Source organism: Micromonospora sp. WMMD735 (assembly GCF_049178995.1).
GTDB lineage: Bacteria > Actinomycetota > Actinomycetes > Mycobacteriales > Micromonosporaceae > Micromonospora > Micromonospora wenchangensis.
This window is the reverse complement of record NZ_JBMHMJ010000002.1, coordinates 7,431,581-7,472,128: the sequence shown is the minus strand read 5'-3', so window position 1 is coordinate 7,472,128 and position 40,548 is coordinate 7,431,581. Positions and strand designations below refer to the sequence as shown.

Below are 40,548 nucleotides of genomic sequence, written 5' to 3'. Positions count from 1 at the left end.
AAACTGTGCGTCAGCGGGTCTGCGGCGGGTCGGAGGGCCGGCCGGGCGTGGGGCCGGCCGGGCGTGGGGCCGGCCGGGCGTGGGGCCGGCCGGGCGTGGGGCCGGCCGGGACATCGGGTTGGGCAGGGTGGGCGGGGTCAGCCGGCGAGGAGTTCGGCGACGCCGCGCAGTCGGGTCCGGAGCAGACCGGCCGCGCGGGAGGAGTCCAGGCGCACCTGCGTCGGGCGGACCAACCCCGACGACCGCCCGGTGGCGGTCGTCATCCCACCCGGGTCGAGCCCGTCCCGCCGGGCCACCAGCAACCCCAGTTCCGCCCGGCTGACCGCGTCGGGGCCGGCGACGTTGAGCAGCCCGGCGTACGACGACGTGGCCAGCTCCAGCACGGCGCGGGCCAGGTCGGTCACGTCGATCGGGCAGCGCAGCTCGTCGGTGAACAGGACGGCCCGCCCGGCGAGCGCCTCCCGGCAGAGTCGGATCTGCTTGCTGCCCTCCCCCACGATCAGTGAGGTACGCACCAGCACGGCGGACGGGTCGATCGCCCGGACCGCGGTCTCCGCCGCCGCCTTCGCCGCACCGTAGACGTGGATCGGGCTGGGCGGCTCGTCGTCGCCGTAGGGTTCGGGACGTCCACCGTGCAGCGCGTCGCTGGACAGGTGCACCAGCCGCGCCCCCACCTCGGCCGCCGCGTACGCGACGTGGGCCGCCCCGTCGGCGGTGACCGTCCAGTCGTCGGCACGGTACGCGGTCCCGACGACGACGTCCGGGCCCACCTCGGCGACCAGTCGGCGCACCGCGTCCCGATCGGTCACGTCCAGGCGGCGTGTCCCGACGCCCGGCACGGCCACCCGGCCGCCGTGGCAGGTCCCCACCACCGACCACCCGGCAGCGACCCCCGCCGGCACACCTCGCCCCCGAGAAACCCGCTCCCTCCCACCACGAGCATCCGCATCCCACCACTCTCCCGTAACGATCAAGAGGTTTGCGTCACCTCGCCGCGCGATGATGACGCAAACCTCTTGATCAACGATGCCGGGTGGGCCCGGCCGGACGGGACCGGGCTCCGGGTGGGGTGGGTCAGACCGGGTCGGCGACCGGGGCGGCCGGGCCGGCGGTGCCGGTGGACGCGGTGGCGGTGGGCTTGGGCTTGGCGTCGATGCCGGCCTCGGCGCGCTGCTGCCCGGTGATCGGGGTCGGGGCACCGGTCAGCGGGTCGAAGCCGCCCCGGGTCTTCGGGAAGGCGATCACCTCGCGGATCGAGTCGGCCCCGGCCAGCAGCATGCAGACCCGGTCCCAGCCGAACGCGATGCCGCCGTGCGGCGGGGCGCCGTACTTGAACGCCTCCAGCAGGAAGCCGAACTTGTCCTGCGCCTCGGCGGGGGTGATGCCGAGCAGGTCGAAGACCCGCTGCTGCACGTCGCCCCGGTGAATACGGATCGAGCCGCCGCCGATCTCGTTGCCGTTGCAGACGATGTCGTACGCGTACGCCAGCGCCCGGTCCGGGGCCTGCTCGAACCGGTCGACCCAGTCGGCGTTCGGCGAGGTGAACGGGTGGTGCACGGCCGTCCAGCCGCCCTCGTCCGTGCGTTCGAACATCGGCGCGTCGACCACCCAGCAGAACGCCCAGGCGCTCTCGTCGACCAGCTTGGCCCGCTTGGCGATCTCGATCCGGGCCGCGCCGAGCAGTTCCTGCGCCTCCCGGGTGTTGGTGCTGGCGGCGAAGAAGACCGCGTCGCCCGGCTTGGCCCCGACCGCGTCGGCCAGCCCGCCCAGGTGCTCGGCGGAGAGGTTCTTGGCCACCGGGCCGCGTGCCTCGCCGGTCTCGGCGTCCAGCACCACGTACGCCAGGCCCCGCGCGCCGCGCGCCTTGGCCCAGTCCTGCCAGCCGTCCAGCTCCTTGCGGGTCTGCGCCGCCCCACCCGGCATGACCACCGCGCCGACGTAGCCGCCCGCGTCGATCGCGCCGGCGAACACCCGGAAGGCGGTGCCGCGCAGGTAGTCGGTCAGCTCGGTCAGCTCCAGGCCGTAGCGCAGGTCGGGCTTGTCGGAGCCGTACCGGGCCATCGCGTCGTGCCAGGTGATCCGGGGGATCGGCCGGGAGATCTCGTGACCGGCCAGGTCCTTCCAGAGCGCCGCGACGATCGCCTCGCCGAGGTCGATCACGTCGTCCTCGGTGACGAAGGACATCTCGATGTCGAGCTGGGTGAACTCCGGCTGCCGGTCGGCCCGGAAGTCCTCGTCGCGGTAGCAGCGGGCGATCTGGTAGTACCGCTCCATGCCGCCGACCATCAGGAGCTGCTTGAACAGCTGCGGCGACTGCGGCAGCGCGTACCAGCTGCCGGGCTGGAGCCGGACGGGGACCAGGAAGTCGCGGGCGCCCTCGGGGGTGGACCGGGTCAGCGTCGGGGTCTCGATCTCCAGGAAGTCCCGCTCGTGCAGCACGGTGCGGGCGAGCTGGTTGGCCCGCGAGCGCAGCCGCATCGCCTTCGCCGGGCCGCTGCGGCGCAGGTCCAGGTAGCGGTAGCGCAGCCGGATGTCGTCGCCGGCCTCGACCTGGTCGTCCACCGGCAGCGGCAGCGGCGCGGCCTCGGAGAGCACCTCCAGCGCGCTGGCGGTCACCTCGATCTCGCCGGTGGGCAGCTCGGGGTTCTCGTTGCCCTCGGGGCGGCGGGTCACCTCGCCGGTGACCTTAACGCAGAACTCGTTGCGCAGCGCGTGCGCGTCCTCCTCGCGGAACACCACCTGGACCACGCCGGAGCCGTCGCGCAGGTCGACGAAGATGACACCGCCGTGGTCGCGCCGGCGGGCGACCCACCCGGCGAGCGTCACCGTGGTGCCGGCGTCCGTCGCGCGCAGGCTGCCGGCGTCATGGGTACGGATCACGACTTGCGTCTCCTCATCTGCGGTACGGCTGTTCCCCCGCATTGTGTCAGCCGCCCGGTCCGCCCGGTTGCGGGGTGAGCAAGGCCGGCCCGCCCACCGGACGCGCGGAACGGGCCGCCGGTGTCCCGACGGCCCGCTCCCGGGTTGGATCAACCGAGGTGGATCAGATGATGCTGACGCCGTAGACGCTCAGCGGCTCGGTGACCGGCTGGAAGTAGGTGGTGCCACCGCGGGTGCAGTTGCCACTGCCGCCGGAGGTGAGGCCGACCGCACTGCTGCCGCTGAACAGCGAACCGCCGCTGTCGCCCGGCTCGGCGCAGACGTTGGTCCGGATCAGGCCGGAGACCGAGCCCTCGGCGTAGTTCACCGTGGCGTTGATGGCGGTCACCGAGCCGCTCTTGAGGCCGGTGGTGCTGCCGGAGCGCTGCACGCTCTGGCCGACGTACGCGTTGGCGGCACCGGTGACGTCCCGGAAGCTGCCGTTGTAGAGGGACACGTTGCCGGTCGCGTTGGCGGCGTTGCTGTGCCGGACGATGCCGTAGTCGTTGCCCGGGAAGCTGGTGCCGGTACGGGTGCCGAGCACGCTGGTCTGGCCGGAGTTCGAGTACCAGGTCGAGCCGATGTTGGTGCAGTGCCCGGCGGTCAGGAAGAAGGTCTGACCGGCGCTGTTGCGGACGTTGAAGCCGAGCGAGCAGCGCCCGCCGCCGGTGTAGATCGCCTGGCCACCGGAGATCTTGGTGCTGAGCACCCCGGCCTCGGCCTCGACCCGGACGGTGCCACCGGTGCGCGCGGCGGCGGCCTTGACCCGCTCCAGCTTGGCGCCGGTGACGGTGCTGTCGACCGACACGACGACCTGGTTGGTGGCGGCGTCGGTCCACCACGCGGTGCCGGGGATCTTGGCCGACCGCTCCAGCTCGGCGGTGGCGGAGCGGAGCTGCGCCGCGCCCCGGGTGACCAGCTTCGGGACCGCACCGGCGGCGCGGACCTGCTTGGCGGCGGCGGTGTCGGTGACGGTGACGACCATCTTGCCGGCGGCGTCGGCGTAGGTGCCGGCGGCGCGGTCACCGAGACGCTCGGCCAGGCTGGCGGCGGCGTCGGGGGATGCGGGCGAGGCGGGGGCCGCCTGGGCGGGGGCACCCATGAGCGCGCCGGTGACCAGGGTCCCGGCCATGGCGACGGCGGCGGCGTGTCGGAGTGAGGACCTCGTGGGTCGCATGCAACAACCTCCGGAAGGGGGTGACGGGCGGCGTCACGGGGACGCACCCGGGGACAACCCGGCCGACCTGGGGAAACCGGCCGAGTGACTGAAGTATTCACATATTTAAGATCGTTATCAAGACATGCGTTTGCCCGGATTCACCCCACCAGCGGTTATGACGGTCAGGCAACACCATGGACACATCCATGTCAGACCCTCCGCCGACCCGTCCCCGCCTCCACGGACGGTCGGGCGGGCACGGTCACCGCCGCGGGCCCGACGCACGCGGCCGCGCCCCGTCCCCGCGCCCGGTCCCGCAGGCGCCGCCGCCGCTCCCGCCGACGCACCGACCGGGGCCGGCCCGCCCCGGCACCGTCCGGCGAACCCCGGTGACACCGACCCGGCCACGGTCACGATGGCGGGCAATGCCCCGGCCACAGACCAGGACGTCTCGCGCCCGCAGGCCCGGTGGCGACAGGGAACGACCGCCCTCGACACCCGTCACCGCGAGTCACCACCGGTCGACCCCGCCCTACGACGGTTGTCCCCCTTCGCTCTGCCGCCCCCGCCGCGACGGTTACCCGGGCTAGCCGCGCATCAGGGAACCGCCGAACCACACGCCGCAAGAAGCAGCAGCTCGGGACGGCTCCGCTTCGATGTCAGCAGAGCACAGCGCGGAAGGGCAGGAATGCGAGGAAGGCGCATCAGTCACAGCGCGTCACGTCAGTCGATTCATCACCGAGTGTTACCGACGTCGGGGGACGGACGGGGCATCCGGGTCGGCGGCAGACCCGCGACGCGGCGGGGCCGGGAGATCCGTCCCCGACGGCGCGGCACGCCGACGCGCCCGCCGCACGGCACACCCGACGCGCCCACCGCAGGGGACGGCGACGTGGGCGCAACACACACCCGTGACTGCGAGCCGGAGCGGGCAGGCACGGGTGTGGTGAACCGCCGGAGGGGACGATCAGGTCAGGCGCGGGCGGCCAGCTTGGCGGCCCGGGCGTCGCGCTTCTCCTCGAACCGGGACGCGGCCTGCTCCAGGCCGTCCAGGTGGGCGGCGATCCGGTCACGGGCGGCCTCACCCTCGGCGCCCAGGCCGGCGACGTTGAACACGTCCCACTGGCGCAGCACCGGGGCGACCACGTCGTCGCGGTGCTGACGCAGGTCGTAGATGCCGGCCAGGGCGATCGTCACCGACTTGCGGGTGAAGCCCTCGATACCGACGCCGGGCATCTGGAAGTCCTCCAGCACCTCGGCGATCGCCCGCATCGTCTGGTCGGGGGCCACCTCCAGGGCCGCCCCGAGCAGGTTGCGGTAGAAGACCATGTGCAGGTTCTCGTCGGCCGCGACCCGGCTCAGCAGCGCCTCGCAGACCGGGTCCCCGGTGATCCGGCCGGTGTTGCGGTGCGAGATCCGGGTGGCCAACTCCTGGAACGACACGTACGCCAGCGAGCGCAGCATCGACGAGTCGTGCGAGTTGGTGTAACCGGCGGTCATGTGCACCATCCGGGCCCGCTCCAGGGCGACCGGGTCGACCGCCCGGGTCACCGTCAGGTAGTCCCGGATGGCGGTGCCGTGCCGGCCCTCCTCGGCCGTCCACCGACCCACCCAGGTCCCCCACGCCCCGTCCGGTCCGAACAGGCTGGCGATCTGGTGATGGTACGAGGGCAGGTTGTCCTCGGTGAGCAGGTTGACGATCAGCGCCGTACGGGCCACCTCGGGCAGGGTCGAGTCCCCCTCCGACCACGCCTCGCCGCCGAGCGGGCCGTCGAAGGTGCGCCCCTCGCTCCACGGCACGTACTCGTGCGGGAACCACTCCTTGGCCATCGACAGGTGACGGTCGAGGTTCTTGGCGACCACGGGTTCGAGTTCGTGCAGCAGCGCGGTCTGGCTCAGCTCGGTCACAGGGCCCCTCCCTACGGTGGCGTAACTTACGCCACCGTAGGTCCCCGTCGGCGTACGCGCCAGTAACTGAGACTCAGCCGACCAGCGGCTTCAGATCGGCGTGGGGCGGCGTCCACTCGGCCGGTACGGCGTCCACCTGCTCGCCCGAACGGATGTCCTTCACCTGGTGACCCTCGGCACCCGGGAACCACACGTACGGGATGCCGCGCCGCTCGGCGTAGCGGATCTGCTTGCCGAACTTCGCCGCGCTCGGCGACACCTCCGTCGGCACGCCCCGCGAGCGCAGCGCCTCCGCCACGGCGTTGCTGGCCGCCCGCTCCTCCTCCGCCGCGACGGCCACCAGCACGCAGGTCGGCACGCTGCGCGAGATCGACAGCGCCTCGGCACCGAACAGCAGCCCGAGCAGCCGGGTCACCCCGATCGAGATCCCCACCCCCGGGTACGACACGCTCCCGGCGCTGGCCAGGTTGTCGTACCGGCCGCCGGAGCAGATCGAACCGAACCGCTCGTAGCCGACCAGCTGGGTCTCGTAGACCGTGCCGGTGTAGTAGTCCAGACCCCGGGCGATCCGCAGGTCGGCGACGCACAGCCCCGGCGCGTGCGCGGCGGCCGTCTCCACCACCGCGACCAGTTCGGCGACACCCTCGTCGAGCAGCGGATCGCGCACCCCGAGGGCGTGCACCGCGTCGGCGAAGGACGCGTCCGGCGCGGAGATCCCGGCCAGCGCCAGGCAGGCGTCGGCCTGCGCCGCGCTCGCCCCCGCCGTCTCGGCCAGCAGGTCGGCCACCTTCGCCGGGCCGATCTTGTCGAGCTTGTCGACCGCGCGCAGCGCCGCCTCCGGGTCGGTCAGCCCGATGCCCCGGTAGAAACCCTCACAGATCTTGCGGTTGTTGACCTGGATCAGCACCGGCGGGACGGGCAGCGACCGCAGCGCGTCCCCGATCACCAGCGGCATCTCGGCCTCGTAGTGCGCCGGCAGGGTGTCCCGGTCGACGATGTCGATGTCGGCCTGGAGGAACTCCCGGTAGCGCCCCTCCTGCGGGCGCTCGCCCCGCCACACCTTCTGGATCTGGTAGCGGCGGAACGGGAACTGGAGCTTGCCGGCGTTCTCCAGCACGTAGCGGGCGAACGGCACGGTCAGGTCGAAATGCAGCCCGAGCGCGTCGTCACCGGCCGGGCCGTCCGCGTCGGCCTGCAACCGGCGCAGCAGGTAGACCTCCTTCGAGGTCTCCCCCTTACGCAGCAACTGGTCCAGCGGCTCCACCGACCGGGTCTCCAGCGGGGCGAACCCGTACAGCTCGAAGGTGTGCCGGATCCGGTCGAGGACGAACTGCTCGATCATCCGCTGCGAGGTGGTCCACTCCGGGAAACCGGAGATGGGCGTGGGCTTGCTCATGACGTACTCCTTGCGGGTCCGCGCCGGGCGCGGTGGGATCGACAGGTCCGCGTGCGGCGCGGAGGAACGACTAGAGGCCCCGGGTGGGGGCGGCCGGATGTGCGCCGTCCGGGTCGGCCAGGTCGGCGAGGTACGGGTTACGTGCCCGCTCCCGGCCGATGGTGGTCGCCGGGCCGTGGCCGGGCAGCACCACGGTGTCGTCGGCGAGTGGGAGGACCTTCTCCCGCAAGCTGGTCAGCATCCGGGGCATGCTGCCGCCCGGCAGGTCGGTGCGGCCGATCGAGCCGGCGAACAGCACGTCACCGGAGAGGCAGACCTGGTCGGCCTCCCAGGGCGAGCCGGCACCGGGCAGCCGGAACAGCACCGACCCGCCGGTATGGCCGGGCGCGTGGTCGACGGTGATCTCCAGGCCGGCCAGCGCCAGCGTCGCCCCGTCGGTCAGCTCCGCGACGTCGTCGGGCTCGGAGTACGGCAGGCGGCCGCCGAACAGCCCGGCGAGGTCCATCGACAGCGCCTTGGTCGGGTCGGCCAGCAGCTCCCGGTCCTCCGGGTGCACGTACGCGGGGATGCCGCGTGCGCCGCAGACCGGCGCGACGGAGAAGGTGTGGTCGAGGTGGCCGTGGGTGAGCAGCACGGCGGCCGGGTGCAGGCGGTGCTCGGCGAGCACGGCGTCGAGCCGGTCGAGCACCCCGATACCGGGGTCGACCACCACGCACTGCTCCCCCGGCGCGGTCGCCACCACGTAGCAGTTGGTGCCGAAGGCGTCCGCGGGAAAGCCGGCCACGAGCACGTCCGCTCCCCTTCCGTCTCAGTCGTCCGTCTCCTGGGCAGCCTAGTCGTCGGCGCGATCCGATATCCGCGCCCACCCGTACCACGGGCCCCGCACGGCACAGTGACGCACTTTGATAAACCCAGGCCGGCCCTCGTACACCACTTTCACAGCAGGTACCCGTACACTCTGGCGGGCGTGTGGCGTGGCGCACCTGCGGGCACGGCGGGCGCGCACGGCCCGACCGCCGGTGACGACCAGGGTAGAGGAGGGGAGCACGGGTGGCTTCCAGCAGGGACCGGCAGCGCAAGCTCGCGCGGGAGAAGCTCGACCGGCAGTTGGCCCGGCGGGCCGCCGCCGCCCGACGGCGTCGGCAGATCCAGGCCGGGGTCGGTGCGGCAGTGGTGCTGGTGCTGATCGTGGCCGGTGCGGCGTGGGGGCTGGGTGCCTTCGACAGCGACCCCGAGCCGAAGGCCGCCGAGGACGTCTGCCTCTGGACGCCGCAGGACGCCGCCGCCAACACCAACCTCAAGGACGTCGGCACCCCGGCCACCAAGGATCTGCCCACCACCGGGGTACGCACGATGACCATCGACACCGACCAGGGCGGCCCGATCACCGCCGAACTGGATCTCGCCGGGGCCCCCTGCGCCGGGGCGAGCATCGCCCACCTGGCCGGCACGTCGTTCTACGACAACACCAAGTGCCACGAGATCACCACCGAGGGCGCGCTGCGCTGCGGCGACCCGAGCGGCACCGGGCTCGGCGGCCCCAGCTACTCGTTCTACAACGAGAACGTGCCGACCGCACCCGAGGCGAGCCCCTCGGCCAGCCCGCAGCCCGGGCAGCCGCCGACGTACCCCAAGGGCACGGTCGCGATGATCGGCAACCCGCCGGGCGCCAACGGCAGCCAGTTCCTGCTCTTCTTCAAGGACTCCAGCCCGGCCCAGCCCGCGTACCCGATCATCGGCCGGATCACCGGCGGCCTCGACGTGGTCGAGAAGATCGGCGCCCTGCCGACCGTGGACAACGGGGCGGGCGCCAAGGTCAAGCCGAAGACCGACGTGGTGATCCGCAAGCTCACCGTCGGCGAGGCGCAGGCCGCCCCGGCACCGGCGACCGGCTCCCCGGCCGCGTCCCCGGCGGCCAGCCCGAGCGCCGGCTGAGCCGGCCCACAACCCGTACCTGCGGCCCCGCCGCGCCAGAGAAAGCCCAGGAGGAGTGACCGTGACGTCCACGAGAGAGCGGCAGCGCGCGGCGGCGCGGGCCCGACTTGAGCGGGAGATGGCCGAGCGTTCGGCCAAGGCCCGTAAGCGCCGGCAGACGCAGGCGATCGTCGGGGCCGCCGCCATCCTGGTGCTCGTGGTCGCCGGCACCGTCTGGTTGGCGACCAGCCTCGGTGGCGACGACGACGACAGCAAGCAGCAGGCCGCCGGCACCGAGGGCTTCTCGCAGTGCGCCTACACCGAGACGCCGAAGGAGGGCCGGCCGGCCCAGGTCAAGGACGTCGGGCTGCCCCCGAACCAGCAGGCCAACAAGGGCACCCAGACGATGACCATCGACACCAACCTGGGCCCGATCGTCGCCAAGCTCGACCGGACCAAGGTGCCCTGCACCGCCGGCAGCTTCACCCACCTGGCCAGTAAGGGCTTCTTCGACAACACCAAGTGCCACCGGCTGGTGACCGAGGGCATCAAGGTGCTCCAGTGCGGCGACCCGAGCGCGACCGGCAAGGGCTGGCGGCAGACCGACGGCACCGGCGGGCCGAGCTACGCCATGGCCGAGGAGAACCTGCCGACCGACAAGCGGCCCCCCTACCCGGAGGGCGTCATCGCGATGGCCAACGCCGGGCAGGGCAGCACCGGCAGCCAGTTCTTCATCGTCTACGGCGACTCGCAGCTCGACCCGAACTACACCGTGCTGGGCACCATCACCTCCGGCATGGACCTGGTCAAGCAGGTCGGGGCGGCCGGCGACGACAAGGCGTACGCGCAGCAGGCGGGGGGTGGCCACCCCAAGAAGGAGGTCACCATCACCAAGCTGACCATGAGCGACATCGAGAGCTGACCCGCAGCGTACGACGAAGCGCCCGCCGGCTGAGCCGGCGGGCGCTTGTCGTGTCAGGTGACTACGGGACGCGGCCGACGGTCAGGCGCCGGAGGTGACCCGATAGGCGTCGAAGACCCCGTCGACCTTGCGCACGGCGGCCAGCAGGTGCCCCAGGTGCTTCGGGTCGGCCATCTCGAAGCTGAACCGGCTCACCGCCACCCGGTCCCGGGTGGTGGTGACCGTCGCCGACAGGATGTTGACCCGTTCCTCGGAGAGCACCCGGGTGACGTCGGCCAGCAGCTTGTGCCGGTCGAGGGCCTCCACCTGGATGGCCACCAGGAACGTCGAGGCGGAGGTGAGCTTCCAGCTGACCTCCACCACCCGCTCGACCTGGGCCCGCAGGTCCTCGGCGTTGGCGCAGTCGTCGCGGTGCACGCTGACCCCGCCGGAGCGGGTGACGAACCCGAAGACCGAATCCGGGGGCACCGGCGTGCAGCACCGGGCCAGCTTGATCCAGACGTCGCTGACGCCCCGCACCACCACGCCGGGGTCGCTGCTGTTCTGCCGGCTGTGCGGCGGACGGGTGGCGACGGCGGTCTCGGCGATGTCCTCCGCCGCGCCCTCCTCACCGCCGTACGCGGCCATCAGCTTCTGCACCACCGACTGCGCCGACACCTGGCTGTCGCCGACCGCCGCGTAGAGCGAGGCGACGTCGGCGAGGTGCAGGTCCCGGGCGATCGCCATCAACGCGTCGGAGGTGAGCATCCGCTGCAACGGCATGCCCTGCTTACGCATCGCCTTGACGATCGAGTCCTTACCGGCCTCGATCGCCTCCTCACGCCGCTCCTTGTTGAAGTACTGGCGGATCTTGGTACGCGCCCGGGGACTCTTGACGAAGCTCAGCCAGTCCTGCGTCGGGCCCGCCGTGTCGGACTTCGAGGTGAAGATCTCGATCACGTCGCCGTTGGACAGCGTCGACTCCAACGGCACCAGCTTGCCGTTGACCCGCGCCCCGATGCACTTGTGCCCCACCTCGGTGTGCACCGCGTACGCGAAGTCCACGGGCGTCGACCCCGTCGGCAACGGGATGACGTCGCCCTTCGGGGTGAAGACGTACACCTCCTGGCTGGACAGGTCGAACCGCAACGCGTCGAGGAACTCCGACGGGTCGGCGGCCTCCCGCTGCCAGTCCAGCAACTGCCGCAGCCAGGTCATCTCGTCGATGTGCGCGGGCGGGCCGACGATCTGGGTGCCCTTGTGCTCCTTGTACTTCCAGTGCGCGGCGATGCCGAACTCGGCGGTGCGGTGCATCGCGTAGGTGCGGATCTGCATCTCCACCGGCTTGCCGGTGGGCCCGATGACCGTCGTGTGCAACGACTGGTACATGTTGAACTTGGGCATCGCGATGTAGTCCTTGAACCGGCCCGGCACCGGCTGCCAGTTGGCGTGGATGACCCCCAGCGCCGCGTAGCAGTCCCGCACCGTGTCGACCAGGATCCGCACCCCGACCAGGTCGTAGATGTCGTTGAAGTCCCGCCCCCGCACGATCATCTTCTGGTAGATCGAGTAGAGGTGCTTCGGCCGGCCGGTCGTCTCCGCCTTGATCTTGGCGGCCTTGAGATCGGTGCCGACCTTCTGGGTGACCTGCTTGAGCAGCGACTCCCGCTGCGGCTGGTGCTCCCCGATCAGCCGGAGGATCTCCTCGTACCGCTTGGGGAACAGGGTGCCGAAGGCCAGGTCCTCCAACTCCCACTTGATCGTGTTCATACCGAGCCGGTGGGCCAGCGGGGCCAGGATCTCCAGCGTCTCCTTGGCCTTCTGCTCCCGCTTCGGGGCCGGCAGGAAGGACAGCGTCCGCATGTTGTGCAGCCGGTCGGCCAGCTTGATCACCAGGACCCGGGGGTCCTTCGCCATCGCCACGACCATCTTGCGGATCGTCTCCGCCTTGGCCGCGTCGCCCAGCTTGACCTTGTCCAGCTTCGTCACACCGTCGACGAGCAGGGTGACCTCGGGGCCGAAGTCGACCTTCATCTGGTCGAGGGTGTACTCGGTGTCCTCGATGGTGTCGTGCAGCAGGGCCGCCACCAGCGTGGTGGTGTCCATCCCCAGGTTGCCCAGGATGGTCGCCACCGCCAGCGGGTGGGTGATGTACGGGTCACCGGACTTGCGGTACTGGCCGGAGTGCCAGCGCGCGGCGGTGTCGAAGGCCCGCTGGAGCAGCCGGGCGTCGGCCTTCGGATGGTTCTCCCGGTGGCTGGCGATCAGCGGTTCGAGGACCTCGCTGACCTGGGAGGTCTGCCACGGGGCGTTGAACCGGGCCAGCCGCGCCCGGACCCGACGACCGGTCGGGGCGTTGGAGAGCGCGAAACCACCGCTCGGCGACGGGTCGTCGTCGAACGACGCCCCCACCGCCAGGCCGTCCGGCGTGCCGCCGACGTCGTCGCCGGCCCCCGTCGGGCCGGCCGCCGGATCGTTGTTCCGAGCGGTCACCGCGCCGTCAGCGTCGCCTGTCGGGTGCACCGTGCCCTCCACCGGAGGAACGACATCGTGGGACACCGGCCTCCTCACCGATCGCCGGGACCACGCCGGCCGTACGGCCGACGCCTGACTTGCCGAACCGGCCGTCACGCCGGCGTGTTCCCCGCCGGCCGCCGCCGGGTCGGTGGCACTGCCCGCCGGCCCTGCGGCCGGCACCTGACCACCGCCCGGACGGGTGACCGTCCGGTCAGCAATGGGCAATGCTACCCGCACGGTAGGTGCCGTGCCGCTCCGCCGGACGGTCCGTCCCAGGTCGGCGGGACGACCCAGGAATCAAACGGTCAGCAGGGCATGGACCGGACGCCCGGCGAGCCGTTCCCGCCCGCCCAGGAAGCCCAACTCCAGCAGCACGGTGAACCCGGCCACCGTGCCGCCGGCCCGCTCCACCAGTCCGAGGGTCGCCTCGGCGGTGCCGCCGGTGGCCAGCACGTCGTCGACCACCAGCACCCGGTGCCCGGCGGTGAAGGCGTCCTGGTGCACCTCCAGCGTCGCCTCGCCGTACTCCAGGGCGTAGGAGGCCGCGTACGCCGGCCGGGGCAGCTTGCCCCCCTTGCGTACCGGCACCACCCCCATCCCGGTCGCGTACGCGATCGCGGCGGCGATCACGAAACCCCGGGCCTCGATGCCGACCACGATGTCGAAGTTGTCCCGCCCGTGGTGGTCGATGATCCCGTCGATCACCTCACGGAACACGTCGCCGTCGGCGAACAACGGCATCAGGTCCTTGAACATGACCCCGGGCTTGGGGAAGTCCGGCACGTCCAGTACCCGGCTGGCGACCAGCCGGGCCACCTGCGGGCCGCTGTCCCCGCGTACACCGGTGCTGTGGGTCTCCGTCACGGTGGTCGGCTCTCCTTCGATACGACGACGGCGTCCGTCACGCTGCTCGCACAGCATGGCGGACGCCGTCGACTCGACGTGGGGCGGGTGGCCCGTCGGTCAGCGCCGCTTCGCGCCACCGGGCCGGTTGCCGCCGCCCCCGGCGGGACGGCCGCCCCGGGCACCGGCCGACCGCTTGGCCGCCGGACGCGCGCCGACCTTCGGTGCGCTGCCGGCCAGGGCCGCCGCCTCCGGGTCGATCGGCTCGTCGGTGGCCTCCTCGGCTGCGGCCTGCCGCGCACCGCGCGGGGTGATCTCGCCCCGGGCGATGGCGCCCCGGCGGGCCAGCACCCGCTTGGTGTGCGCGTCGATCCGCGGGTCCTGGTTCTTGAGCAGCACCAGCAGCGGGGTGGAGAGCAGGATCGAGGTCAGGAACGCCATCGCCATACCGACGAACAGCACCAGGCCCAGGTCCTTCAGGGTGCCCGCGCCGAGCAGGCCGGCACCGATGAAGAGCAGACCGCCGACCGGGAGCAGGGCGACCACCGAGGTGTTCAACGACCGCATCAGGCTCTGGTTGAGCGCCAGGTTGGCCGCCTCGCCGTAGGTCTGGTTGTTGTTGGCGGTGATGCCCCGGGTGTTCTCCTGGACCTTGTCGAAGACCACCACCACGTCGTAGAGCGCGAAGCCCAGGATGGTGAGGAACCCGATGATCGTCGACGGGGTGACCTCGAAGCCGACCAGCGAGTAGATACCGGCGGTGAGGATCAGGTTCATGAACAGCGAGATGATCGCGGCGACCGCCATCCGCCACTCGAACCGCAGCACCAGGTAGGCGGCCACCACGAGGACGAAGATGACCAGGCCGAGCAGCGCCCGGGAGGTGACCTGGCTGCCCCATGCCTCGCTGACCTGGCTGCCGCTGATCTGGTCGGCGTTGATGCCGAACTCGTCGGCCATCTTGGCCTTGACCGCGTTGGCCTGGTCGGCGCTGAGCTGCGAGGTGCGCAGCTCGTAGTACTCGCCGCTGGTGCTGCCGACCTTCTGCGCGGTCACCACCTCGGCACCGCCGCCCTCGGCCGCCAGCGCCTCGTCGACCTTGCTCTCGGCCTGCTCCAGGGTGCCGACGCTGGCCGGCACCTGGAACGAGTTGCCGCCGGCGAACTCGATGCCCAGGCTGAAGCCGCGAACCGCGAAGCTGAGCACGGCGATCAGCACCAGCACCCCGGCGACGGTGAACCACAGCTTGCGCCGGCCGACGATGTTGAGACCGGCCTCGCCCCGGTAGAGCCGGGACGCCAGACCACTCTTAGCCATCTCAGGCCTCCTTGACGCGCGGGTTGCGGGCGGTGCCCGGCTCGGCCGACCGGGCGGGCAGGGCCCGACCGAGGCCGCTGACCCGCGGCGACAGGAACGCCGGGGTCCGGGCGAACATCGTCATGATCGGGTGCCGGAACAGGAAGACGACCACCAGGTCGAGCACGGTCGCCAGGCCGAGGGCGAAGGCGAAGCCCTTCACCGTGCCGACCGAGACGATGTAGAGGACCACGGCGGACATCAGGGTGATCGCGTTGGCCGAGATGATCGTCCGGCGGGCCCGGATCCAGGCCCGGGGCACCGCGCTGCGTGGGCTGCGCCCCTCCCGGATCTCGTCCTTGAGCCGTTCGAAGTAGATGACGAACGAGTCCGCCGCCACACCGAGCGAGACGATCATGCCGGCGATGCCGGCGAGGGTGAGGGTGAAGCCAATCGACCGGCCGAGCACCACCAGCGCGCCGAAGACCAGCAACGCGGAGAGCACCAGGCTCAGGAAGATGACCGAGCCGAGCAGCCGGTAGTAGAAGAACGAGTAGATGATGACCAGCAGCATGCCGATGCCGGCGGCCAGCAGACCGGCCCGCAGGTGGCTGTCGCCCAGCGTCGCGGTGACGTTCTGCTGCTCCTGCGGCACGAAGGTGACCGGCAGCGCGCCGTAGCGCAGCTGGCTGGCCAGCGCGTTGGCCGACGTGTTGTCGAAGCTGCCGGTGATCTGCGAGTCGCCGGTGAGCACGCCCTGGATCTCGGGCGAGGAGACGATCTCGTTGTCCAGCACCACGGCCACCCGGCACTTGCCGTCCTGGCCGAGAGCGGTCTGGTCGCAGGCACCACCGGTGTTGTTGAACGCCTCGCGGGTCAGCTCGGTCCACTTGGACTGGCCGTCGCCGGTGAAGTTCAGGCTGACCACCCAGGTGCTGGCCTGGTCGAGGACCGCGTTGGCGTCCTTGACGTCGGTGCCGAGCACCTTGGCCTGGTCGAGCAGGTACTTCGCCGCGCCACCCTCACAGGCGACCACCTGCTGCTTCTCGTCCTTGATCGACGCGGGGGGCCGCTTGTCGAGCTGGGCGCAGGTGATGGTCGGCACGTTGAACTGCATCTGCGGGGTCAGTACCGCGACCTCCTGCGGGGAGAGCGTGCCGAACGGCTTGAACGTCTCCGCCAGGGCCGGGTTGGTGGCCAGGTCGGCCGGGGCCTGGAGTCCGCTCGCGGCGGCCCAGGCGGCCGCGCCGACCTTCTTCTCGACGGCCTTGCGCTGCTCCTCGATGCTCTGCGACACCGGCGCCTCGCTGGCGCTGGGCGAGGCGGCCGGGGCGCTCGGCGAGGCCGACCCGGACGGGGTGGCGCTGGCGCTCGGCGCGGGGGCGCCGCCGCCCTGCCCACCGGCGCTCGGCGAGCCGGACACCTTCGGCGACGCGCTGCCGGAGGCCTTCGGCGAGGCGCTGCCCGACGGGGCGGGCGACGCGCTGCCGGACGGGGCCGGCGAGGCGCTGCCCGACGGTGCCGGGGCGGCGACCGTGCCGCTGCCGTCGGCGGCCTTGAGCACCTTGCGGAAGCGCAGCTCCGCGGCGCTGCCGACGTCGGTCAGCTCCCGGTTCTCACCGGGCAGGGAGATGACGATGTTCCGGTTGCCCTCGGTGACCACCTCGGCCTCGGCCACGCCGTAGGCGTTGACCCGGCTCTCGATGATCTGCCGGGCCTCCTCCAGGTTGGCCGACGTCGGGGGCTTGCCGTCGATGGTGTTGGTCGCCTCCAGCGTCAGCCGGGTGCCACCGATCAGGTCCAGGCCGAGCCGCGGCTCCAGCCGGTCCTTCCAGCCGCCGCTGGCACCGCCCGAGAAGAACACCAAGGAATAGAGGACGACGAAGATGAACCCGAGCACGGCGAGCTGCCGCCCGGGGCGCATCTGTCCCTGAGGTGGTGCCACGGCTGTCTGTCTCCCTGTAACGGTCGCGCCGCCGGCGCAGCGGCGACGAGGTCGGAGCGGGGTTCCCGCCCCGACGTGCTCTGCGCGGGCCACTCCCGACCGACGGCACGGCGCACCACCGCCGACGTGGTGGCGTCGGGCGGACGGTGCGGGTGCCGACCCTGGGGACCGGCCCACCTATCCAGTTGTCCCGCCGCTACCCGCCCGTGGTGCCGGACGGGTGGCGGCCTCACTCCTTGACGACTTCCGCGTCCTCGGTGACCGGCTCGTCGGCCTCGGGGCGCTCGGCCCGGGTGACCACCCGGGCGATGGCCGGCCGGGCGTAACGGGTCTGCACGCCGGGGGCCACCTCCAGCAGCACGGTGTCGTCCTCGACACCCACGACCGTGCCGTAGAGCCCGCCGATGGTGACGACCTCGTCACCGGGGCCGAGCGCGGACTGCATGGCCTCGGCCTCGCGGCGGCGCTTCTGCTGCGGCCGGATCATCATGAAGTACATGACCCCGAAGAGCAGGGCGATCATGAGGATCGGCGTCAGACTGCCGGCGCCTCCGCCGGACTGTGCTGCGTAAAGCACGGTGTGCGACCTTCCCATTGGCCCCCGTCCCGGTACGTGCGCACCGGAGCGGAGGCGGATATTCACATCCTGTACAGACCGCGGCGAGTCTAATCCCTGCACCTGGGAACGCCGAATGCGGCGCAGATCACGTTCAGATCACGGTGGATCGGGCGCGTTCGAGAAGAGATCGGGCACGGCGGGGGCTTCCACACCGAATGTACCATTTGGTGGGGTGCGGCCGAGGTGTCGCCAGGCGGCCTCGGTGGCCACCCGCCCCCGGGGCGTACGGGCCAGCAGCCCGGCGCGGACCAGGAACGGCTCGCAGACCTCCTCCACCGTGTCCGGCTGCTCCCCCACCGCCACCGCCAGGGTGGACAGGCCCACCGGACCACCCCGGAACGAGTCGACCAGCGCGGTCAGCACCGCCCGGTCCAGCCGGTCCAGGCCGAGGGCGTCCACGTCGTACACGGTCAGGGCGGACCGGGCGGTCTCCAGGGTGACCACGCCGTCGGCCCGGACCTCGGCGTAGTCGCGCACCCGGCGCAGCAGCCGGTTGGCGATCCTGGGCGTGCCCCGGGACCGGCCGGCGATCTCCACCGCCCCCTCCGGGGTGATCGGCACGCCCAGGATGCGCGCCGAGCGGTGCAGCAGCGCCTCCAGGTCGGCCGGGGAGTAGAAGTCGAGGTGCGCGACGAAGCCGAAGCGGTCCCGCATCGGGCCGGTCAGCAGGCCGGACCGGGTGGTCGCGCCGACCAGGGTGAACGGCTCCACGTCGAGCGGGATCGCGGTCGCCCCCGGGCCCTTGCCGACGATCACGTCGACCCGGAAGTCCTCCATCGCGCTGTAGAGCAGTTCCTCCGCCGGCTTGGCGATCCGGTGGATCTCGTCGATGAACAGCACGTCGCCCTCGGCGAGGCTGGTCAGGATGGCGGCCAGGTCGCCGGAGCGCTCGATCACCGGCCCGCTGGTCACCCGGATGCCCGAGCCCAGCTCGGCGGCCACGATGTTGGCCAGGGTGGTGTTGTGGACCACGAAATCGTTCACGGTGAAGGTGTGGTCGCCGTCGACGGTCAGGCAGCGGCAGCGGTGCAGACCGACCGGTTCCACCGAAGCCACCCGATCGGCGGCGAGCTGCTCTTCGAAGCGGTCCCTGCGTGGTGCCCACTCGTCCAGGCGCCTGCCACGGTCACCGATGACGGTGACCCGCTCCACGAACCGGGCCACATCGTCCTGGCTGGTGATACTGAGCCGCCACGACTCGTGCGGCCGGCCCTGGTAACGACCGCGCTTGAGCTTCAGCCGCGACTGTATGCCCAGCCGGAGCAGGAGGTGCTGGACGTCGGCAAGCAGGCCGTGGGAGACGCTGTAGTACTCGACCACAAGGTCGTAGCGGTCCCGGCCACGCCGGCTGACAGTGCCGTCACAGGCGAAGTAGGCGCCGAGGAAGGCACTGACCTGCCAGCTGTCCCCCCGGTAGACGAACTCCGGCACCCGCTTCTGCCAGGCGTTCTTGTCGAGCAGCCCGTGTTCGGCGAGCCAGGGTCGCAGCCCGGAGATCCGGATCAGGGAACTCCGGGCGCTGTTGGGCCGGATGGTGTGGGCGTACCCGAGGCGGTCACAGGTCGACTGAAAGTCGACGAGCACATCCGGATCACCCCCGGTGAAGGTCACCTGGTTGGTGGTGCAGCCGTCCCCCACCAGGTATCCGGCGAGCTTGTACTCGGCCAGGTCCTCCGTACCGTCGGCGACGAGTTCCGGACGCAGCACGTTCGCGACGAAATCCTGCTCGGTGAGGTCGCCCGCCTTGATCCAACCGTCCGGCGTCCAGAACGGGTGGTCCGGTGCGGCCACCACCTCCCGGCCACTGGTCGTCCGGATCCGCACCGACGGCAGCTCACCCTGCTCGTGGACGGCGGTGACCAGGGCGCCCACACCGGTACGGGTGACGACGCGATCACCCACCACGATCTCACCCAGCCGACGTCTGGTGCCGTCCTCCAGCAGCACCAGGGCGTCGACGGAGACCGGCTTACCGAGGCCAGGAGGGCCGGACAGGAGGATGTGGTCGGGTGGGGCGCCGCGCCGCATCGCGCCCTGCAACAGCAGGTCGAGCTGGTCGCGGACCCGGTGCTGGGCGATGAACTCGTCCAGCCGCTTCGGCCGGACGCTGACCTCCGCGTCTCGCTCCGCGTCGTCGGCGTACGCCGAGACCAGGCCGTCGCCGCTCATGCCGGCCGCCCCGGCCGGGACCGTGCCACGCCGGTCACCGGGTCCGGCCGAGCAGTCGGATGGCCTGCTTGAGCAGGACCGGCACCGGCGGGGTGGGCCCGTCCACGGTCTCCGCCACGGCGGCCACCGCCTGGTCGGCCTGGCCGGCCGTCCAGCCGAGCCCGACCAGCGCCTGGCGGACCTGGTCCGGCCATGCCCCGGCGGTCACCCCGGCGGCGCCGTCGGGGCCCACCGGGACCGGGCCGATCCGGTCGCGCAGCTCCAGCACCAGCCGCTCGGCGCCCTTCTTGCCGATCCCCGGCACCCGGGTCAGGGCGGCGGTGTCAGCGTTGGCGATGGCCTTGCGCACCGCGTCGGGGGTGTGCACGGCCAGCACCGCCTGGGCCAGCCGCGGGCCGACCCCGCTGGCGGTCTGGAGCAGCTCGAACAGCTGCTTGGCGTCGTCGTCGGCGAAGCCGTAGAGGGTGAGCGAGTCCTCCCGGACCACCAGGCTGGTGGCGAGCCGGGCCGGCTGGCCGACCCGCAGCTCGGCCAGGGTGCCGGGGGCGCACTGCACCGCCAGGCCGACCCCCCCGACCTCCACCACCGCGTGGTCCGGGCCGGTCGCGGTCACCGTGCCGCGCACGCTGGCGATCATCGTGCTCCTCCTCGTCGTGCCCGGTCGGCGGCCTCGGCCAGCTTGGACCGGGTGCCGCCCCGCCACACGTGGCAGATGGCCAGCGCCAGGGCGTCGGCCGCATCGGCCGGCCGGGGCGGCTCGGCCAGCCGCAGCAGCCGGGTGACCATCGTGGTCATCTGCTTCTTGTCGGCCTGGCCGGAGCCGGTCACCGCGGCCTTGACCTCGCTCGGGGTGTACGTCTGCACCGGCAGCCCGGCCCGCGCCCCGGCCAGCACGGCGATCCCGCTGGCCTGGGCGGTGCCCATGACGGTGCGGACGTTGTGCTGGCTGAACACCCGCTCCACGGCGACCGCGTCGGGCCGGTGCTCGGCCACCAGACCGGTCAGCGAGCGGTCCAGGTGCAGCAGGCGCAGCGACAGGTCGTCGGCGGGATCGGTGTAGACGACGTAGTAGGCGACCAGCGTGCAGGGCCGGCCCGGCACGCCCTCGACCACGCCGACCCCGCACCGGGTCAGGCCCGGGTCGACGCCCAGCACACGCACGCCGCCTCCCTGAGGCCCCTCGACAGTACGGGTGTTCGACACCCTACTGGTCCGCTCCGACACGCCGGTGGGCGGACACGCCGCCCGGCCGTGGGCTCAGCGGGCCCGCAGCCCGTCGAGCACACCGTCGACGACCTTCTCGGGGAGCAGCCGGTCGTCCAGCTCCGGGTGCCAGCGCATCAGCCGCTGGACCAGCATCGGCCCGGTGAGCAGCGCCATCGCCACCTCGATGTCGAGGTCGGCGCGCAGCTCACCTGTGGCCACGCCCCGGCGGAGCACCTCCCGCATGATCTTCCGCCGGGGCTCGATGATGTTCTGGTAGAGCTGGAAGTGGTCGGGGCTGCGGTTCACCTCGGGCACCAGGCACGGCATGATCCGCTCGGCCCGGGGGTCGATGTTGTGCCCGACGGCCCCGACCAGCAGCACCAGGTCGTCGCGGACGGAATGCCCGGCCGGCTGGGCGACCACCCCCTTGAGCCGGCGCAACGCGTCCAGCAGGAGGGCGTCCTTGCCGGGCCAGCGGCGGTAGATGGTGGCCTTGCCCACTCCGGCGCGGGTGGCGATCGCCTCGATCGACAGCGCCTCGATGGTGCTGCCCTCGGCGAGCAGGTCGAGGACAGCCTCGATGATGGCCTCGTCCGCGCGGATGCTCCGCGGTCGCCCGGGCGACCGCGGAGCATCGACGGTGGGGTTCGTGTCAGACATCGTCCTGCGAACCTACGTGGTTGCGGCCAGTTCCCGCTCCGCCACCGGCGTGGCGGGGACGGCCGCGTCGGGCCGGCCCGGCATCCAGCGCAGCACGACGATGATGCCGAGGGCGGCCACCACCGCGGAGATCGCCGCCGCCCAGTGCATGGCCGAGACGAAGGCGTCGTTGGCCGCCGCGATCAGCCGCGGGGCCGCCGGACCGAGCTGTGCCGCCGCCGCGTACGCCCCGGAGACCGACTCGGTGGCCGCCTCCCGGGCCGGTGCGGGCAGGGCGTCGGCGACCGTGGCGATGTCCTGCCGGTAGACCGCGGAGAGCACCGAGCCGAGCACCGCGACGCCCAGCGCGCCGGCGATCTGGCGGACGGTGTTGCTGACCGCCGAGCCGACGCCGGCCTTCTCCCGGGGCAGTGCCGACATGATCGATTCGGTGGCCGGGGGCATGATGTTCGCCATCCCGACCCCCTGGAGGAAGAAGGCCACCAGCACCACCCAGATCGGCGTAGCGGCGTCGATGAAGGCGAACGCGGCCAGCGCCACGGCGGTCAGCACGAGGCCGACCGTGGCGACCGCCCGACCGCCGTACCGGCGCACCATGGCGGCGCTGCGCGGCGCGAAGACCAGCTGGGCCACGGCGAACGGCAGGAAGAACAGGCCGGTCTCCAGCGGGCTGTAGCCCCGGACGAGCTGCATGTAGAACGAGCTGAAGAACATCACGCCCATGGCGGCGAAGAAGACCAGCCCGACGATCGCCACCGGGGCGGCGAACCGGGGCACCCGGAACAGCCGCACGTCAAGCGACGGGTGGTCGCTGCGCCGCTCGTGCGCGACGAACCAGGCCAGCACCGCCACCCCACCGAGGATCGCGGCCCACACGGTCGGCCGGCCGAAGCCGTGCTCGCCGCCGTCGATGATGCCGTAGGTCAGCGCGACCAGGCCGACGACCGAGAGCAGCACGCCGAGGATGTCGACCCGGCCCGGCCGGGGGTCCCGGGACTCGGGCACCAGCAGGGCCACCAGCAGCACCCCGAGCGCCACCACCGGCACGTTGATCAGGAAGACCGAGCCCCACCAGAAGTGCTCCAGCAGCGTGCCGCCGAGGATCGGGCCGATCGCCACCGCGAGGCCGACCGCGCCGGCCCAGACGCCGATGGCGCGGCCCCGCTCCCGGGGGTCGAAGACGTTGGAGATGATCGACAGGGTCACCGGCATGATCGCCGCGCCGCCGACGCCCATCAGGGCGCGGGCCGCGATCAGCTGGCCGGGGCTCTGCGCGTACGCCGAGAGCAGGGACGACAGGCCGAACAGGACCAGGCCGACGAGCAGGAACCGGCGTCGGCCGGCCCGGTCGCCGAGGATGCCGAAGGTGAACAGCAGGCCGGCGAAGACGAGGGTGTAGGAGTTGATCGCCCATTCCAGCTCGCCCTGGCTGGCCCCGAGGCCGTGTACCGGGTCGGCCAGGGTACGCAGGGCGACGTTGAGGATCGTGTTGTCGAGGACGACGACGAGCAGGCTGACCACCAGCACGCCGAGGATCGCCCATCGTCTCGGATGTCCGGTGTTCTCGTGCGGTTGCATACGCTCCGGTGCTCCCCCCGGTTGCACCCGTGCCGCAGAAATACGGAACGGGTCAGACTCGTAACGGTGCTCACCTTACGAGCCTCATGTTTCGATACGGCACCGGTTCGTATCGGATGTGGTGCGGGTCACCCGGTCAGGCTGGCGGCCCGCAGGCGGCCAGCGCGGCGGAGAAGCTGGTCAACCGGGTCGCGGGGGGTGCCAGGGGTTCGATCCAGCCCGGCCCGGCGGCGTACACCCGTACCCCCGGGAAGTCGCGGCCGAAGCGGACCAGGCGGTACGCCCGGCCGGTGACAGGCGTCTGCGACCACACCACCACGCTGCGCGGACGGGCCCGCAGCACGGCGGAGCCCAGCGCCACCCACGGCAGCGCCGGCCCCAGGTGCAGGCAGCCGCGACCCTGCTCGCGCAGCGCGGCGGCCACCGCGTGCAGGCCCAGGCAGTGCGCCTCGTTCTCGGCCCCGGCGAGCAGCACCCCGTCGGTGCGCAACCGGCGGCCGGGAACCCGCCGGTGCACGTCCAACCCGATCCGGATGCCCTCGGACAGGGCGTGCTCGACGGCGATCTCGGCGGCGTCGCGCCCGCGCAGCCCGGCCAGCAGCGGCACGCACACCGCCTCCCACACCGCCGCCACCCCGGCGTCGGCGGCGAACTCCAGCACCAGCGCGGCGACCAGGTTCGCGTCGAGGTCCTCGGCGGCGGCCGAGAGCCGCTTGTGGGCCGTCTCGACGACCTCGCGCGGCATCGGATCCGACAACACCAGACGCACCCCCCGGGTAGGACACCGTTACCAGGGGGTTCGCCCGGACGGGGCGGTTCGGATGCGCCGTCGGGGAAAAACTGCGGTGGTTCAGCAGGTGAGCGTCTCCAACGCCAGGTCGACGTCCGCCTCGGTGGTGTAGAGGTGGAACGCCACCCGGACCCGCCCGGCGCGCACCGCCGCCCGGATCCCGGCGCGGGCCAGCCGCTGCCGCGCGTCGGGCACCTCCAGCGCGACGATCGCGCTCTCCCCCGGCGGCCGGCCCAGCCCGGCGAGGAACCGGTTCGCCAACGCCACGTCGTACGCCCCTATCGTCGCCGGACCGAGCGCGGCGACCAATTCCAGCGCCGGGGCGGTGCCCACCCAGCTGAACCAGGCCGGGGAGCTGTCGAACCGGCGGGCGTCGTCGGCCAACCGCAGCGGCGGACCGTAGTAGGTGGACAGCGGCTCCTTGCCCGCGAACCAGCCCGCGGCGTCCGGACGCATCCGCTCGCGCAGCCCCGGGGCCAGGTAGGCCAGCGCCGAGCCGCGTGGCGACACCAGCCACTTGTACGTCCCGACCGCGACCGCGTCGGCCAGTGCCGCGTCGAACGGCAGCCACCCGCACGCCTGGGTGGCGTCCACCACCACCAACGCGTCGTGCGCGCGGGCCGCGGCCACGATCTCCGCGTACGGGGCGACGGCCCCGTCGGCGGACTGCACCAGACTGAACGCGACCAGGTCGGTGCCGGCGTCGATCGCGTCGCACAGGCCGGCCAGCGGCACGGTGCGCACCCGCACGCCGCGTTCCTCCTGCACCAGCCAGGGGAAGAGGTTGGCGGTGAACTCGACCTCGGGAACGACCACGGTGGCCCCGGCGGGCAGCGCGGCGGCGATCGGCCCGAGCAGCTGCGACACGCTGCCGCCGACCGCGACGTCGGTCACCGGCACCCCGACCAGGCCGGCGAACGCCTCCCGGGACCGCCCGGTGGCCTCCTCCCACACCTCGTGGGAGGTACGCCCCACCCGCCAGTCGGCCAGGGCCTCCTGCACCGCCGTCCAGACCGGCTCGGGCGGGAGCCCGTAACTGGCGGTGTTCAACCAGCCGGGTCCCGGCTGCCACAGCTCGCGTGCCTGCGCCAACTCCATGCGTCGAGGCTAGTGACACCCCCGCGCGCCCGGTCAGCACCAATCCGCCGGTGGTGGCCCGCACCCGCCGGCCACCCGACCGGCACCGGCTTGACCCGCTGACCTAGGTTGATGATCCACACAGCGACGCTCCCTCGGAAGGGTGATGCCCCGTGCCCGTCGGCTTCACGTTCGCCGTCATCCTCGCCGTCGGGGCGCTGGTCGCCGGAGCGGTCCGGCTCCTCGCCCGGTACCCGGCCGTCAAGCGCACCAGCACGCTGGTCGCGCTCGGCTGCCTGGCCGGCGCGCTGCTGTTCGGGATCGGCGCCAGCGCGCACTCCGTGCCGATCCGCTCGGTCGGCATCGTCACCAGCTTCAACAAGCCTACCGGCGAGGTCACCGGCTCCGGGCTCAAGTGGGTCGCCCCCTGGCAGAAGGTCGGCGAGTGGGACGCCGGCCGACAGAAGTACGACCACATCGGCGGCGACAAGTGCGTCCGGGTCCGCACCGGCACCCTCGCCGACGCCTGCGTCGAGGTGCTGATCGAGTGGCAGGTCAAGCCCGAGAACGCGCCGAAGCAGTTCATGGACTACAAGGGCGACTTCGTGAGCTTCCGGGGCCAGCGGGTGGGGGTGCAGCTCGACAGCGCGGTCAACGACGCCTTCGCCACCTACAACCCGCTGGAGAAGATCGACGCCCGGACGGGGAACCTGAACGTCGACCTCAAGCCGTTCGCCGAGAGCATCCGGGGCAACGCCGAGGGCCGGCTCTCCGGCGACGTCGACATCCTGTCCGTCACCATCACCCGGGTCAACCACGACGACAAGACCGAGGGCAACATCAAGGCCTTCCAGGACAAGCTCGCCCAGACCCGCAACCTCGAACAGGACCGCCGCAACGCCGACATCCAGCGGCAGATCACCGAGACCAACGCCAAGGTCGACAAGGTGTCCCGCTGCCTGGAGATCGCCGAGAAGAACGGCAGCACCCCCGGCCTGTGCATCAACCCGGGGATCGTCACCGGCGGCAAGTGACCTGGGCGCCGGGCGGTGGTCACCCACCGCCCGGCGGGTCAGCTCACGTTGGCGGGGCCGAGGACGCTCTTGAGGTCACCCATCAGCGCGGTGGTGGCGGCCACCCGGAACGGGCCGAGCCGCAGGGTGGTCACCTTGCCGCCGTTGAGCAGCTTGACGTGCACCTCGGTGTCGCCCGGGTGCAGCACCAGGGTCTCCTTGAGCCGTTCCACCAGCGGCGGGGTGCAGCGGTGCACCGGGATGGTCAGCGTCACCGGCTTGCTGCCGGGGGTGCTGGTGACGTCCGGCATGGACATGTCCATCGCCATGATCCGGGGGGTGTCGTCGCGCCGGTCCACCCGGCCCTTGACCACCACGATCGCGTCCTCGGCGATGTACTGGCCGATCACCTCGTAGGTGTTCGGGAAGAACAGCGTCTCCACCCCGCCGGCCAGGTCCTCCAGCGCGGCCGACGCCCAGGCCCGGCCCTGCTTGGTGACCCGGCGCTGCACGCCGGAGAGGATGCCGGCGAGGGTGACCACCGCGCCGTCGGGCACGGTGCCCTCCTCCGACAGCGCGGCGATGGTGGTGTCGGCCGCCGCACCCAGGACGTGTTCCAGGCCGAACAGCGGATGGTCGGAGACGTAGAGGCCGAGCATCTCGCGTTCGAAGGCGAGCTTGTCCCGCTTGTCCCACTCGGCGTCGCCGATGGTCGGCATCACGGTGGTGCTGCCGGTGTCGGCGTCCCCGAAGCCCGCCCCGAACAGGTCGTACTGGCCGACGGCCTCCTTGCGCTTGACGTCGGCGAAGGCGTCGATGGCGTCGGCGTGCACGGTCAGCAGGCCCTTGCGGGTGTGTCCCAGCGAGTCGAACGCACCCGCCTTGATCAGTGATTCGATGGTCTTCTTGTTGCAGACCACCGCGTCGACCTTGGACAGGAAGTCGTAGAAGTCGGCGTACTCGCCCTTCTCGTCGCGGCACCGCATGATCGCCGCGACCACGTTCGCCCCGACGTTGCGTACGGCGGCCAGGCCGAACCGGATGTCCTTGCCGACCGGGGTGAACGGGCCGGCGGAGGTGTTCACGTCCGGCGGCAGCACCTGGATGCGCATCCGGCGGCACTCCGACAGGTAGAGCGCCATCTTGTCCTTGTCGTCACCGACGGAGGTCAGCAGCGCCGCCATGTACTCGGCCGGATAGTGCGCCTTGAGGTACGCCGTCCAGTACGACACCAGGCCGTATGCCGCCGAGTGGGCCTTGTTGAAGGCGTACCCGGCGAACGGGACCAGGACGTCCCACACGGCCTGGATGGCCTCGTCGGAGTAGCCGCGCTCGCGGCAGCCGTCGCGGAACGGGATGAACTCCTTGTCGAGGATCTCCTTCTTCTTCTTGCCCATCGCCCGACGCAGCAGGTCGGCCTGACCGAGGGTGTAGCCGGCGAGGATCTGCGCGGCGCGCTGCACCTGCTCCTGGTAGACGATCAGGCCGTGGGTGGGCGCGAGGATCTCCCGCAGCGGCTCCTCCAGCTCCGGGTGGATCGGGGTGATCTCCTGCAGGCCGTTCTTGCGCAGCGCGTAGTTGGTGTGCGAGTCGACGCCCATCGGGCCGGGCCGGTAGAGCGCCAGCACGGCCGAGATGTCCTCGAAGTTGTCCGGCTTCATCAGCCGCAGCAGCGAACGCATCGGCCCGCCGTCGAGCTGGAACACCCCGAGGGTGTCGCCCCGGGCGAGCAGGTCGTAGGCCGGCTTGTCGTCCAGCGGCAGGCCCAGCAGGTCGAGTTCCTGACCGTGGTTGAGCTGGATGTTCTTGACCGCGTCGTCGATGATCGTCAGGTTGCGCAGGCCGAGGAAGTCCATCTTCAACAGCCCGAGCGACTCGCAGGTCGGGTAGTCGAACTGGGTGATGATCACACCGTCGGCGTCCCGGCGCATCAGCGGGATGTGGTCGATGATCGGCTCGGCGGACATGATCACGCCGGCGGCGTGCACGCCGGTCTGCCGGATCAGCCCCTCGATACCCTTGGCGGTGTCGATCACCTTGCGGACGTCCGGGTCGGTCTCGTAGAGGCCCCGGATCTCGCCGGCCTCGGCGTACCGGGGGTGCTTCGGGTCGAAGATGCCGGTGAGCGGGATGTCCTTGCCCATCACCGCCGGGGGCATCGCCTTGGTGATCCGGTCACCCACCGCGTACGGGAAGCCGAGGACCCGGGCCGAGTCCTTGATCGCGGCCTTCGCCTTGATCGTGCCGAAGGTGGCGATCTGCGCGACCTTGTCCTCGCCCCACTTGTCGGTCACGTACTTGATCACCTCGCCGCGCCGACGCTCGTCGAAGTCGATGTCGACGTCAGGCATCGAGACCCGCTCGGGGTTGAGGAACCGCTCGAAGATCAGGCCGTGCGGGATCGGGTCCAGGTCGGTGATGCCCAGCGCGTACGCGACGAGCGAACCGGCCGCCGAACCACGGCCGGGGCCGACCGCGATGCCCTGGCTCTTGGCCCACTGGATGAAGTCGGCCACCACCAGGAAGTACGACGGGAAGCCCATCTGGTTGATGACGCCCAGCTCGTACTCGGCCTGCACCACGTGCCCCTCGGGGATGCCCCCCGGGTAGCGTCGGGCCAGCCCCTTGAAGGTCTCCTTGCGGAACCAGGACTCCTCGGTCTCCCCCTCGGGCACCGGGAACCGCGGCATCAGGTTGTGGAACTCGAACATCCCGCTCGGGTCGACCTTCTCGGCCACCAGCAGGGTGTTGCGGCAGCCCTGCTGCCAGAACTCCGAGGAGTCGACCGCGCGCATCTGGTCGGCGGACTTGACGAAGTAGCCGCCGCCCTCGAAGCGGAACCGGTTCGGGTCGGCGACGTTGCTGCCGGTCTGCACGCACAGCAGCACGTCGTGCGCCTCGGCCTGCGCCTCGTGGGTGTAGTGCGAGTCGTTGGTCACCACCGGCGGGATGTCCAGCTTGCGGGCGATGGTGATCAGATCCTCGCGGACCCGCTGCTCGATGGAGAGCCCGTGGTCCATGATCTCCAGGAAGTAGTTCTCCTTGCCGAAGATGTCCTGGTAGGCGGCGGCCACCTTGAGCGCCTCGTCGAACTGGCCCAGCCGCAACCGGGTCTGCACCGCGCCGGACGGGCAGCCGGTGGTGGCCATGATGCCCTCGGCGTGCTCGGCGATCAGCTCCATGTCCATCCGGGGCCACTTGACGTAGTGCCCCTCCATGGACGCCCGGGAGTTGAGGGTGAACAGGTTCTTCAGGCCCTGCGCGTTACGCGCCCACATGGTCTTGTGGGTGATCGCGCCGTTACCTGAGACGTCGTCGCTCTTCTGCTCCGGCCGGCCCCACTTGACCCGGGCCTTGTGGTAGCGCGACTCCGGCGCGACGTACGCCTCGACGCCGAGGATCGGGGTGATGCCGGCCGCCATGGCCTGCTTGTAGAAGTCGTTCGCGCCGTGCATGTTGCCGTGGTCGGTGATCGCCACCGCCGGCATCCCCAGCCGGTTGGCCTCGGCGAAGAGATCCTTCAGCCGGGCCGCTCCGTCGAGCATCGAGTACTCGGTGTGCACGTGCAGATGCGCGAACGAATCGCCCATGCGTGGCGTCCCCCCGGATCGGATCATGGGTCACGAGATCAGGCCGGTCCACGATAGCGCCGCCCGGGGAAGCCGCCGCACCCGCCGCGCGGACACCTCGGCGCGGAGCTCGTCCGGTTCCGCACGCCGTACACCGACGGTCACCGAACGGTCCCGCGAGCCCACCGCCGACGCGGACGGGGGTGCCCCCGCCCGGCCGGGCGGGGGCACCCCTGCGACGTCCACCGACGCGATCAGACGACGGTGACGGAGACCTCACGGTCGTTTCCGAGGGTGTTGGTCAGTTGCACGGTCACCCCGCCGTAGGTGACGGTGTGGCCGATCGTGGTGAGGGTGGCGTTGACCAGCGCCTTCTCCTCAGCGCTGCACGTGGTGACGTCCGAGCCGGGGGTGCGGTCGACCACCTCGACCGGGAAGGGTCCGCCGATGGGGGGAACGTTTCCGCCGGACCAGGCGCCCCCGCTGAACACCGCGGTGGTCACCCGGTAGACCAGCACTCCGGCCTGGAAGCAGCCCGACGCCACGTCGAGCGTACTGACCTGCCGGTTCTCCACCACCACTGCGGTGTTCCCGCCGGTGTGGACCACCACCGCCTTGGTGCCACCGGCCGTACCCAGGGGGGTCAGGACCGTCGAGGCGCTCCCCGTCGTGGTCCGGCAGTCGATCTGGGAGTCGGTGAGCCAGCCCGCCTTCCACTTGTGCCAGGCGAACAGGTCGGGAGCGCTGGCGGAGATGAGGCCCATCAGGTCCCAGCCGCCCACCGCCCGGTGGATGCTGTCGGCGTTGTTGTACGAGTAGAGGTCCGGCAGCCCGAAGAGGTGCCCGGTCTCGTGGTTGAGGATCTTGTGGCCCCAGTAGTCGACGTCCTGACCGAAGGTGACGGCGTGACGCAGTTCGACCCCGTCGACGGTCACCCCGCCACCGGGGGCCGCGACCCAGGTCGGCGAGAGGTCGAAGGTCGTCGCGGACTTCGGCGGCACCACGTAGACGATCTGGTAGGAGCTGAAGTCGATCGCGGCGTTCGCGGCGGCCACCGCGGCGGCCACGTACGACCGCTGGGTGGTGAAGTTCGACTTGTAGCCGGCGAAGTTGCCGTGGGGCTGCAGGATGTGCCGCCACGCGGTGTCGAACGTCAACTGGAGGTTCAGCGCGCCGTACGAGGACTGGGTGAAGACGTTCGGGGCGGCGCTGAACATGCTGGTCCGGCTGGTCCGCTCCCCGCTGACCGGGGCCGCGTCGGTGAAGTCCACGAACAGCACGATGCCCCGGACGGTGCCGCTCGGCGGCAGCCAGGTGGCGTAGTTGGTCGGCCCCTCGTGCTGCCACCCGGTCGCCGGGGTGGGCAACTGGCAGGGGCTGACCAGTGTCGACCGGGCGGGGCCCACCGCCGAGCCGCCCGCTGCCGACGGCGCTACGGCCGGTGACGCCGCCGTCGCCGGCACCGCCGGGGCGAGCAGCACCCCGGCCAGCACCACCGCGAGGGCCGTCCTGGCCCGGACGCTCAGCGACGTCCACATCCTCCTGCGGGACCTTCTGTCGTTCGCTGGTTCGCTCATGGTGCCGACCCTGCCAAGGTGCCCATCAGGCTCGCATCGGTAGAAACCACCTAGTCCCCGCGCCGGAGATCCACCCGATGGTCCCCGCCGGTAACGACGACGGCCCCGGGCCGCAGACCGGGCCCGGGACCGTCGTCGTCGACGTCAGTGCATCGCGGTCAGGGCCGCCGCCTCCTGCTCGGCGCGCTCGTCGCCGCTCACCTCGTGCAGCGGCTTCTCCCTGATGAACAGGACCGCGACCAGGGCGAGCAGGGCGATCGGCGCACCGATCAGGAACAGCTCGGAGGTGGCCGTGGCGTACGCGTCCTGCACGATCGCCAGGACCGGGGCGGGCAGCGCGGACAGGTCGGGCACCTCGGTGGTGCCGCCGCCGGTGGCACCGGCCGCCGGGCCGAGCCGCTCGGTCATCAGGCCGGTGACCCGGTTGGCCAGCACCGCGCCGAGGGCACTGACCCCGATCGCGCCACCCATGCTGCGGAAGAAGGTCAGCACCGAGGTGGCCGCACCGAGTTCGTGGGCGGGCACGTCGTTCTGCGCGGCGAGGACCAGGTTCTGCATGAGCATGCCCACGCCGGTGCCGAGCACCGCCATGTAGAGCGACAGCAGCGGCACGCCGGTGTCGGCGTCGATGGTGCTCAGCAGCAGCATGCCGACGGTCATCACGGCCGCGCCGGCCACCAGGTAGACCTTCCACCTGCCGAACCGGGTGATGAGCTGGCCGGCGACGGTGGAGGAGACCAGCAGACCGAGGATCATCGGCAGGCTCATCAGGCCGGCGACGGTCGGCGACTTGCCCAGCGAGGTCTGGAAGTACTGCGACAGGAAGACCGTGCCGCCGAAGAGGGCCACCCCGACCAGCACGCTGGCGACCGTGGTCAGCGTGACCGTACGGCTGCGGAAGATGCGCAGCGGGATGATCGGCTCGGGCACCCTCGACTCGACCCAGACCGCCAGGGCCAGCAGCACCAGCCCGCCGACGACCATCAGCGCCGTCCAGCCCGAGGCCCAGGCGAACCGGTGCCCGGCCAGCGACGACCAGACCAGCAGGGTGGACACGCCGGCGGTGATCAGCAGCGCGCCCCACCAGTCGATACGGGCCCGGCGGCGGACCACCGGCAGGTGCAGGGTGCGTTGCAGCAGGACGATCGACAGCAGGCTGAACGGCACGCCGATCAGGAAGCACCAGCGCCAGCCCAGCCAGGAGGTGTCGACCAGGACGCCGCCGATCAGCGGGCCGGCGATCGTACCGACGCCGAACACGGCGCCGAAGATGCCGGCGTACCGGCCCAGCTCCCGGGGCGGGATCATGGCCGCCATCACGATCAGCGCCAGGGCGGTCATCCCGCCCGCGCCGATGCCCTGCACGATCCGGCTGGCCAGCAGGGTCTCCACGTTGCGGGCGAGGCCGGCGATCAACGAGCCGAGCACGAACAGGCCGAGGGAGAGCTGGATGAGCAGCTTCTTGCTGTAGAGGTCGGCCATCTTGCCCCACAGCGGCACGGTGGCCGTCATCGCCAGCAGCTCGGTGGTGACGATCCAGGTGTAGACGGTCTGGCTGCCGTTGAGTTCGGCGATGATGCGCGGCAGCGCGTTCGCCACCACCGTCGAGGCGAGGATCGCCACGAACATGCCCACCATCAGGCCGGAGAGGGCCTGGAGGACCTCCCGGCGGGACATCCGGCCGGTGCCCACCTCGGGCGGGGTCGACGCGGCAGTTGCGGTCATGGACGTTTCCTTACCGGGTTCGATGCACGCCCGGCGCGGTCGCGCCGGGCTGGTCGGGGGTACGGGGGTCGGGCAGCCCGGCGGCGACGGCGGCGAACGCCTCGTCGAGCAGGTCGGCCAGGGAGCGGGACCCGCCGCCGGTGGCCCAGCGGACCATCGCGGTACGCAGCGCGGCTCCGGTGACCGCCACCACGAGGGCGGGATAGCCGTCGTCCGGGGCGTGACCGGTGCGCGCCGCGAGCGCCTCGACCATGGCCTGCTCGGTCGTCGCGTTGCCGGAGACCAGCCGGGCCAGCAGCATCGGGTGCTGCATCACCACCTGCATCCGCAGCAGCCACAACGCGGCGTCGCCCTCCACCTCGTCGATCACGCCGGCCAGGGCCGACCGGATCGCCGTCAGCGCCGGCACCTGCGCCGGTACGGCGGCCAGCGCCCGCAGCACCCGTTCCCGGTCGCCCGCCGTGTCGCCGACCAGCGCGTCGTCCTTGGTGGCGAAGTAGTTGAAGAAGGTCCGGGCGGAGACGTCCGCCGCCTCGGCGATCTCCTCGACGGTGACCTGGTCCAGCCCCCGCTCGGCGACCAGGCGCAGTGCGGCGGCGGCCAGTGCGGCACGGGTCTGCCGCTTCTTGCGGTCCCGCCGTCCGAGTCCCTCGTCCCTGGTCACGGAGGGAGCCTACGGACAAGATTGCAGTGCCTGCAAACTTGCACAGTGTGACATGAAACTCGACCGGGGCCACGCCGGTCCGGGGTGGCCCGGCTGGGTCCCGGCGGCATAGCCTCGACGGCACACCACACCACCTCGGTCGGGGGACGGCCATGCTCCTCGCGGACGACATCGACGACCTGGCCCACGCCGCCGCCCGGGGTGAGCCGGGTGCCCTCGACGCGCTGCTGACGGCGGTACGCCCCGAGGTCCTGCGGCTGTGCGGCCGGCTGCTGCCCCACCGGGAGGACGCCGAGGAGGCCTGCCAGGACGCCCTGCTCGCGGTGGCCCGGGGCATCGGACGCTTCGAGGGCCGCTCGTCGTTCCACACCTGGCTGTACCGGCTCACCGCCAACCGGGCCCGGTCGACCTACCGGGCGCTGCGCCGGCGCTGGCAGGTCGAGGCCGGCGGGGTGCCGCTGCCCGACCCGCCGGACCCCCGACGCACCAGCGTGGTCGCCGGTACCCGGCTCGACCTGCTCGACGCGTTGGACACGGTCCGCCCCGAGGCGGCCGAGGCGCTGACCCTGCGCGACCTGCTCGGCCTGCCCTACTCCGAGATCGCCACCCTGCTCGATACGCCGGAGGGCACCGTGAAGTCCCGCGTCCACCAGGCCCGCCGCCAGGTCCGGGAACGGTTGACCGGTGGCTGAGCGGACCGGCCGGTGGCTGGCCGCCGTGCTGCTGCTCGTACCGGTGACCGGCTGCGCGGCCCCGGTCGCCCCGCTCCCGGTCCGGGCACCGACGCCCACCCCGGCGATCCCGACGACCGCACCCCCGGCCACCGTGGCCCCGACCCCCACCGGCCCGACCCCACGCAGCGTGGCGGCGCTGCCGACGCGGTCCACAGCGGCACCGTCCACCCCCGACCGGACCCCGGGCACCCGGCCACCGTCGGCGAGCCCCCGGCCGAGCGCCTGCCTGGGCCCGGTCCGCTACGACCTGGTCCTCGCCGACACCGAGCTGGCGCTGCTGACCTCGCTGTGCCTGGGAGTCGGCGGGGTGCTCCGGCTCCAGGGGATCGGACCCGGCGAGGTCACGGTGGACCGGGAGGACCTGGTCGACCAGAACTACGAGGCCGGCGTGGTCGACCTCCGCTTCCTGCGCGCCGGCACGATCGGGGTGACCATCCCGTACGAGGGGACGACGTACCTGGTCACAGTGGTGGTCGTCTAGCCGGGACGGACGCGCACCCCGGCCAGCAGTGCGTCGACGACGTCCGGCCCGCTGCCCGGCGGCGGGACGACCTGCGCGTAGAGCAACCCGGCCCGGCCGGCACGGGCGGCAGCCTCGACCAGTACCGGCCGACCCGCCGGGCAGGTGAACCGGGCGACCACCCAGACCGTCGCGCCCCGGCGGACCCGCCGTACCGGGGCGGCCACGCAGTCGGCGTGCGGACGCTGCGCGACGAAGTCCGCCGGGGTGGACCAGCGGCCCAGGGTCGCGGAGAGACCGACGAAGGCACCGGGCATGGTCGGGTCGGTCGCCCACCGGCCCGGGTCGGGCGAGACGACAAGCGCCGGTTCGAGCCGCCCCCGCGCGTCGTACCGGCCGGCCCAGCCCGTCCCGGCGGCCCGCCAGCCGGCCGGCAGGAGCACGCTCACCGGCCCGCTGCGGCCCCACCGGCCGTCGGCCGTGGGTCGGGTGGCGTCACCGCCGGTGGCACCCACCGCGACCAGGATCAGGGCCCCGGCCAGGCCGAGCCGGCGCGCCACCCGGCGACCGGCAGCCGACCCGGCCCGGCTGACCGGCCGCCCCTCCCCCGCCGGGAACGCCCTCCCCGGTCGCCGGGTGGCGGGGTCGTCGGGTGGACCGGCGGCCCGGCGCAACGCCGCCCGGAAGGCGTCCGCGTCGGGGTAGCGGTCGGCGGGGCGGGGGGCGGTGGCCCGGCGCAGCACCGCCACCACCGGCGCGGGCACCCCGTCCAGGTGCGGCCGGGGGCCGGGGCCGCCGAGCAACCGCAGGCCGAGCCGACCCAGCCCGAACACGTCGCTGCGGGTGTCCACCACGGCCAGCGGATCGTCCTGTTCGGGCGCCATGTAGCCGGGCGTGCCGGCGCGGGCGGTCAGCCCGGAGGCGGCGGCGAGCGCCTTGGCCAATCCGAGGTCGGCGATGACCACCCGTTCCCCGTCGGCGGTCGAGGTGAACAGCACGTTGCCCGGGGTGAGGTCGCGGTGCACCACCCGCTCCCGGTGCAGCACGGCGACCCCGGCGGCGATCTCGTCGAGCAGCTCCAGGGCCGGCGGCACCGGAGGCGTCCCGGCGGCCAGCCGGTCCCGCAGGCTTCCACCGTCAGCCAGGGCCAGCACCGCGTACGGCCGACCGTCGGGTAGTTCGCCGACCGCGTGCACCCGTACCAGCCGGGGGTGGTCGAGCCGCCGCAGCAGCCGGGCCTCGTCCCGGAAGCGTTCGCGGACCCGCAGGTCGTGACTCCAGTTCTCGGCCAGCACCTTGATCGCCACCCGGGAGTCGAGAGCGGGGTCGTGACCGAGCCAGACGGTCGCGAAGGAGCCCGCACCGAGCAGCCGTTGCACCCGGTAGGGCCCGATCCACGCCGGAATGCCCATCGTTCCACCCCCACCGCACGGTATCCGGCGTCGGCGGGTGCCGGTGTGCGCCGGAGGCGGTCGGAAAGCCGACGAACGGATTCCGGCCCGGCGGAGACCAACAGAACGACAGACCCGTACCTGCGAAGGAGTTGTCATGCATCGTCTCCGCACCATCCTGCTCACCGGCGTGCTGGCCCTGGCCGTCGTCGCGCCGGCGGTACCGGCCGGGGCGCATCCCGACGTCGCGTCGGGTTCCACGGTGGACCGCGCGTCGGGGGTCGCCGCCGAGCTGCGGTCGGGCGGCCTCCCCGGGCGCCCCACCGGCGGCACCGACCTGCTCAGCGTCCGGGGGGCGGGGCCGTTCCGGATCGGCGCGTCACTGACCCGGCTCACCGCGGCCGGACTGATCGACTGGACGGTCGTCGACTGCGAGGGCGTGGTCACGGCCGGCGTCACCGGCGAGTGGGCCGGGAAGATCATGGTGGCCTTCCGCAACGGACGGCTGGTCGAGATGGGTACCGCCACCGCCCCGCCCCGCTCGCCGGCCGGGGCGAGCGTGGGCATGTCCTTCGCCGAGGTGGCGCGGATCTACGGCTCCCGGGGCGAGTTCATCCACAACGACGCCGGGGACGACACGGCGTACCTGGTGCGGTTCGGCAACCGGGTCGAGTTGTTCACCGGGCACCCGATCCGACCGGGAGTCGGCTACTTCCAGGTCGGGCTGGCGGACCACGTCGAGCGGGCCTTCCGGCAGGGCCATCCCTGCTGACCAGCCGGTCGGAGCCGGGGCGTCGGGGTTTTCCCGACGCCCCGGCTCGCATGGTGCCGACTCCTACATTGCTGCGCCGATGGACATTAGTGTGTGCCACACAGTATGGTGTGACGTATGGTCAACGAAGAGGTTCTGCGGACCCATCTCCAGGAGCTGCGCCGCGGCACGGTGGTGGTCGCCAGCCTGCTGGCCCTGCGCACGCCCGACTACGGCTACGCACTGCTGCAACGTCTGGCCGGGCACGGCTTCCCGGTCGACGCCAACACCCTCTATCCGCTGCTGCGGCGGCTGGAGGAACAGGGGCTGCTGACCAGCGAGTGGAACACCGAGGAAAGCCGGCCACGCAAGTTCTACCGGACCAGCGCCGAGGGCGAGACGGTGCTGACCCGGCTGCTCGACGACCTCGCCGCCGTACAGACCTCCGTGACCGGGCTGATCGAAGGAGCCGACCGATGAACACCCTGACCGACCGCTACCTCGCGGCGACGCTCCGCTCGGTGCCCGTCGAGCGTCGCGACGAGATCGCCACCGAGTTGCGCGCCTCGATCGAGGACATGATCGAGGACCGGAGCGGCGGCGGCCAGCACACCGCCGCCGCCGAGCGGGAGGTGCTCACCGAGCTGGGCGATCCGGACCTGTTGGCCTCCCGGTACGCCGACCGCCGGCTCCAGCTCATCGGCCCGGCCTACTACCTCGTCTGGCTCCGGCTGCTCAAACTGCTGCTCAGTTTCATCCCGGCGATCGTCGGCACGGTCGTCGTGATCGTCAAGGTGGCGCAGGGCAACGGATTCGGCGCCATCGGTCCGGGCATCGTCGCCGCCATGCAGGTGGGCGTCCAGATCGCCTTCTGGCTCACCCTCACGTTCGCCGTCATCGAACGCGCCCAACCGGGCACCGCCATGCCCGGCTGGACCGTCGACCAACTCCCCGACGTCCCCACCCACCGGGACGTCTCCCTCGCCGAGACCGTCGCCACGGTGGCCATGCTGGCGCTGGCCATCGGGTACCTGCCCCTGCAGCACTTCCAGTCGTGGGTGCGCGACACCGACGGCGGCAACATCCCGCTCCTCGCCCCGGCGCTGTGGGCGTTCTGGCTGCCGGCGCTGATCGTGGTGCTGGCCGCCAGCGTGGTGTTCGAGATCGTCAAGTACCGGATCGGACGGTGGACCTGGCCACTGTTCGGGGTCAAGGGCCTGCTCGACGTGGCCTTCGCGCTGCCGGTGGCGTGGCTGGCGCTGAGCGACCGGCTACTCAACCCCGCCCTGGCCGACCGGCTGAGCTGGCTCGCCGACCAGGACAACCGGGACACCCTCGGAGTCGTCATCGCGCTGAGCGCGGCCGGGGTGGTGGTCTGGGGGCTGATCGACAGCGCCGTGAAGACGCGCCGCCAGGCGCGCTGAGCCGACCCGCACCCGACGGGCCCGGCGTACCCACGCCGGCCCGTCGTGCGGTCCGGGAGCCGGGCTGCACGGGACGGGTCAGGTCAGCCCGGCACGGCGGCCCAGCCCGGCGGCACCGGCGGCAGGTAGAGCGCCAACGGGTCGTCGGTGTCCGCCAGGCAGATGGTGGGGCAGCCGAACCAGACCTCACCACGCAGGATCTCCCGCCGGACGACCACGTCGCCCGGCGGGAACCGGCGTGCCGGCCCGACCGTCAGGCGTCCACCGCGGCCATCACGTCGTCCGAGACGTCGAAGTTGGCGTAGACGTTCTGCACGTCGTCGCAGTCCTCCAGCACGTCGATCAGCTTGAAGATCTTGCGTGCGCCGTCCTCGTCGAGCGGCACGTTGACGCTGGGGATCAGCGAGGACTCGGCCGACTCGTACTCGATCCCGGACTCCTGCAGGGCGGTGCGGACCGCGATCAGGTCGGTCGGCTCGGAGACCACCTCGTACGCCTCACCGAGGTCGTTGACCTCCTCGGCGCCGGCGTCGAGGACCGCCATCATCACGTCGTCCTCGGTGGTGTCGGCCTTGGGGACGATCACCACGCCCTTGCGGGAGAACATGTACGACACCGAGCCGGCGTCGGCGAGCGAGCCGCCGTTGCGGGTCAGCGCGGTACGGACCTCGGTGGCGGCCCGGTTGCGGTTGTCGGTCAGGCACTCGATCAGCATGGCCACGCCGTTCGGGCCGTACCCCTCGTACATGATGGTCTGCCAGTCGGCGCCGCCGGCCTCCAGGCCGGAGCCGCGCTTGACCGCGCGGTCGATGTTGTCGTTCGGCACCGAACTCTTCTTGGCCTTCTGGATGGCGTCGAAGAGGGTCGGGTTGCCGGCCGGGTCACCGCCGCCGGTGCGGGCCGCCACCTCGACGTTCTTGATCAGCTTGGCGAACATCTTGCCGCGCTTGGCGTCGATGACGGCCTTCTTGTGCTTGGTGGTCGCCCATTTAGAGTGGCCGGACATCTCGTACCTCCGTCTGTTGACTCACGCCTCGCGTCGGCTGGCCGCGCCGACTCCGGGCCAGCACCGGCCGCGTTGGAGGGCTGCGACGGGCAGTGCCCGCGCCGAACCGCGGCAATCCTACCGAGAGCACCGACCCCGCCGTCACACCCGGCGCGCCACCACCACCGACCCCCGGCAAATCGCCACGAATGACCGCTTTCGTTCCCGGGTCGGGCCGGCTCAGCGGGCGGCGGCGACCAGGTCGGCGAAGTAGCGGTGCAGGCGCAGGTCGCCGGTCAGCTCCGGGTGGAACGAGGTGGCCAGCAGATTGCCCTGGCGGACGGCGACCACCCGGTCGACGGCCGGGCCACCGGTGACCCGACCCAGCACCTCGACGCCGGGGTCGACCCGCTCGACCCAGGGGGCCCGGATGAAGACGGCGTGGAACGCGGGCCCGTCGACCCCGGCGATGCGCACCGGGGCCTCGAACGAGTCCACCTGGCGACCGAACGCGTTGCGTCGCACGGTCATCCCGATGCCGGCGAAACCCCGCTGGTCGGGGCGGCCGTCCAGCACCTCGGCGGCCAGCATGATCATGCCGGCGCAGGAGCCGTAGACCGGCATCCCGGCGGCGATCCGCTTGTCGACCGGCTCGCGCAGGCCGAAGATGTCCACCAGCTTGCTCATCGTTGTGGACTCCCCGCCGGGAAGGACCAGCCCGTCGACCGCGTCCAGCTCGGCCGGCCGGCGCACCGGGCGGGCGTGGACACCGACCCCGGCCAGAGCGGTGAGGTGCTCACGGACGTCCCCCTGCAACGCCAGCACCCCGATCACCGGTCCGCGCACGGCTGCCCCTCCCGACGTCGTGGCCCCCGGGTCACCAGCCGCGCTCGGCGAGACGGTGCGGCTGCGGGATCTCGTCGACGTTGATGCCGACCATCGCCTCGCCCAGTCCTCGGGACACCTTGGCCAGCACGTCCGGGTCGTCGTGGAAGGTGGTGGCCTTGACGATCGCCGCGGCCCGCTCGGCCGGGTTGCCCGACTTGAAGATGCCGGAGCCGACGAAGACGCCCTCCGCGCCGAGCTGCATCATCATCGCGGCGTCGGCCGGGGTGGCGATGCCCCCGGCGGTGAACAGCACCACCGGCAGCTTGCCCGTCTCGGCGACCTCCCGGACCAGCTCGTACGGGGCCTGCAACTCCTTGGCGGCGACGAACAACTCGTCGGCCGGCAGGGAGCTGAGCCGGGCGATCTCCTGCCGGATCCGCCGCATGTGCATGGTGGCGTTGGAGACGTCCCCGGTGCCCGCCTCACCCTTGGAGCGGATCATGGCCGCACCCTCGGTGATCCGGCGCAGC

32 protein-coding genes and 5 pseudogenes (1 of these 37 running past the window's edge) are annotated in these 40,548 nt (G+C 72.0%); 8 read left to right on the top strand and 29 right to left on the bottom strand.

Translation table 11 applies throughout. The features are described from left to right. Positions 1 to 137: 137 nt before the first annotated feature. The 6 genes and pseudogenes from ACN268_RS32440 to ACN268_RS32415 all read right to left on the bottom strand — a co-directional run bounded on the left by ACN268_RS32440 (position 138) and on the right by ACN268_RS32415 (position 8,172). A pseudogene (locus ACN268_RS32440) lies at positions 138 to 949 on the bottom strand (SDR family oxidoreductase). Positions 950 to 1,074: 125 nt separating this feature from the next. Then, positions 1,075 to 2,880 carry an aspartate--tRNA ligase gene (gene aspS, locus ACN268_RS32435; RefSeq protein ID WP_421481199.1) on the bottom strand — a complete coding sequence of 602 codons (1,806 nt, stop codon included), beginning with the start codon at positions 2,878 to 2,880 and terminating at the stop codon, positions 1,075 to 1,077. A gap of 163 nt (positions 2,881 to 3,043) precedes the next feature. Next, entirely contained in the window at positions 3,044 to 4,096 is a 1,053-nt protein-coding gene (locus tag ACN268_RS32430) for a S1 family peptidase (protein ID WP_421481198.1), read from the bottom strand. Between the two features lie 954 nt (positions 4,097 to 5,050). Further along, a complete protein-coding gene (locus ACN268_RS32425) occupies positions 5,051 to 5,986 on the bottom strand; it encodes an acyl-ACP desaturase (protein ID WP_357930721.1) in 936 nt (311 codons plus the stop codon). 73 nt (positions 5,987 to 6,059) lie between these two features. Continuing rightward, positions 6,060 to 7,382 carry a histidine--tRNA ligase gene (hisS, locus tag ACN268_RS32420; RefSeq protein ID WP_421481197.1) on the bottom strand — a complete coding sequence of 441 codons (1,323 nt, stop codon included), beginning with the start codon at positions 7,380 to 7,382 and terminating at the stop codon, positions 6,060 to 6,062. A 70-nt stretch (positions 7,383 to 7,452) separates the two neighbouring features. Next, a complete protein-coding gene (locus ACN268_RS32415; RefSeq protein WP_421481196.1) occupies positions 7,453 to 8,172 on the bottom strand; it encodes an MBL fold metallo-hydrolase in 720 nt (239 codons plus the stop codon). 260 nt (positions 8,173 to 8,432) lie between these two features. Between ACN268_RS32415 and ACN268_RS32410 the strand changes: the two genes are divergently transcribed. Together ACN268_RS32410 and ACN268_RS32405 are read left to right on the top strand one after the other, a co-directional pair. Next, a complete protein-coding gene (locus ACN268_RS32410; RefSeq protein WP_421481195.1) occupies positions 8,433 to 9,317 on the top strand; it encodes a peptidylprolyl isomerase in 885 nt (294 codons plus the stop codon). Between the two features lie 61 nt (positions 9,318 to 9,378). Further along, positions 9,379 to 10,218 carry a peptidylprolyl isomerase gene (locus tag ACN268_RS32405; protein ID WP_421486774.1) on the top strand — a complete coding sequence of 280 codons (840 nt, stop codon included), beginning with the start codon at positions 9,379 to 9,381 and terminating at the stop codon, positions 10,216 to 10,218. A gap of 81 nt (positions 10,219 to 10,299) precedes the next feature. Here the strand turns inward: ACN268_RS32405 and ACN268_RS32400 are convergent. The 14 genes and pseudogenes from ACN268_RS32400 to ACN268_RS32335 all read right to left on the bottom strand — a co-directional run. Continuing rightward, a pseudogene (locus ACN268_RS32400) lies at positions 10,300 to 12,579 on the bottom strand (RelA/SpoT family protein); the annotation flags it as partial. A 432-nt stretch (positions 12,580 to 13,011) separates the two neighbouring features. Continuing rightward, complete coding sequence (locus ACN268_RS32395) at positions 13,012 to 13,578, bottom strand: adenine phosphoribosyltransferase (protein WP_421486773.1); 567 nt, start codon at positions 13,576 to 13,578, stop codon at positions 13,012 to 13,014. 99 nt (positions 13,579 to 13,677) lie between these two features. Beyond that, the gene (gene secF / locus ACN268_RS32390) at positions 13,678 to 14,874 is read right to left on the bottom strand and encodes a protein translocase subunit SecF (RefSeq protein WP_421486772.1); all 1,197 of its coding nucleotides are present in this window, start codon (positions 14,872 to 14,874) and stop codon (positions 13,678 to 13,680) included. 1 nt (position 14,875) lies between these two features. Continuing rightward, positions 14,876 to 16,798 carry a protein translocase subunit SecD gene (gene secD / locus ACN268_RS32385; RefSeq protein WP_421486771.1) on the bottom strand — a complete coding sequence of 641 codons (1,923 nt, stop codon included), beginning with the start codon at positions 16,796 to 16,798 and terminating at the stop codon, positions 14,876 to 14,878. A gap of 229 nt (positions 16,799 to 17,027) precedes the next feature. Then, complete coding sequence (yajC, locus tag ACN268_RS32380) at positions 17,028 to 17,393, bottom strand: preprotein translocase subunit YajC (protein ID WP_421486770.1); 366 nt, start codon at positions 17,391 to 17,393, stop codon at positions 17,028 to 17,030. Positions 17,394 to 17,513: 120 nt separating this feature from the next. Further along, positions 17,514 to 18,497, bottom strand: a pseudogene (gene ruvB, locus ACN268_RS32375) (Holliday junction branch migration DNA helicase RuvB); the annotation flags it as partial. A 72-nt stretch (positions 18,498 to 18,569) separates the two neighbouring features. After that, positions 18,570 to 19,208, bottom strand: a pseudogene (locus tag ACN268_RS32370) (LAGLIDADG family homing endonuclease); the annotation flags it as partial. A 126-nt stretch (positions 19,209 to 19,334) separates the two neighbouring features. Then, a pseudogene (locus ACN268_RS32365) lies at positions 19,335 to 19,586 on the bottom strand (Holliday junction branch migration DNA helicase RuvB); the annotation flags it as partial. 34 nt (positions 19,587 to 19,620) lie between these two features. Continuing rightward, positions 19,621 to 20,223, bottom strand: a complete 603-nt coding sequence (ruvA, locus tag ACN268_RS32360) for a Holliday junction branch migration protein RuvA (protein ID WP_145918888.1) — start codon at positions 20,221 to 20,223, stop codon at positions 19,621 to 19,623. Further along, complete coding sequence (ruvC, locus tag ACN268_RS32355) at positions 20,220 to 20,747, bottom strand: crossover junction endodeoxyribonuclease RuvC (RefSeq protein WP_421486769.1); 528 nt, start codon at positions 20,745 to 20,747, stop codon at positions 20,220 to 20,222. The genes ruvA and ruvC overlap by 4 nt, the downstream gene beginning before the upstream one ends. Before the next feature lie 96 nt (positions 20,748 to 20,843). Continuing rightward, positions 20,844 to 21,452 (bottom strand): TetR/AcrR family transcriptional regulator, encoded by a 609-nt coding sequence (locus ACN268_RS32350; RefSeq protein WP_421486768.1) that lies wholly within the window; start codon positions 21,450 to 21,452, stop codon positions 20,844 to 20,846. A gap of 12 nt (positions 21,453 to 21,464) precedes the next feature. Further along, a complete protein-coding gene (locus ACN268_RS32345) occupies positions 21,465 to 23,030 on the bottom strand; it encodes an MFS transporter (RefSeq protein ID WP_421486767.1) in 1,566 nt (521 codons plus the stop codon). Positions 23,031 to 23,166: 136 nt separating this feature from the next. Then, positions 23,167 to 23,790, bottom strand: a complete 624-nt coding sequence (locus tag ACN268_RS32340) for a transcriptional regulator (protein ID WP_421486766.1) — start codon at positions 23,788 to 23,790, stop codon at positions 23,167 to 23,169. A gap of 90 nt (positions 23,791 to 23,880) precedes the next feature. Continuing rightward, the gene (locus ACN268_RS32335) at positions 23,881 to 24,918 is read right to left on the bottom strand and encodes an aminotransferase class V-fold PLP-dependent enzyme (protein WP_421486765.1); all 1,038 of its coding nucleotides are present in this window, start codon (positions 24,916 to 24,918) and stop codon (positions 23,881 to 23,883) included. Positions 24,919 to 25,070: 152 nt separating this feature from the next. On the opposite strand from ACN268_RS32335, the gene ACN268_RS32330 reads away from it, so the two are divergent. Then, positions 25,071 to 25,931: an SPFH domain-containing protein gene (locus ACN268_RS32330; protein WP_421486764.1), complete on the top strand. Its 861-nt coding sequence runs from the start codon at positions 25,071 to 25,073 to the stop codon at positions 25,929 to 25,931. Positions 25,932 to 25,969: 38 nt separating this feature from the next. Here ACN268_RS32330 and dnaE read toward each other — a convergent pair whose 3' ends face one another. The 4 genes from dnaE to ACN268_RS32310 all read right to left on the bottom strand — a co-directional run bounded on the left by dnaE (position 25,970) and on the right by ACN268_RS32310 (position 33,445). Then, positions 25,970 to 29,500: a DNA polymerase III subunit alpha gene (gene dnaE, locus ACN268_RS32325; RefSeq protein WP_421486763.1), complete on the bottom strand. Its 3,531-nt coding sequence runs from the start codon at positions 29,498 to 29,500 to the stop codon at positions 25,970 to 25,972. Between the two features lie 233 nt (positions 29,501 to 29,733). Continuing rightward, entirely contained in the window at positions 29,734 to 31,017 is a 1,284-nt protein-coding gene (locus ACN268_RS32320; protein WP_421486762.1) for a M6 family metalloprotease domain-containing protein, read from the bottom strand. A gap of 183 nt (positions 31,018 to 31,200) precedes the next feature. Then, entirely contained in the window at positions 31,201 to 32,781 is a 1,581-nt protein-coding gene (locus tag ACN268_RS32315) for an MDR family MFS transporter (RefSeq protein ID WP_421486761.1), read from the bottom strand. A gap of 10 nt (positions 32,782 to 32,791) precedes the next feature. After that, positions 32,792 to 33,445 (bottom strand): TetR family transcriptional regulator, encoded by a 654-nt coding sequence (locus ACN268_RS32310; RefSeq protein ID WP_421486760.1) that lies wholly within the window; start codon positions 33,443 to 33,445, stop codon positions 32,792 to 32,794. 152 nt (positions 33,446 to 33,597) lie between these two features. On the opposite strand from ACN268_RS32310, the gene ACN268_RS32305 reads away from it, so the two are divergent. After that, on the top strand, positions 33,598 to 34,137 hold the full coding sequence (locus ACN268_RS32305) for an RNA polymerase sigma factor (RefSeq protein ID WP_421486759.1): 540 nt from the start codon (positions 33,598 to 33,600) through the stop codon (positions 34,135 to 34,137). Next, positions 34,130 to 34,660: a hypothetical protein gene (locus ACN268_RS32300; RefSeq protein ID WP_421486758.1), complete on the top strand. Its 531-nt coding sequence runs from the start codon at positions 34,130 to 34,132 to the stop codon at positions 34,658 to 34,660. The genes ACN268_RS32305 and ACN268_RS32300 overlap by 8 nt, the downstream gene beginning before the upstream one ends. Here the strand turns inward: ACN268_RS32300 and ACN268_RS32295 are convergent. Next, entirely contained in the window at positions 34,657 to 36,051 is a 1,395-nt protein-coding gene (locus ACN268_RS32295; protein WP_421486757.1) for a protein kinase domain-containing protein, read from the bottom strand. The genes ACN268_RS32300 and ACN268_RS32295 overlap by 4 nt on opposite strands. Positions 36,052 to 36,187: 136 nt before the next feature. Here ACN268_RS32295 and ACN268_RS32290 point away from each other — a divergent pair, with 136 nt between their 5' ends. The 3 genes from ACN268_RS32290 (at position 36,188) to ACN268_RS32280 (ending at position 38,205) form a co-directional block, all read left to right on the top strand. Beyond that, complete coding sequence (locus tag ACN268_RS32290; RefSeq protein ID WP_421486756.1) at positions 36,188 to 36,802, top strand: hypothetical protein; 615 nt, start codon at positions 36,188 to 36,190, stop codon at positions 36,800 to 36,802. A gap of 117 nt (positions 36,803 to 36,919) precedes the next feature. Continuing rightward, positions 36,920 to 37,261: a PadR family transcriptional regulator gene (locus ACN268_RS32285; protein WP_421486755.1), complete on the top strand. Its 342-nt coding sequence runs from the start codon at positions 36,920 to 36,922 to the stop codon at positions 37,259 to 37,261. Beyond that, positions 37,258 to 38,205: a permease prefix domain 1-containing protein gene (locus ACN268_RS32280; protein WP_421486754.1), complete on the top strand. Its 948-nt coding sequence runs from the start codon at positions 37,258 to 37,260 to the stop codon at positions 38,203 to 38,205. Before ACN268_RS32285 ends, ACN268_RS32280 begins: the two co-directional genes overlap by 4 nt. A gap of 83 nt (positions 38,206 to 38,288) precedes the next feature. On the opposite strand, the gene ACN268_RS32275 is transcribed toward ACN268_RS32280, so the two are convergent. From ACN268_RS32275 to pdxS, 4 genes are all read right to left on the bottom strand, one after another. Continuing rightward, positions 38,289 to 38,423, bottom strand: coding sequence for a hypothetical protein (locus ACN268_RS32275; protein ID WP_421486753.1), 135 nt, complete (start codon positions 38,421 to 38,423; stop codon positions 38,289 to 38,291). A 35-nt stretch (positions 38,424 to 38,458) separates the two neighbouring features. Beyond that, on the bottom strand, positions 38,459 to 39,211 hold the full coding sequence (locus tag ACN268_RS32270) for a YebC/PmpR family DNA-binding transcriptional regulator (RefSeq protein ID WP_204961337.1): 753 nt from the start codon (positions 39,209 to 39,211) through the stop codon (positions 38,459 to 38,461). 219 nt (positions 39,212 to 39,430) lie between these two features. After that, positions 39,431 to 40,036 carry a pyridoxal 5'-phosphate synthase glutaminase subunit PdxT gene (gene pdxT / locus ACN268_RS32265; protein WP_421486752.1) on the bottom strand — a complete coding sequence of 202 codons (606 nt, stop codon included), beginning with the start codon at positions 40,034 to 40,036 and terminating at the stop codon, positions 39,431 to 39,433. Positions 40,037 to 40,067: 31 nt separating this feature from the next. Then, a protein-coding gene (gene pdxS / locus ACN268_RS32260) for a pyridoxal 5'-phosphate synthase lyase subunit PdxS (RefSeq protein WP_421486751.1) crosses the window boundary here: on the bottom strand, positions 40,068 to 40,548 show its 3' portion. It continues 437 nt past the right edge of the window; the window shows 481 of its 918 coding nt (coding positions 438-918); its start codon lies off the right edge, out of view; it ends in the stop codon at positions 40,068 to 40,070.

Bases quoted from the DNA above. Each gene is read 5' to 3' on its own strand.
- ACN268_RS32430 (WP_421481198.1), bottom strand. From the start codon at position 4,096: ATGCGACCCACGAGGTCCTCACTCCGACACGCCGCCGCCGTCGCCATG.
- hisS (WP_421481197.1), bottom strand. From the start codon at position 7,382: ATGAGCAAGCCCACGCCCATCTCCGGTTTCCCGGAGTGGACCACCTCG.
- secF (WP_421486772.1), bottom strand. From the start codon at position 14,874: ATGGCTAAGAGTGGTCTGGCGTCCCGGCTCTACCGGGGCGAGGCCGGT.
- yajC (WP_421486770.1), bottom strand. From the start codon at position 17,393: ATGGGAAGGTCGCACACCGTGCTTTACGCAGCACAGTCCGGCGGAGGC.
- ruvA (WP_145918888.1), bottom strand. From the start codon at position 20,223: ATGATCGCCAGCGTGCGCGGCACGGTGACCGCGACCGGCCCGGACCAC.
- ACN268_RS32350 (WP_421486768.1), bottom strand. From the start codon at position 21,452: ATGTCTGACACGAACCCCACCGTCGATGCTCCGCGGTCGCCCGGGCGA.
- ACN268_RS32345 (WP_421486767.1), bottom strand. From the start codon at position 23,030: ATGCAACCGCACGAGAACACCGGACATCCGAGACGATGGGCGATCCTC.
- ACN268_RS32335 (WP_421486765.1), bottom strand. From the start codon at position 24,918: ATGGAGTTGGCGCAGGCACGCGAGCTGTGGCAGCCGGGACCCGGCTGG.
- dnaE (WP_421486763.1), bottom strand. From the start codon at position 29,500: ATGGGCGATTCGTTCGCGCATCTGCACGTGCACACCGAGTACTCGATG.
- ACN268_RS32320 (WP_421486762.1), bottom strand. From the start codon at position 31,017: ATGTGGACGTCGCTGAGCGTCCGGGCCAGGACGGCCCTCGCGGTGGTG.
- ACN268_RS32315 (WP_421486761.1), bottom strand. From the start codon at position 32,781: ATGACCGCAACTGCCGCGTCGACCCCGCCCGAGGTGGGCACCGGCCGG.
- ACN268_RS32305 (WP_421486759.1), top strand. From the start codon at position 33,598: ATGCTCCTCGCGGACGACATCGACGACCTGGCCCACGCCGCCGCCCGG.
- ACN268_RS32295 (WP_421486757.1), bottom strand. From the start codon at position 36,051: ATGGGCATTCCGGCGTGGATCGGGCCCTACCGGGTGCAACGGCTGCTC.
- ACN268_RS32290 (WP_421486756.1), top strand. From the start codon at position 36,188: ATGCATCGTCTCCGCACCATCCTGCTCACCGGCGTGCTGGCCCTGGCC.
- ACN268_RS32285 (WP_421486755.1), top strand. From the start codon at position 36,920: ATGGTCAACGAAGAGGTTCTGCGGACCCATCTCCAGGAGCTGCGCCGC.
- ACN268_RS32280 (WP_421486754.1), top strand. From the start codon at position 37,258: ATGAACACCCTGACCGACCGCTACCTCGCGGCGACGCTCCGCTCGGTG.
- ACN268_RS32270 (WP_204961337.1), bottom strand. From the start codon at position 39,211: ATGTCCGGCCACTCTAAATGGGCGACCACCAAGCACAAGAAGGCCGTC.